This is a genomic window from Microcoleus sp. B4-D4, assembly GCF_036705185.1.
In the GTDB taxonomy this organism is placed as follows: Bacteria; Cyanobacteriota; Cyanobacteriia; order Cyanobacteriales; family Microcoleaceae; genus Microcoleus.
Genome location: NZ_JAUBTX010000042.1, coordinates 1 through 57,048 on the forward strand (window position 1 = coordinate 1; position 57,048 = coordinate 57,048).

A 57,048-nucleotide genomic window follows, 5' to 3' on the forward strand; every position below is an offset into this window, starting at 1 on the left:
AAGGAAGAAGGAAGAAGGAAGAAGGAAGAAGGAAGAAGGAAGAAGGAAGAAGGAAGAAGGAAGAAGGAAGAAGGAAGTTCGGCAACGAGCAATTTACGGGATGTAACGGATGTAACGGATGTAAGTCCGTCGGAAGAAGGAAGAGGGAAGAAGTCATTAGTCATTAGTCATTAGTCATGTTTTCCTGTCGCCTCCGAGCTTGCCGTACAACGTCATCAGGAAGAGGGATGAAAGGGTTTTAGCAATTAAGAATTTTCTAAGTGTCGGGCGCGGTTGCCATAATTGCGATCGACAAATATGAGACTTTTCGATTTTAGTAGCACCTAGGCGAAAAAATCCGCAACAGTCAAAAATTCTCTCCCTTAGTCGCCGAATACTAACTACCCGCTGTGACTCAAGAAACCGGGTTTTTTTGTGGGTTATCGAGCTACAACAGGTATTTTCGTGAAAAACCCGGTTTCTAGCAACCCGCGAGTAAGTCCTACAAATTACTGGCAATTAACTCGCGGTACTGACTTTTTGGCTTAACTCCTTTGAGTTCGACTACCAATTCTTTGTCTTTGAAATACTGAATCGTCGGCGTACCAGTCACGCCACCATTTTCAGCAATTTCTGGATCTTCTTCAATGTCGATTTCCACATAGTGAATTTTGCCCTCGAACTCATCTACGACTTTGCTCAAAATCGGCTTGAGACTGTGACAAGGGCCGCAAGTCGGAGCGGAGTATTTGACCACAATCAGTCGATCGCTATCGTGGAACAACTTCCGCAAAGCATAACCTCCTTCATGCCGCGTGTCTTCGATATCAAAATTCTCATCGGTTTTGCGGACTTTTGGAGCTTCCGGCGCAGAGGCTGGCTGCTCGGATTCCTCGGTTTGATGGAATTCCTGGGTTAAAGCATTGACCGATAGCCAACGCTCTGCTAGCATCGCCCCCATGCAGCCGCTACCTGCTGCAGTAATGGCTTGGCGAAACTCGTGGTCTTGCACGTCGCCCACGGCGTAAACTCCCTCGACGCTAGTTTCTACCGTGCCGTGTTTGGTGGCGATGTAACCTATTTCGTCGAGTTCTAGCTGACCTTGGAACAGTTGAGTGTTGGGAGTGTGACCGATCGCGTAAAACAATCCCTTCACCTGCAAATCTGTTTCAGCGCCCGTCTCGACATTTCTAATTTTCAACCCATCCATTTTGCTCCCGGGCACTCCCAAAACATCTACAGCTTCGGTGTTCCAGTGCACGGTGATTTTGGGATTGCTCAGCACTCGGTCTTGCATGGCTTTGCTGGCACGCATTCGATCGCGCCGCACCAGCATATTTACGTGAGAGCCGTATTTTGTCAAATAAATAGATTCTTCCGCTGCGGTATCGCCCGCGCCGATGACTGCTAAATCAACTCCTTTAAAAATTGGGGTAGCGCCGTCACAAATCGCACAGGCAGAAATGCCGTGACTCCAAAATACGTGTTCGCTAGGCAGACCCAACCTTTTTGCTGTTGCGCCTGTAGCGATTACTATGGTGTGGGTTTTGATTTCTCGGTCTTCCGATCGCACTGTAAATGGACGATTCGTTAAATCAACAGAAATTACATCTTCGGTGTATAATTGAGCACCCCAGCGTACTGCTTGAGCTTTCATCCGATCCATCAGTTGCGGCCCGGTGATGCCTTCGGGAAAGCCGGGGAAGTTTTCGACTTCTGTGGTGGTCATCAGTTGACCGCCGGGGACGCCTCCCGCTTGGTAGCCTTCAAACACTACGGGTTTCAGGTTGGCCCTCCCGGCGTAGATGGCTGCGGTGTAGCCTGCGGGGCCTGAGCCGATAATCACTAAGTTTTCTACGGTTTGTTCGGTCATAGCTTTTAGTCAAACTCATAACGACTTCGTTTTATCAATTCTAGCAGAGAGCGAGCGTATTTCTATTTTTGAGGGCGATGAGGGCGATCGGCACAACTCAAGGCTGTTGGATAAGCAAAAATAATCAAACAACTAATCTTGTTTTAAATGTTCAATCAATCTCCGAAAAACCCCAAAAATAGGCCCCCTTGACTATTGATTCCATTCTCATTTACTTGACGAATTTGCGCCGTTTGAGCTATTATACAATTCCGATACTCAAGCGGTGCTATAACTATTTTTTGTACTTAGACGCTGAAACCTTTTAAAATCGTAGAATAAACGAACTCAACTAATGCGATTCATACAACTTTGCTATGCAAAATACGCATTTTCTAGTTTAAGAATTATAACGAAAATTTAGGCGGATTTGACAAGATACAGTTTTTGTGATATTGAAGGTGCGGTGGGGGAATTTGGATGAGGATTTTTCACCGCAGATGCAGCATTTATCAGAAAGATTAGGTGTCGCTTATTGGGCATCGGCCAAACAGGGCATAGGGCATAGGGCATCGGCAAAACAGGGCATACCTCACAACGCGATCGAGCCGTTATAAGATGGAATTTTGCTTTTTAAATTTGTGGATAATACCAAGATATTGTTTGTTTGCAGCCGGAATAAGTGGAGAAGTTTAACTGCCGAGAAGATATGCGAGAATGTTGGCGGCTTGAGTGTGCGATCGGCTGGAACGGAAAAAGGTGCCAGAATTAGAGTGACTGAGGGTTTGCTGGGTTGGGCGGATTTGATATTTGTGATGGAGAAGAAGCATGGCGATCGACTTGCTAGCAAGTTTCCCGCAAGTCTTAAAGGCAAAAAAGTTATTTGTCTGCAAATCGCCGATAATTACGAGTATATGGAACCGCAGTTGGTCGAAATTTTGCAGGCGAAGCTCGGTTCGTATCTGGTGGAAATGTCAGACAGTAGGACAGGTTTTATGCAGCGCGTTCTAGAGCCGGAGGTTATGGATTCTTGGGAAGAAGCTGTTGAGTATGACTCGATGGATTTTACTGAGGTGAATGCGGCTTTTGCTAAAAGTGCGATCAAATTAGGGCCGATGTCTGGGAAAATCTTAGATGCTGGGACTGGTACGGCGAGAATCCCGATCGCCATTGCTCAAATGCGCCCTGCTTGGGAGTTGACTTGCATCGATATGTCGGCAAATATGCTGAAATTAGGACTGGAAAATGTGTCTGAGGCGAATGTGCGATCGCAAATTAGTCTCGAATTAATTGATGCTAAGGCAATGCCTTACCCTGACAATTATTTTGACATGGTGATTTCTAACAGCATTATCCACCATTTGCCCGATCCGCTGCCGTTTTTGCGCGAAGTTCGACGAGTCTTAAAACCGAATGGAGCAATATTTTTGCGGGATTTGTTCAGACCTGAAGATGAAGCAATCAGGGATAATTTAGTTGAGATGTATGCGGGAGATTGCAACTCGCATCAAAAACAGTTATTCAGCGATTCGCTGCACGCGGCTTTTACTCTGGCTGAAATACAGACAATGATGGAAACTGCAGGATTGGAAGGTGTGAGGATTTATGAATCTTCGGACAGGCACTGGACGGCTGAGCGTGCTTGGTGCGAGACTTTGTAAACTGGGACGATCGGTTGCAAATATCTACTTTTGGGCAGGAAGAATTAGTATGATTGAACCGCGAAGACGCGAAGGACACGAAGGAAGAATAGGGAAGAAAAAGCCAGAATCAGCGTTAGGGTAATGGAATTATGCGGCGCATGAGGTTTCCCCTAATGTCTTCATCCAACCACTCAAGTGCATCGGTTTCCCAGTAGGCAGTTGCTAGTGGCAACCAACCAAAAAAAGAGCCATGTCCACCGCAAATGGAGCATCCGCCGTCTCCGCCTCGGACTGTATGTTTGTCGCTAATTACCTCGCCATCGTAAGGATTTTGAGCGATGTGGAGTCCCAAAAGGTTGGGCTGCAAGTGGAGTTTCCAGTCGGCTGCCTTGTCAGTTGGGTAGCAATCGCTAGGATTTAAGTCTCCCCAGCGAAATAGAGTGGTACTTCCGGCACCGCAAGCATACTCCCATTCGTCGAAAGTTAGCAAGCGCAGTCCTTCAGTCGCCAATTCAGTCGCGAGTTCTTCATGCGTTTTGCTCGTAATTTGCCAAGCCTCAATCGAGCCATCCTCAGCACGATCGAATCCGTATCTATCGTTACATATCATCCTCTGCCTGTCTGGAAACTCTTTTAATAAATTCTGGATTTTAAGTGACTCCGAACTAATTGCCTCAAGACCGATTTTTGTTGGTTTAATTTCTACAAGCATCGGCGAAAATGTCACCTTTCGAGGAGGTGTAGTGACGCTTTGGACGTAAGAGTATATATCTCGATCGATCTCATACACCTCGGCAGTATCTTGAAATGATTCAATTTGCTCGTCTGTCGGGCGAAAGTTGCCGACTTCGCATCCAATTTGAACCTCACCCCCTGGCATCAGAGAAAATAAAGCTCCTCCATACTCGAAAATGGCAATAGAGAGTTCGCTGCCACCATCAGGGTAAAATCGCAAACCTTTAAAAATTACTGACTGTGGCAGATGTGCTGCTAATTCCTGTGAGTAGCGATTTTTTTTTTCGTCGCTCAAGTTTTGCCATTCCTGCAATTCCATAAGCCAAATGTTCCTGAACTCAACCTCTTCTACTTATCTAATTTGATATTACCTAACATTACTCGATCGCGCCCTCGGCCTTTAGCTTCATAAAGCGAACGATCTGCAGATTCAATCAAATCTTTTTTTGAAATTTCCAGTTGAGGTACCGTACTCGATACTCCCAAACTCAGTGTAACATAACCAGAGTTTGGCGATTTAATATTTTTAATTTCAAGTTTTTTCACCCTGACTCGAATTTGCTCTGCAATCCAAACAGCTATTTCAGACGAAGTTCGGGGTAAAATTACCGCAAATTCTTCACCTCCGTAACGAGCCACCAGCGTCTCCCGCAAAACTTCGCCTGTTGAGTAATTTACCGCCTCAACAATAGTTTTGGCTACCTGTTGCAAACAAGCATCTCCCGCCTGATGTCCGTAAGTATCGTTGTATGTCTTAAAAAAGTCAATATCGCATAAAATTAAAGATATTTCTGCTGCTTCTTCTCCCAGATTTTGCCATTTTTCCTCTAAGTATTCATTAAAACATCGTCGGTTAGCAACCTGAGTTAAACCATCTGAATTTGCAAGGCGATACAATTCCAAATTAGCTGCTGTTAATTGAGAATTTGCTGCTTCTAACTCCGATTGCGTGACAGATAAATTATAATAAAGTTCGCTAATATACCAAGTAGCTTGTTGGTGGATTTGAGATAAAGCTACTAACACTTGATGCACGTCTAACAGTCGGTAAACTTGAGGCTCTAACTGCACGACAATCGGTTCGTAAAGTTGTTCCGGCTGTCGCTGCACTGCTCGCTGAGCTGCCATGACAATTAGGGCGACTCCTGGTAAAATCAAAATATCGGTTTTAGCTATTTGATACAAAGCCGCAATCGGTCGGCAAGCAAATATATCTACTCCGTAAGGGCGGCTCATGCGTTCCGTAAATCGCCTGCGAGATATCATCCCTAAAAATTCGCCATTTACGGTCAAGATAACTCCCGGAAGCAGCGGGTGAGACTGAAACAACCGAGCTACATCTTTGGCAATACATGAATGTTGAACCTGAACATTAAATACAGCTAGATCTTTAAGAGTAGACTCTAAAGATAAATTTTTAGGTAGTTTTTCGGGTTCTAGGGGTGGCGTGATAAATTTAGCAAACACAGCGCATATCCAAAATCAACTATAAAGCAGGAACAAATCTACTGTCAACATTTTTTCGAGATTAACTTAATATACTATAACTGGTTGTATTGTGAATTAAAATAAAAAAATGTCGCTTATCTCAGGAGTCTATTGATTCATTAATTGATATTCATGTAATTGTATAACAGTTAAATTATGGATCGTATTTAACTGTGAAATTTCACTGGAGAATATTAACCCCCATACTTTTCAAGAGTTGACAGTTGAGGGCGACTTCAGCCAGCGAATTTTTAGAATAGCGCAGCCCAACCAAGTCTTCGGGTTGACGAAACGACAGTTACCCGATAGTCGATCGCTTTTAAGATGGCCTGCGAGGGAAATTAATCGGGGAGCATCTCCTGCATCGCAAAAAGGATTTTTTTTACAGTGCGAGCGTCCCCGCTCGCACTACAAATGCCAAACACCAGATGCACCCAATTAATTGTTTCTTTCGCCTGACAATGAGAAGGCTTTCAACCGATTTTTTTGCAAAAACTAGGTTGTTAGCACCACTATAGCGGTTCTCAAGCGTGGTGAGGATAGCCCAATTCCCAATTCCCAATTCCCAATTCCCAATTCCCAATTCCCAATTCCCAATTCCCAATTCCCAATTCCCAATTCCCAAACTCAAAACTAATTCTCTCACCAACCCCAAGTTCCCATTCCTCCCTTAAACGGGCCGACAATATCTTTAGTAATCCAACCGCCGTAAAAATCTCCTGGTTGAGCTTGCACTAATTCTCCGTCCACATAACAGGCATCCATCTTGCTAGGATAAAAAGCCACATAATCTTTAATAGCTGCAAAAACCTGATTGGGTTCGGGATAAAACCAAGCAGCATTTACTACTTCCTTTTCTCCCACCGTCACAGTGTAATAACCTGCTTGTCCCTTCCACTCGCACCATGAGCCCCGTGAAGTTTTGTGCAAATATTGCATTTGGATATCCTCGGGGGAGATATAGTAGACTGGAGGGTGACTTGTCTCCAACACCCGCTGAGGATGTCGCGTGTCGGCGATCGTCACTTCATTAAAAATAATCTGTACGTGTTTGGTCAATTCCTCAAGGCGAGGGGGACGAGGGTAATCCCAAACAGACTCTTGACCAATGCCAGGTTCTATGCGATCGAAGTTCACTTGCACAATCTCCCCTGCAAAAAAATAATTAGGGACTGAGCGTTATCAAGCTAGTCCTAGTCCAAATAGTGCCTTAATTTGACGCCAAAGTCAAGTTTTTACCTCTATTTTAGGATGCTTTACTCAAAAATTGCGGACAAATGCTTTACTTCAAAACAGTAATTTGTGATTATATAAATTTCAGTAAACTCGATCGCAGTTTCGCAGACAAAGACAAAATTTTAGATTAGCTGCGACACAAAAATATCTGCGTCCATCAGTGTTAATCGGCTTGAAATCTGCGGTTTATCCATCAATCAAATGTTTTTGCAACTCAAGCCTGCTGTCCCAATTGTCCGATTTAACTGATATCTGCCTTTCAAGCGTTGAAAAAACAGAGATTAAACCATTTTTTCAGAGCCCCCTATTCCTAACTATACCCTTTTTAAAGAAGGTGAGAAGTCAGTCGATTTTAGATACTGCGGCTTGCTTCGACTCTCTTCGACTACGCTCAGAAAAAGACGCTGGATCACAAGTCGCGATCGTACAAGTTTTAGATTGGGGATTGAGGGATTGAGGGATTGAGGGATTGAGGAATAGCTGGCTGGATGCCTCATTTTTTGCTAGAACTACTATACCAATCAATCTTATTTGTGCGAGGTACAGATTGGGAATTAGTAATTCTCAGGAATTATCAAATATTTGCCGAATTATAACCTAATTTTAGCTATTGAGCCTAAAAGCCTTCAACTTTCAGCCTTTGGGAATCTACTTTCAGAAGGAGCTACTGGCATCTTTGACGCTAAGAGAATTATCTGATAAAGTTATAGCCAATATTAAGGTTTTTTAATCTTATTAGCAAAAATCTAGGGTCGTGCCGAGTTTGTAGGGGCGCAAAATCTAGCGCCTGTAATCACATAACCCCCGATCGCACTTTGAAAACGGATAGGGCAGCCTGTCATAATTAGATCTATGGAAACCCCCTTTAACATCACCCTGTTGATGGTCATGACCGTCACCTGTGGCATCAGCGCTCAAGTTCTGGCCGCTTATCTGAAAGTTCCGGCGATCGTATTTTTGCTGCTGTTCGGCATTTTAGCAGGCCCGGATTGCTTGGGAATCCTGCATCCCAGTCTGTTGGGAAACGGCTTGGAAGTTATGGTATCCCTTTGCGTAGCCTTAATTCTGTTTGAAGGCGGCTTGAATTTAGAATTGCGAGACTTGGGCAAAGTTTCTGGAAGCATCCGCAATTTAGTTACTTTCGGCACTTTGATTACGCTAATTGGTGGCGGAATGGCCGCGCACTGGCTGGGGGAATTTCCCTGGCCGATCGCCTTTCTGTATGCTTCTCTAGTAGTCGTCACAGGCCCGACAGTCATCGGCCCTTTGCTCAAACAAGTATCCGTTGACAAAAAAGTCGCCGCCTTGCTAGAAGGCGAAGGTGTTTTAGTCGATCCCGTTGGGGCGATTCTGGCAGTATTGGTACTGAACGTGGTTTTAAACGGCAATACCGACTTGCTGATTTTGTTCAGAGATTTAATGGTGCGGCTTGGTGTTGGCACAGTTATCGGAGTTACCGGAGGTTGGCTGCTAGGCCTCATTCTCAAACGAGCGAAATTCCTGTCAGAAGACCTCAAAAATTTAGTAGTTTTAGCCGGTTTGTGGGGATTATTCGCGATTTCAGAACAAATCACCAGTGAATCGGGACTGATGGCGGCCGTACTATCGGGCATAGTGCTCAGAGCCGCTTCAGTGCCGGAAGAAAGGCTGCTGAGGAGGTTTAAAGGTCAGCTCACAGTCCTCTCTATATCCGTACTTTTCGTGCTGCTGGCGGCTGATTTATCACTCGAAAGTGTGGTCGCCCTCGGTTGGGGGAGTGTGTTTACAGTTTTAGCTTTAATGTGGATAGTGAGACCAATTAACATTTGGCTTTGCACCATCAACAGCGGGCTAAACTGGAGGCAAAAATTATTTGCTTGTTGGGTAGCGCCGAGGGGAATTATTTCCGCTTCAATCGCCTCTTTATTTGCAATTTTGCTCACCCAGCGAGGAGTCACCGGCGGGGATTCAATTAAAGCCTTAGTTTTCCTCACAATAATTATCACAGTTTTTTTACAGGGATTGACTGCAGGCCCGATCGCTAAAATTTTGGACATCACCTTAAAATCAGCTACCGGTGCCGTGATTGTGGGATCAAATCCTTTGAGCAGATTAATTGCTCGCTTGTTTCAAGAACGGGGAGAATCTGTCGCCATTATCGACACAGACCCGGAAGCTTGCCAACAAGCAGAAAAAGCAGGTTTGCGAGTGTTCTTAAGCAGTGCCCTGGATCACAGCATTTTAGAAGAAGCTGGACTTGATTCGATGGGAACTTTTTTGGCAATGACTAACAACGGTGAAGTAAACTTAGTGTTAGCTCAACGAGCAGCCGAGGAATTTGCACCGCCGAGGGTTTTAGCAATGTTTCCCAAAGATCCGCAGGGAAATGCGCCCGCAAATCAGAATAAAATCAATCAAGCTTTTGTCTCCGATTTGCCGCTGAAGGATTGGAATGAATATTTGAACAACAGCGAAGTAAAATTGGGCGAAACCGAGTTAAGAAGTGAGGGATTGAAGTTTCAGATTGCTCACTTGGAAGCTTTGGTGCAAGGCGGGGAATTAGCGCCGCTGCTAGTGGAAAGACAGGGATACTTGCAAGTAGTGTCTGCCGCCCAAATTTGGGAAGCGGGCGATCGAATTATTTATTTGCTGCACGATCCAACACCGAAATTGCTAAAAAGATTATCTGGTGGGTCGCAGTCTCGCTTAACTTTAGAAAAGCATCAGGTAGTCGAGAAAGTGCCGATTCCCGATCCAGTTTTAGAGCCTGTTTTGAAAGAAGCAGAAATAGTAAAAGAGGCTGAAATTTTGCCGCCGCCAGTTTCGCGTTAGGGGCATTAACCTGAGACTTCGAGCGATAGAACAACCGCAAATGTGAGGCAGATGCAACACTGATTAACGCAGATGCTTTTAAAGATGGTTTGTGACTTGTACGCGAAGTTTCATCGATGAGATATATCTGTTGGCAGCCGTATTGCTGTAATATTTGTTTAACCGCGCGATCGGGAGCATCTGGTGTTTTGCAAAAAGCATTTTTTTGATTGTAGTGCGAGATGTCGCGAACTCGCACTATAAATGCAAAACACCAGATGTTCCCGCGCGATCGATATGCCACAAAATGGGCACTATCTACCGCCCGCCAAAAGTCGGCAACCCATCTCGCTTGCTCAGAGGTACTGTTACAGTTGGAAAACCTCGATCGACTAGAGATTTTTCTAATTCCCGCTAGTCCGAAGCAGCAGCAAAATATTCAGGCAAAATCAGAGTTGGCAATGGCACGATCGATTTTAGATTTTTCGACTTCGCGATCGAACAAGTTTTAGATTTTAGATTTTAGGATTGGTGGCTCATCGATTCTAGATTCTAGATTTGAGATTGGCGATTGGCGATTGGCGATTGGTGGCGCGGGGTGGTAGGATTTGATATTTAAGATTATTGGATTGGTGGCCAGGGGATGCTACGATATGTTTTTCAAGTTCACAAACGCTTGAAAAAGCACTCTTTGGATGGCTAACACCTGTCGCCGGTTAAACTTTTTGCTTGGGGAATATCTACTTCTATGGCTCGCGAGCCGATTCCAACATTGTATTTTACCCTAGTTGTCGTTCACTTAGAAGACCGTTTTCTATTGGTACAAGAGCGCAAGTACGATCGACAGTGGTATCTCCCAGCAGGGCGGGTGGAAAAAGGGGAGACTTTGCTCGATGCTGCTGTTCGCAATACCGTCCAAGAAGCGGGCATTTCTGTGATCGTGGAAGGAATTCTCAGGGTAGAGCATACGGTGATGCCTAGGGGGAACGTGCGCCTCCGAGTCATTTTTGTGGCTCGTCCTGAAGATAAAACACCGCCTAAGAGCAAGCCGGACGAGTATACTTTGTGTGCTGGTTGGTATTCTCTCAAAGAATTAGACCAGTTGTCGCTGCGGGGAGAGGAAGTTCGGGAGATGTTTCAGTATCTGGCAAGCGGGGCTCCTATTTATCCGATCGACTTGCTGAGCATTGAGGGAGCTCCTTTTAAAAATTACCGCTATCGCTGGTGAATCGAGGGAGTAGTTTTGAGATTCCAGCTACAGCCCCGAATTTTGAGTTGTGAGTTTTTGTGATGGCGTTTCCAATTCGGTTACGCCGATAGATCTGTGCGAGCGATCGTGTTTAATTGGTTCAGCCCACAGCAGGGGTATGACAACAGCGCAGTCTGTGCCATCACCTCCAGCAGCAATAGTTCTATGAATCCGCCAGATGGCCTGATGCCCCGAATACGATTCTCAGCAATAACTGAGAAACCCGGTACAGCATTCAGCCTCCAGCCTAAAAACAGCGGAATCGTCCTCAAAGTCGATCGGGCAATTTCAATGCCGACCGTGCTAAAATTATACCTTTGAATTCCAGAACAACCGCTTTTAAATCGGTCAAAATAAAAAAATATCAACTAATAACTATTAACCTCCTATTCCAAATTATCAATTCCCAAATTACCAGTTACCAATTACTTATTCCCTATGGTCATGACAGACTCTTCGTCCCTAGCCAACACCCTTTCTGAACCGGTGCGCCAGCCTTTTTGGTGGGCAGCCCTAGCCTCTGTCGGCGTTCACGGAATCCTCGGAGTAGGTGCCCCGACGATTTCAAACTTAATGAATGGTGGAAATTCCTCAAACAAAAATATCCCCGGTTCCGTCGGCTTCGTACAATTAACTCCGGCCCAAGCGGGGCGCTTGCCACAAACTATACCACCAAAGCCCTCCAATACACCGTTTTCGCTCGTCGCCCCTGTTCCTGTTCCCCTCACGCCCAAGTTAGCCCCGCCTTTACCCCCCGCACCTCCAAGCATTAACTTGCCCGCCATGCCTCCGGGAATGCCCCCTCCAGGGTTCTTTTCCCCTCTCCCTCCCTCTCTCGACCCCTTAACAGCCCCAACAGCCCCGCCGCTTCCCAAAACTCCAGCCCCAACTCTCAAAATCCCCTCCCCGACAACACCCACTATCCTGCCGCCACTGCCTCCCGGCAGTGTAATTTTTCCACCATTGCCCGGTAATTTCGATCGCAATATCCCACCGCCACCATCGCTGACAGAAGCGCCCCAGCTTCCCGGCGGGCCTTCGGAAGACGAAGCAGAAACGCTCAGAAAAATCATAGCTAGTAGAGGCGGACTGCCGCTATTTCCAGACGGAGCTCCAGTCTTCACGCCGGAATTTCCAATTGCCGGCAGGAATTCGGGAATCGAGGGAGGGCCAAAATTGACTCAAAAAGATCCGAATAAAAGGAATCTGATTGCAGAAACTCCCGAAGAAAGACTCAGGAGGCAACAATTTGACCAGGGACAGCAACAGCTAGAACAGCAGGGAGTTCCCGGTTCAAACTTGCCCCGCGACAGAGAGACACAGCTTGCTGCTGCAAATACCTATGTTGCTTTGTTTGAGAAATTCAAAAAAGCTTATCCCGACTTGGAAATGACCGGGCCTACTCCTGTGGATGTGGCTTATCCTGCTGTTGCTTGCTCGCAAAAACTCGAAGGAGTCGCAGTTTTTGGAGCAGTTGTCAGCCCTCAAGGTTTGCTCAAAGCCGAGCCACAGGCGATCGTCCCCACGGGTTACAGTATTCTAGACAACACGGCTAAAACTGCGATTATCAACCCAGCTCTGACATTTCCAGCATCCAGCACGCACAAGCTTTACCAGGTAGCTGTCGCGTTTAAATACGACGAAAAAATTTGCCGCGGCATTCCTGTAACGCCATCCACCGCCCCAGCCAGTCCCCGACCAACAGGCCAGCAGCCGCCAGCCCTAGCGCCGACACAACCGAGTCCGACAAGCCAGCCATCCCCAGCACCTGCGGAAGTCAAACCCCAGTTTGAGAAGCCACCCGCCGGCCAAAACAAACCGCAGCCGGGTGCCAAACAGTCGCCGCCGGCACCTGCGCCCGCCACCAAACCGTCGCCCTCGCCTCAACCGAAACCATCCGGCGAAGTGTCGCCGTCGCCACAACCTGCTCCGTCGCCTCAACCTGCGCCTTCTCCCGCCGAAGCCTCGCCGTCGCCGTCTCCTGCTCCTGCTCCCGCCGAAGCCTCGCCGTCGCCGCCTCCTGCGCCTGCTCCCGCCGAAGCCTCGCCGTCGCCGGAAGCTGTTCCCTCACCGTCTCCTGCGCCTGCTCCCGCCGAAGCCTCGCCGGAAGCTGCTCCGTCGCCGGAAGCTGCGCCTTCTCCCGCCGAAGTGTCGCCTTCTCCTCCTACCGAAAATTAATTGTTCGTGACTAATTGGGAATCGGTAATTGGGAATTACAGCACTTCCCGATGTTATGAGGTGCAATAGAATCGACTAAAAATAATGGTTCTTCCTTACTTTGGATGCTAAGGTACTCGCGGAAAAATAAAATACCAGTTAAAATGGGATAATCGTGATATCCCATTTTTGTAGAGTTTCAAAACGTTGCCATTAGCATAAAGGTAGTCCTGCATAGCAAGGAAAATTAAGGACTTTCATTAATACATAAACTGGCGTTATACTCATGAATAAAATGCCAAAGAGCTGCCAATATGATTGGAGAGTTTTTTAGAGAATGAAATATTTTTTCTCACCAATCGAGATATTCTTTGTCTCATCGTATTATTAAATATTTATATATAGTTTTTTAGACTAGTCTCATTTCCTACTTTCTTGTATTTTTTCTGAGGAAAAAATGTGACCGAGGCATTCCAAAAGTCTGTATAACCTACGGCACATTAACCATAAACTGGTGACAAAGAATCCCATAATCCTTGAGCGCCAGCTCGATCTTTTTTGCCAATATATACTCCTAGAATTTATGAATATTGAGGCATCAATGGCAAGCCCAATCTACTGCTTATTACCTACAAATGACCATTTCATCACATTGAATTGTTAGCTTCCCCCTTTTTTTTTGACTTCAGTTATACTTGTCTTTTTACAGTTCCTAATTTTTTATAAACACATAGTATTGCAACCACCGTTCCGAAACCCCAGTCGCCCTCACAATCCCAGCCAGAGATATAGCGGTTTTCACAAAAGTGAGAACCGCTATATACAGTTTACACAGCCAATCCAGAAGACCCGTTTTTACGCGATTTCTAGCTAAAAACGTAGATTTTTTGTCAAAAAAAACCAGGTTTCTGACCGCCTGTGTATCAGTTCTAATCAAGTCTAAAAATTGAATAGGATTGCTATATCAAACTATAGCAATCCAGGTGTTTTAACAACTAGACAAATTTAACATCTAACTCAAAGTAGATTAATTTTATATTAATTTGAAAAATTATCGCGATCGCAGCATAAAACCCAACCGTGAAAAAACTAATCAGAAATTTCTAATTGCGAAATTGCATAGCGGGCGACAGTCAAACCAACTCTCGCCTGTTCTATTTCCGACAATTGCGCCCAAGGTCTTTTAGTCTCCACAGCCGCTTCCACCCCGGACGAATCACCCTCTCGCATGGCATAAGCCAAAGGACGCGCCAACACCTGCAAATCTTCCTCAGCCCACTGAGGCAAAATATTTAACACGCACTCTACCATTTGGTCAGCTAAAGATTGATACTTCACAGTTGCATTTTGGACGCTTTGAGCGATGCGGGTCAAAAAATCTTCAGGAACGCCAGCAAATTTATCGCCCAAAGACTTTTGCAGGGCGCTAGAAAGCCAAACTTGTTCTAATTGCGCGAATAAAACTCCCGACTTCAGGGCAATATCGCTGTCGCTGAAAGAGTCAGACAGTGAAAATTCCTGCTCTAAATCCGCCCAATAAGATTCTGATTCAAGCTGTGCCGGATTCCAGGGATAGGCAACATCAGTCTGAACAATTGTGGCGAGCAGTTCCATTTCGGTCTGAGAGAGAGAGTCGCGAAAATATTGAGAATCGGGAGATTGGGTAGCCATGATGTAATACCTAAGTGCTTCAAGGAAAGTACAGAAAGTGGATTCTACTAAGCGATAGTTGCGAGCGGCCTGCGGTGAGTAACTTTTTTAACTTCAGACTTGAGACTTAACGCTCAGAAGTTTGCTGTTTCGATCGCATTCATTAACTACACCCGCACCTTAATTGGTTCCGCAATCAGTCTCACTGTAGCCCGAACTTTTTGGAACCTCAATAGTAAACTCAAAAATCTGACCTTGAGAACTGCCAAATTTTAGCTGAGTGCCCGATTGCAACAGCAGTTCTTGGTGGTGAACTCTCACCCATCCCTGGGCCCCCAAAACTAAAGTCCCGTAACGAGAAAAATCGCGCAAAAAGTAGCTAGGTTCTTCCCGGCTATCTCTGATGCTGTTGCGGCAGAAAATCTCGGCGTGTTTCTGAGAAACCCACTGTTCTCGAATCACTACGTCGTTTTCTTCCCAGCGTCCGACTCGAACCATCCCGGCGCAAATCTGCCAAACCTGATTGGTTGATTCGGTGGATTTGACATTTGGTCGATCGCGCCCCCGCAAGTAAGCACAAGAGGGCAAACGTCCCAGCCAAGTAGAAGAATTTAGAGGCAATTCCGTTTTCAGGTCATCTACCGGCTCAGTCAGTTCACCGTCAAACTCTGGGTGCATATACAGCACCGGCAGCGTCCAAGCCGGTTGATTGAACTTGTAAAGCGTCAGTAGCTGCTGTCTGGCGACGGCGACGGCCCGATCGACCGACATCCGCCCGGCCAAAGCTCGAGCAAAAGTTTGGATAAAACTTAGGGCCTCGCGATCGGCGATCGAGTCCCGCATCCCCAACACCGCCGGCACCCCGTGATGGATCAGTACCTCAGCCAAACTGCTGCGGGCGATCGCCTGTTGCTGGCCGTTATTGGAGTGCAGCCTCTCCACCGCCGGCTGAGCTCCCCAGCAGGCATTAAACACTGCCAGAGTCACGCGACACCGAACTAAAACCTGAGCCAGTTCAGTACCGTTCATCGTCGTGTCCGGCGCCAAAAACAGCAAGCCGCCGTCAGGCCCCGGTATCCCGTGGCCCGAGTAGAACAGAATGTTATAAGCTTGCGTTTCCAGCCGAGAAATTAGTTCGGCCGGAGTAGGTTCGATCAAAGTATCAACGCGAGTCGGAACGCTGATATCGAAATATTTGTCGCTGTCGTCGGTTTGAAAAGCACTTTCGAGAACCCCAGCGAGGGCGAGTGCTTCAGCTTCCAACTGCAAATGACGGTTATTGCTCGTAGAAAATTCAGAATTAGCACCGCGGCCTGGTTCTGCTTGTCCCAAAACTAGCAAAATGTTCAGCGACTCGGCAGGACGCAGGGGCGGCAAAGGCTCGACATTGCTGGTAGTGCGGCTGAACAGCAATTGCTGCGACAGAGAAATTGCCGGTTGACCGGCTTGAGGCTGCATAATTTCCCAAGGCAAAGCAATTAAATAGGGTTCGCGCAAATCTATGCGAACCCGCAGGGGTAGATTTTGCCCGATCGCGATACCTTTACTTTCCTGCAGACTGCCCTGAATCGGCCCTTCAAACAGCCACCGCCAAAGATCGATCCCCAAATGCTGCATCAGGCGGCTGCTGTAGCTTGCAGGTGGCTGCTGCAGGTTCGGCTCGCCCCTGTCGCCCCACCCCCCTTGACCGAGCTGAAGCGGCACAGAGGGCTTCGGTAGAGGTAGCTGTAGCGACTTAGGGGTTCGTTTTTCAGTTTCTGCGAGTATATTCTGGTTGTTTTCCGGCGAGACGAAACTGCCATCAGGATGTAGGGGCAATTCGTGCATTGTCCCGGAGGGGGAAAACATTTCCTGCCAAGCTTTCCAGGATTGGGATAGGGTATGGGGCCACATACAGTCGTGGTGAACGTACCCGCTGGGATAGGGAGCTTGTAGAACCCAAGTGGCAAAATGGTTTGCCCCAGCGGTTCTCAGGCGAGCGATCGCTATACTGAGGCAAGGACTTTCAGGGCGCGCCATCTTACAACTCTGGATATAAGGGTGATCGAGTTTATCTATATCGTAGTTTATCGGGTTTGGGGCGCGATCGAGTGGGAGACATTACTTTGTGAGTTTTGAATTTTACTTACTGCCCAAAAATTTATCTAAATTCGGTACATCCACCCACGTTCCCGTAGCATTTGACTCCTGAGTCAAATCCATCAACAACTGCGAGTAAACTCCTTCTTTGAGCGACGGTATCAAAGATTTCCCCGCATCTATTGCTTCTACCCACCTATCCACTACTCGAATAAACGGTGCAATTCTCCCGTCTGGATAAACTTGAGGAAACTCCAATCTTTGAGGAATCTTAATTTCAGCTAAAGGTTCTCCAGCTTGGGAACCCCACAAACGAAATCCGTGGACATAATCCTGCTGATTGTCGCTTCCCAATACCAAAGTACCTTTACTACCGTAAATTTCGACCCAATGTCCCCGCCCTTGATAAGTAACCGAACTCAAACAAACTTGACAAGGCGTTCCCCCGGCCAATTCCAACATCAACGTGCAAGAATCATCAGCATCAACAGGTTTTAAATTTCCCGAATCCTTCGGATCTGGTCGCGCCGAAATTCCTGTAATCAATTGCCCAGAAAGCCTCTGCACGGGCCCGAACAGCCAGCTAAGATAATCAAAAACGTGGGAACCTGTCGCCCCCAAAACTCCGCCGCCTAGCTCTTTTTGCGCGTACCAATTCCAAGGGCGAGCAGCATCAGCGCGCCCAGACACCAACCAATCAATCTTAATTAAACGGTTTTCTCCGACATATCCTGCTGCTAATAATTCTGCTAGCATTTGCCATGCGGGGATGAAGCGAAACTCAAAGTCCATTGTGGCAATTGCTCTCGAACCGCTGTTGTTAACATTAGTTTGAGATTCGCTGTTTGTTAATCGGTAAAGTTCCCTGGCTTCATAAGCTGTGAGGGCTGTCGGTTTTTCTAATAATAAATGTTTGCCTGCTTGCAAGACGGTTTTTGCCATTTCAAAATGCAAAAATGGCGGGGTGGAAATGCTGACTCCCGCTACTTCTGGGATGGCTGCTATATCTGCGATCGAGTTGCAAGCATAGGGGATGTTGTGGGTGCTGGCGATCGCCTGAGCTTTGTCTAAATTCCGGTGGTAAACAGCCACAACCTCTGTCCGGTGGTGTGCCTGGAATCCGGGAAGGTGCACTTTTTGACCGAAACCTGTACCGACTATTGCAACGCCAATTTTTGACATAATTTAATAATTGGGAATGGGGAATGGGGAATTGGGCGGAGCGAAGCGGAGGGATTGGGAATTGGGAATTGAGAATTGGGCGGAGCGAAGCGGAGGGATTGGGAATTGGTAGCAACTAACCAATAACTAATGATTTCAACATCGGCCTGATGCTCGATAATTAATCAGTGTATGTGTGTCCTAATCTGTGTCGTGCTTTCCTTCTTCCCTCATCCTTCTTCCTTCTTCCTTCTTCCTTCTTCCTTCTCCACCCATTCAATTACTTGTTTGCCCAAATTAACGCCGTCAAGCAAGTCAATTTCTCTAATCCCTGTAGGGCTGGTGACATTAACTTCGGTGAGATAACCGCCAATGATATCAATGCCAACAAAGTACAGTCCGTCCCGTTGCAGTACCGGTGCTAAGTCAGCGCAAATTTGATGTTCGCGATCGGTAATTTCTGTTTGTGCGACTCGGCCGCCGACGGCCATGTTGCCGCGAAATTCGTTGCCGGTGGGAATGCGGTTGACAGCGCCGATGGGCTTGCCGTTTAAGAGGATGATTCGTTTATCTCCGTCTTTTGCTGCGGGCAGATATGTCTGAATCATCACTGGGATTTGCCCTTGTTGAGTGCTGATTTCGACTAGGGAGTTGAGATTGCGATCGCCCGCTTCCAATAACAAGATCCCCTCGCCAGCTTTCCCACCTAATGGTTTAAGAACTGCCGCTCCTTTTTTCTCAACAAATTGCCTAATTACCCGCTTGTTTTGAGAAACAATTGTTTCGGGGATCGAGTTCTCAAATTGCAAAGCATACATTTTTTCATTGGCTGCGCGCAATCCTTTGGGGCTGTTAACTACCAAAGTTTTAGCGGGATCGATGCCGTCTAGAAGGTAAGTAGCGTAAAGGTAAGGAATATTGACAGGGGGGTCTGTCCGCATAAATACTGCGTCCATTGCTTCGAGAGGCCCGAAAGTAGGCTGTTCTACTTCGTACCACACCTGAGCTGCTTCCCAGCGTCCCTCTACGATTTTTACAGGCGTTAGGGCTACCCGGTTGAGGGTAGCCCAGGTTTTGCCGTCGATGACGCTTAATTCGTTGGCTTGAGTCGCCCAAACTTCGTGACCCAACTCTTGAGCGGCTTCCATCAGCGCTACGCTGGTATCGTGTCCTGGAATTAGTCGCGCGAGGGAATCGATGATGAATGCAAATTTCATTTTTCAGTTGGCACTTATGAATTGGTTTGAGGAAAATTTGGCAAGCGATGGACTAATGTTTATGTTGCCAGCAGCGGGTCAAGTTGGCCGCGAGCATCGAGTGCGTGGAGTTCGTCGCAGCCGCCTATGTGTTGGTCGTTAATGAAGATTTGGGGCAGGGTGCGGCCTCCGTTGGCTCGATCGCTCATTTTATCCCGTGCTGCTGCATCTCCATCGATCGCGTACTCTGTAAAATCTACCCCTTTTCGCTTCAGCAGTGCTTTGGCCCGAATGCAAAACGGGCAGGTTCTCCAAGTGTAAATTTCTACTTTAGGGGTCATCGGGCGCTCAAACAATAACAATATTTTTTTATTGTAATCTTAACCAATCTTATTTTTATTTTTATATAGTTGCAGCCAACGACTTGTAATGTTATTATTTATACAACTTTTTTTAAATTTGTCTAAAAATACCAAAATATCCGCCCTTCTTGAAACGGAGAGATTTTGACAATTAGCAGCACGATCGGTCTATCGCGACTGACCGACCTGCTTGTTTCGTTTTCTGCCGGAACCGATGATTCCTGCACCTGTCACTAGGAGTGCTACCACAGTGCCCGGTTCTGGGATAGATGTTGCTGCTCTCTGCGGGGTGGAGTTGTTGGTGTATATGTTTGTGAAGTTCGGCGAGGGTGTCGGTATGGGTGTTGGCGATGGGTCTACCTGCGATTGCGGTACCGGGTCTGGTACGGGTGCGGGTGATGCTAGAGTCCCAGAGCGCAGAGATTCTATGGATGGGCTTGATGGTGCTTCCGGGCTTGGGGAATTGTCAGGGCTACAGGCGCTTGAAAAGTTTCCCGGCCCGCACACATCTACCTGTGCTGCACCCGGAGGGGCGGCAGCCAAATAGAAGAACCCTGTTGCCATTGTGGCAGAGAGTCCGATTGCTAGTTTTGCCAGTGGCGTACACATAACTATTTAGTTAAAAAGTGGTAAAATCGGAAATTAGAAATAGTGCTAGAGATGAGCGTTGCGGGGTTGGTAAGGATTTTAGAGTTATTACAATAGATGGATGCTTTTCTCGCGCCCGTATAGTATATTATAGCGCTTGGGGAGGTCGCCCAAACACTTTAATAATCTTATTTTCTTACACCTTGAGGTCGAGAACTTCGTGGTTGGCACTAGGTTACTTAGTGCTTTGCAGGGAGCGATCGAGCAACATCTTCTGGCAACATCTCCACCACCAGCAGTTACAGTCATTAACAAAGAGTGTTGTTACGAGTACCGCCACCTCCTGAAATTAATTATTTAATTCCTCGCAAACTAGCTCTGCTTTATCGTACTTGGCAATGCACAATCTGACTACTCTTTTATCGTCTCATGCTGCGATAGGAACTGTCCTCAGTATATGTACGTGTATTCCTGACTGTCAACTACTTAAAAGGAATATTTAAGTATTTACCGAGGATAGAGGGCGTATTCAATGAGTTGCGCTAATCGATCGCGCAGAGTTTCCAATCCGAGACCTTTGGCGGCCGAAATAAATACGGCTTGAGGAAACTCTTCTCGTGCGAGAGCGAGTCTATCTTCATCTACGGCATCGATTTTGTTGAAAACTACAAGAGCAGGCCCAGGAGTTACGGGCATATCTGTCAAAATATTCATGACCGATCGAATTTGGCTTTGCCATGCGGGATGGGAGAGATCGACGAGGTGCAGCAAAGCGTCGGCGTCTGTGACTTCTTCGAGGGTAGCCCGAAAAGCGTCGATCAGTGAGGGGGGCAGTTCGCGAATAAAGCCCACTGTGTCTGTGAGGACGAGCGACAAAAGTTCCCCGCCCTCGGCGCTAGGAATTGTCAGCTTGCGGGTGGTGGGGTCGAGGGTGGCAAATAACTGGTCGGCGGCGTAGACTTCGGAATTGGTGAGCAGGTTGAGCAGGGTCGATTTACCGGCGTTTGTGTAGCCGACGATGGCGACTGAGGGTACGTCATTGTGGTGCCGGTTCTGCCGTAGCCGGAAGCGGTGAGCGAGGAGTTGATTTACTTCTTGCTGCAATCGAGTAATGCGTTTGGCGATCGTCCGCCGTTCGGTTTCTAGTTTAGTTTCCCCAGGGCCTCTGGTACCGATGCCGCCGCCCTGCTTTGACATGGCCTGACCGCGACCTCTGAGCCGGGGCAGGGTGTATTGTAGCTGAGCTAGTTCGACTTGCAATTTACCTTCGCTCGATCGCGCTCTTTGGGCGAAAATGTCCAGAATTACCTCCGTGCGATCGACTACGCGAATGCCGAGGAGAGTTTCTAGGTTACGTATTTGTGCGGGTGCCAGATCGCGATCGAATACCACGAGGTTAGCGCTAACCGTCTGAGCGGTGAGAGCAATTTCTTGAACTTTGCCTTCGCCAACGACTGTCTGAGGATGGGGGCGCGATCGTTTTTGGCGCACTGTTTGCAGAACTTGACCCCCGGCGCTTTCCACCAGCCGCGTTATTTCTGCGAGTCCGTCCTCAAAATCCAGCAGAGTCATCTGCTGAGTCATTACACCCACCAGCAGAACCTTGTCTTGGTCTGCATCCACCTGCTTAGCGACAAACTCAGCTTGAAACTCTGCTTCTAGTCCTTCCACCAACTCCTGAAAATCTTGGTCTGCGAGGTCGTCCAAATTCAGCGGTTCTGAGATTGTCCAGGGAAAGTGTTGAGTTTTGATTGGTGAGTTTTGAACTGAAGACTCTTCTATTTCATCAGTTTCATCAGTTTCATCAGTTGCAGATTTTTGTAACTGAGCGCTTAACACGGAAAACTCAAAATTTGGTCGGTCTCCTTGAGGTATCAGGTGAACGAGATAAGTTTCTTGGATGTAACCTGTCGCACCGCCGCCGCGGCGCTGAAATCCTCCGCCGGTCAGCGTCAGCCACACTAGGGCATCTAGGCGCTGAATTGCCATTGCTGTGAGAGCTGCTTCGCTTGGGATTTCTGGCTTCAGGTGGGTGGCGATGCAGCGAATGCCGCTGAGGCGACCTCCGCCGTATCGGGGCAATTCTAGGGGCGAAATTTGGGTTTGGCGGGGTGTACCTACGCCGACGCGAATTACTTGTCCGCGACGGTTGATGTAGGTGCAGATTGGTTTGTCGATTTCGGTGCTGATGGCTGCGACGCGCTGGGCGAATTCTGCCGTGGTGATGCGATCGCCCGGTAGTCGCTGGTGGTAAAGCTTTTCGAGTTGCTTGAGCTGGCTGGACTTTAAACCTTGAAGATTGCCGTAGATGGTTTCGATAACTGTTTCTCCCTCGCGATCTGTGAATCTTATATTTTACTTAACTCCGGGCGATCGTGTTGTGGTTTGAAGTTTAAATTTACCATTCCTGCCATGAGACACTTCCTTTGACAACAGCAGTCTCAACTTGTACTGGTCTTTTGTATCTGCTGATACAGGCGATCGCTAAAAAAAAATCGTTAACAAAACTTAACACATATTTTTGTGTTTCAGAATCCTCCTTTAGACTTGTGTGTATCTTGAGCCTAGAGACAGATAGCAAACTAAAAATTAGGTCGCTACTATGATAAGCGAAACATTGTTAAGGAATGTAAAAACATGGAAACTCGTCCTACTAACGTACCTACAACCACTAATGCTTACAACGGCAAAGATCGCAATGCCTTTTTGTTTGGCTTTAACCCGCAAGCAGAACTTTGGAACGGCCGCTTAGCGATGATCGGCTTCTTAGCTTATTTGCTCTGGGACTTGGCTGGATATAGCGTTCTACGCGACATCCTTCACTTTCTGCCTACCTATATCGCTCGCTAATAACGAGCATTGTTTCCGGTCTGGCAGTATGAGTAAATGCTGCAACTGCCAGACAGGCTAAAAGTTACAAATGGCAGCGAGTACGACTGTGTTAGTTTGTAGCTTGCGTTACTTTTGACTGGCATTAAAAGATTTATTGCTGAGATTTGATGATTGCGGGTGGGGCGAGCTAGCTGGGCAGTGAATATTGAGAGCAAAACAGATATTGATTGTTGAGATGCGATCGCCCCTGCTGTATTTTTGGCAATAAATTTCATCGATAACCTCTGATTGTATATGAAAAATAGGAGCATCAACGATGATTAACTCAAATTTACTGGCAGTAAGTAACTACACAAAATTAATTACATAAAGACTCCTTGCTAGGTAAGGCTTTCACGCGAAATCTCGTGTAATTAATTTTGCACGACTACTTAGTAGAATCAGCTCTGACTGACACAGCATCAGGAAACTGGCAAAAGCCTGTAGTAATGTTTGTTTGCAATCTCTTAGCCTTGCTAGTTCTGAGCCGCATAATTTGGCATCCCCGCGTCGGCCAGAAAATGCCTTTGCCCTTCCCATCTCTGTTTAACAATGTTAGCGTACCGGCATTTCTGGCTTGCATGAGCGCCGGTCATTTGCTGGGAGTATTCACCATTTTGACGCTGAGTATGAACAAGGCTATCTAGTAGCAATTGCGCGGCTGTTTTGGCGATTTCTTGCTGCAATTCGTTGGTTAAACGGCTGACAAAAAATTAGGGGTAAGTGAAAAGCACTCATCTCATGTCCGGTAGCATAACCATAATTAAGCCGCAACTTGGGGCCACCAATGGAAATTTGTCAAACCTCGAACTAACTCTTGCTGTTGGAGTAATTGTTGGCAGCGATTAAATAAAATTTCCTCTAATTCATCAAGATTTTTAAATGTTCGGTTAGCAATAGGCTCATTTGTGAGTGGCCATAGTCTTTCTGCGCCTTTGTAGTTCTGGAGAGTGAGATGGCATTTCTATAATATGAATGCCCTGCGGTACATCAAGTTTTTTAGCGGTATGCCATCGAGCTCGATCCAAAGTCAATACGACTTGTTTATTTTCCCCGACTTCAAAATGTTGGGCGAAATCGGCTAAAACTTGATTAAAAATTTCGGTATTCACAAAAGGTAGAATCCACGCCTTTGTTTCTCCAGATTGTGGGTGAACGAAGCCATACAACCATAACCATTTAAATCGCCAATTTACCGATGCTACGGGTATTGTCCATTCATCTACTCAAATACGTCTAATTATTGGTTTAAGCCCAACTCTATGTTAATCCATTGTCCAAACTTCTACATCGGCGTCTGGGTACTTTTCTTGAACTTGAGTCACCGTTTTTGCTAATTTTTTTTCCATTGTTCCTGTTCCGTAAAGTCTGCTTCCTGATGAGAGGATCGAGGTACTCTCAAACGTAGTCTCATTGCCTTCAAATACTCCCAACCTCGTTGTCTACTAACTGAACGTCCTAATAATTCACTCATCCAATTTGCAACTTTCTGTCCGTTCCAAAGCCCACCAACAGTTGGAGGTGATTGTAGCGCTTGCCATAGTTGTGCTTGTTGTACATCATTCAAAAGTGTATCGGCACCTTGATGTTCATGCCTTTTATCTCCAAGTGATTTTGGACCAATGCGGTTATACCCCCAGACTAGTTCATAAATCCAACTGAGACTGTAACCAGTTATTTGTGAAACCTCTCGGCTACTTCTGCCAGATGCTAATAACCAGATAATTTGGTAATGACTTTTTTCAACAGGGTATGAAGCTTGACGGTAACGCTGTTGTAGTTCTGGTAACGATAGATGTGGCTCAATGCTAATACGTTTTGGCATTGTCAGATAGATGGGTTTTACAAAGGGTATACTTAGCTATTTTACTATGGTTGTACTACCGGACATGATATAACCCCTAATTTTAATTTTCTCTAGAATTGGATGAATAACTGCATCTAAACGAGCAATCGAGAAGCTGGTAAAACAAGCAATCTCACTCACAGATTCTCTTTGCTGAATGAGGCTTTCTAGTCGTCGGAGATAAGCATCCCCTACTTGCTCGTAGGTTGTATGAGAAAACACGAACGTTGCATTGACGTTAATACGATCGCAAATTAGTTGTTCAATCACCCGCAGCATGATTTGAGTGGCTGGGATTCTGAGCATTAAATTACGCCAGCCGACCGAATCCCAGAGAATTTGAGATTCAGCGATCGCACTTTGGGCCTGCAATAGCGAGTGAGGAGGGAGATCAATTTGAACATACCCATCTCGACAGCGAGTCTGAAAATAGGTTTGTTTCAGCAAGTCGGCCGCTAATTGTAGGTCTCGTCTGATTAAATAATCGTATTTATGCCGAGCGGAACACTTGATATTTTGGTTGGCTACTGTACTGAAGTCGATCGCGTATTTCTTCGCTTCAATTGCAGCTTGCAAGCTTTGAAAGTTTGACAGCCTCCCTCGTAGTCCATCGTCATCAATGTAGTCCTGCAACTTACTGTTGGTAATCTGAGATCTTGCACCATTGTCAATAATCCTTTTTTGAACAGGCTTTCCGGCCTGTTCCACAAAGAGTAGATTTTCTTGTGGAACAGGCCGGAAAGCCTGTTCAGCGAGAATAGTGCAAGATGTGAGTAATCCAACTTCGCTCAAAATTATCCAGCCAAACCGATTGTCCCCGTCGCCGCAGCGCCACAAATTCATATCACTTTATGGAATGGGATATAGCCATTTGCGAAATAATTGTGTTAAGCGCGGCATGACCAAATAGGTGAGCAGGATAACAGTCAGACCAGAGATTATCAGAGATGTGAGCAAGGCAGGAAGCCCTGATAGTAGCGGTACCAGCAAACGATTGAGAATAGAAATGGTAAAAAACACTCCCAACCATGTAACTAACGCCATTTTGTAGCGTGGGGGTGGAGCTTTCATCGATTTATTGGGCAGCGTAAACCAGGTTTCCAATCCGGTCAGAGTTTGAATATCTTCTGGGTTTTCAATCAAAGGCTGCAATCGCTCAATCCACTCTCGCCGAACATCAGATTCCAGCCAGGCCTTGAGATTGTCGTAGCAATCGAACTTGAGAATGACCACGTACTCAGGATGAGCGTGATGCTGGGGTCGAATAGTGCTCACACCCAGATGTCCCTTGAATTTTCGTGCATCTGCGGCGATGCCATGAAACCATGCTTCGTAACCTTGCTCGCGCCCCGGTTTCACTACATGAGAGATCACAGCGGTGACTAGATAGTTTTCTTCACTGGTATTGCTGGCCAACGGTTCTTCCAACATAGAATTTAGAGAATTAACTGAGAGAAAAGTTTTATTCAGAAAAACAACCCTAGAGACACCAAATTGCTCGGCAATTTTCGGCAGCACGTCTTGAAACAGAAGGGAGATTAACAAATGCGATCGAGAAGGTTGGGAACGAAGTAGTTGTCACCGCTACGTTTCACATAAAATTGATAACCTAGCGATGACAATATAGCAATCCTAAATGATTTGCTTGCATTATACGCGAGCTTTCTGGCTCGCACTGCAAGGATTCTGGTCTCGCTCGATTTGGTGGCTGATTTAGGATTGCTATATTAACTCAGTTAAACACGAGGTAAATAAAGTAGGCGCTTTCTCACTACTTATTGGGAGATCCAGGATTTGCCGTTGCTGCATAGCTGGTCATCAGGTTTTTGTAGTCAGGAATAAACCCTGCTAACAGACTACCCAGTCCTTCAATATCGTTGCGCCAGTCACGGTGCAATTCACACACAACGCTAAACCAATTGACCAACTGAACTCCAGCACGAGACATTCGATCCCAAGCTGCATAGCGACAGGCTTCATCAAAGGTTCCAGAGGCATCGGTGACAACAAAAACCTCATAACCTGCCTCTAATGCCGAAAGCGCACAAAAAGTAACACATACATCAGTGACAATTCCGGCAATAATCAATTGCTTCTTGCCTGTTGCTTCTACTGCTTTAACAAAGTCCTCGTTGTCCCAAGCGTTGATTTGTCCGGGACGCGGAATAAAGGGAGCATCTGGAAACTTCTCCTTCAGTTCAGGGATGATGACTCCATTGGGGCCTTGCTCAAAGCTAGTTGTCAAAATTGTAGGCAGGTTGAAAAATTTGGCTGCACTTGCCAGCGCCAGCACATTATTTTTGAAGTCGGCGGCACCAATATCACGCACAAGTGAGAACAGTCCAGTTTGATGATCGACGAGCAAAACCGCAGCATTATTCTTGTCTAGACGGTTGTATTTGAATGTAGACATGAGGTATTTTTCCTATTTGGGTTATGGGTGAATGAGCAATTGCAGAATGGAGTCAAGAATCAGAAAGCCTTGAGTTGTACAACTTAAATGTGATTTTTTATTAAAAGCGAAACGTCTATTTCCTCTAAATGGCCTATGGCGTAAGCTGTTGCGGAATGAACTCAGTTTGCAAAATATTACCAAATTTCACCACTCAAGATCCGCAAGTTAAGGGCTGAGTTAGGACTATGTTGTAGCGGGGCAAGACAGGCTCTTGTTTCATATAATTGAGTTTGCATCCCTTCAGGTGTATAATCTATGTGGAACTTTGTATGGCTATCGCCGAGCAGATTTACGAACTCGTCACATCTTTTCCTCAAGACCAAGCCAGAGAGATTCTCACTTTTGCAGAATCTATTCGAGCTAAATATCTAAATGGCAATCAACCCAGCAGTAAAGTCGCTCCAGTGCCTTGGGCAGAACTGCTTTATTCCTTAGCTGCAAGTTCGGGAGAGGGCTTTCCTACCTTGGAGGAGATTTGTGCTAATTCGGGGCAAGACATCCTACAATAGAGGCTTTAGATGTAAGTTTTGGATACCCACATCTTGTTGGGCTGCTTGAATTATCGGTGAGGATAGTAGTAGTTCGCAGTTTGTGTGTTAATATTAGGGATTACGTTTCCTCAATAGCATTTGTTAAGTGCTACTTTGAGGTTGTTAATATCTCTTAATGCTGATGAAGATTAACCTTGAAACTTTTGACCTCACACAGCTCCCAAGAGTAGAAGACGATCGTTTTGAATTCAAATCAAGTCGCACTCCACCCGAGGAGCTCAAGAAGAAACTAAACTGTGCAGTATCAGGCTTTGCCAATGCTGGAGGTGGATGTTTCGTTGTTGGTGTTGATGATAATGGCAATGCTGACAATGGCTTGTCCTTAAAGATTGGGAGACACGATTTACGTGACTGGGTTGATCAGATTGTCAATCAAGTGGTACCAGTTCCTAAATACGACATCAAACTAATATCAGACCCGATGGGACGGGGTGTTATTCAGCCAGATTCAGCCGTTTTGCTCGTTGCCATTCATGAAAGTTATGCTGGACCACACATGGCTCCAGATCAACGCTATTACATTCGAGCAGGTGCTCATACAGTTCCAGCCAAACATTTCATTATTGATGCAATTTGGGCTAAAAGATATTTCTTTAAACCGCGATTGACGCATTTATTTAGGCGCAAACCAGAGCAAGAGCAAACTATCCAACTTGGAATTATTGCACTTACAGACGGTCCAGCAGTTAATGTTAAGATTAACATTTCACCTCTGCCCCAGATGATACAGTTGGGCAGTCTGTTTCCTATCCATATCCCCGTTATCGATCGCATTAATCCATTCTTTTTTGATGTATCAATTTATTACCCAAATAAAGAGCTTTGGGAGAAAGACCTGTATCTTGAAGTAGAGTATTACGATCTAGCCGGAAACTCTTATGTTTATAAAACCAAAATTGAAGTTTCTGGGTCTGTTTCAGCAATTACCAGTGCAAAGGATCACCCTGCAAAAATGGTAAAAGCACTTGAATCAATCAACGAAGTTCTTTTGAAACTCACTATTCCCCGCGAAAATGCAGCTAAACCCAGCTTTGTGTTATCTAAACCAAGCTTTGTGTTATCTAAACCATCGGAAAGTATATTTACAGATATCGAGAATCTGATTCCTGAACTTTTAGCAGAGATGAAAAAAGATTTACGGGAGTATCCAGTTGCCCGTGAGTTCATTATTATGCCCAAAGGTGCAGTTTACAACGGAGACAAAAACAACTTAATTCTTGAGTATTTTTTTGAAGATCATTCTTGGCTGAGGAGTAAACTAAGAATTTTAGAAAATCATGCACTAATTTATGAAATTACTTACAACAATACACTTCGTTTCGTGATTTCTGAGGAATTGGCTACTTACTTAACGAACTGTTAACCGGAGTGGTCTATTCATTTCCTCCCCTTGCCAGCAGCCTAATACTGCGTTGGTACGGACGGAATCAAGGTTTTTGGTGAGGGTTCGAGGCTACTTGCCTCCGCACAACTTCACGGATCTACTTTTTCAAAGGTCAATGACAGGTTGCTCAAAATCTTGCCAATGTCTCCCCTCAAGGAATGGACTTGCACTCGCGAAGCGCTGCTGCCAAGCGCCGATCGCAGATTGGTATTGATGATTATGCTAATGCCCCTAACACTTTCAAGGTCGCTTTTTGAGCGATCGTCAATCCCGTTGCCCCTTGAATATTCATGCCTTCATACAGCCGATCGCCCATCAACGTCCTAATACAGCCACCAGTTACGACATCCCACAGTTTTATTGTGCGAATGATAGATTACGTCTTTTGGGCAATGATATAAACATGATTTTGAGGATACTGGTCATATTCGAGATGGCGGCAGGTGCAATGATGCTCAACCAGAATTTGCAGGAAAGTATCTACACCCAAAGTGCTGTAATCAAAGTCTTGACCTTGAAATGCTCCCGAAACCTCGCTGCTTGTATGTCCGCCGCCACAAGTGAACAGGATCACTCCATTTGGTTCAAGCGCATCGGATAGCTTTTGTATCACAGGCGCTTGCTTGTTGATTGGCAGATGAAACGTGCTATCCCACGCTGCAATCAGGCTGTAAAGTTTCGGCGGCAGCCAATCACAAATGTCTTCCCGGTAAAACGTGATTTCTGGATGTAGCTGCTGGGCTAAATCGATCATTTCGCTAGAAATATCAAGTCCTTCAGGCCCAAATCCATGCTTGGATAAACTGTTAATAAAACGTCCGCTGCTTCCACACCCGACATCAAGTGCTGCGTGCTGGTTAGAAGTAAATTTTATCGCCCGTTCTAATTGGGCAATCCCGTAGGTTGAATCTTGATGCTCAGTTTGCCACCATTGGGCAATTCGGTCGTAGCGGGCCGATGTATCATTGGGCTCCATAGAGTGACCTCATAAAACCTTGGAAAATCGAGATATGATGCAGGCGGTCGCACCCTACAACTATAACGAGTGACAGTTAGCCTTAACCCAGGGAATAAAATTTTTCGTTTCAATTTCGGGCTGTCAGTGGGAAAGTGGGGATTTCGGTTGCAGATTCGGGCAGAGGGGGGCGCAGACAAAGATAAACTAGCGGCCCTAACAGCGGAAGTAGAGAGACTGCCCAAAAAATGCGATCGTCCGAGAGTCCGCGGCGTGCCATGTCGTCTCCCAAAAGTGAGGGAAATATTACAGCCATCAAGAAACAATCCCAAGTTATTAAATGCACAAAAGGAATTGACTGCCACTGCCTGACATAATCTGCCCAATCTCCATTTAACCAAGCCCAAGCTAACAGCCATATAGTAGTTAGTAAAAGTACAATGCCTGTCCAGCGGGAGTCTGATATTTTGAGCAACATATCTTTGCGGCCGGAAAATTGTGGCTGGGGCTGGCGGAGGAGTAAGTAAGGAATTAGGCCGATGATACCGGCGCCGTTGGAAGCGAGGAAAGCAGGCCAAGCGGATATATTTTGGGTTTTCTCATCAATAAATAGGAGGCAAGCGTAGACCATCGGCCACACTCCCATGAGAGCGAATACGGTGACAAGGTAGGGGTTAATTCCTTCTAGCTGCAACTTGAGCATTTTTTCAATAACTGTTAGCGTTCCGGGTCGATCGAGAGGAGCTAGCAGCAAGGTGTAGGCAATAAATGTTCCCCACAGCAACCACAGAAACAGTTTTGTTTTCATCAGATATAACGAGTAGTGGAACCCGACTAAACTAAATTATGGTAAAGTAGCGGCCGAGTTAGCGGCGTCTATCTTAGGTCATAAGCAGTACGATTGGAACAGCGGCTGCAAACCCGGTTTTAGTTCGGGGATGAAATGCTCTACAGCAGCCGATCCTTACTTTAGGCAGACGCAGGGGCCACGTCAGGAGAGATACATTTTAAAGAATCGGTTGTTTTCATTACACAACCCCTTAGAAGAAAGAGGAGTTTCAGCGATGAACTTAATATCTGTAGAGGAACTCAAAGCACTGGTACAACAATCTCCTGGATTGTGCGTTTCAATTTATATGCCAGTCGCTCAAGGAACAGAAATTCAACAAAATCCGATTCGGTTCAAAAATTTAATCAGAGAGGCTGAAGACAAAATAGTAGAGTACGGATTTGACAAAAAAGAAGCTGCGGAATTCCTAGAGCCAGTCCGAGCAGAAATTGACCAGGAAAACTTTTGGGAAAATCAAAGCAACCTGCTGGCGATTTTTGTCGGTTCGGGATTTTTCCGCTACTATACCTGTCCGGTGAATTTTGAAGAATTAGTGGTTGTGAGCGACAATTTTCACGTCAAACCGTTGATGCCTATGCTGACAGGAGATAATTTATTTTATGTTTTAGCTCTGAGTCAGAAGGAAGTGAGGCTGATTGAGTGTACGGCTTACAGTGCTAGGGAAGTTGAAGTTGAAAACTTGCCGAAAAGCCTTGAGGAGGCTCTGCAATATGACCCGACAGCTAAAGATGGTCAGTTTCGGATTGCTACTTCAAAAGGAGGCACTAATAATTCTTTTCAGCAGCCGGGAAGTTTTCACGGTCAAGGAAGTCCAGATCGAGATGAGCCGCAGCACGAAATATTGCAGTATTTCCACATAATCGATGGGGCGCTGCACAATTATTTACGCAATAAAAAAGCTCCTTTAGTGTTAGCTGGAGTTGAGTATTTGCTCCCGCTTTACCGAGAAGCCAATACCTACCCGCATTTAGTTGAAGAAGGAATTACAGGCAGTCAGAAACTTCTCAAGCCGGAAGAGTTGCGGGCGGAAGCTTTGCCGCTGGTGGAACCTTTGTTTTTGCAGGCTCAGTCAGAGGCGATCGCACAATACCACGATCTCACAGGAAGCGATAAAATTTCTGCTGATTTGAAAGAAGCTGTTTCGGCTGCTTATTTTGGACGGGTCGATCGACTATTTGTTGCTCTTGGCGTTCAGCAGTGGGGTACTTTTGATCCCGATACGAACGCGGTGCAAATCCACCCAGATGCAGAATTGGGCGACGAAGATTTGTTGAATGCGGCAGCAATTCAAACTATTCTCAACGGCGGAACTGTTTACGCGATGCCGCCGGAACAAGTGCCGGCCGAGGCGCCTTTAGCTGCTATTTTCCGCTATTAATTTACCAGGTTTAAACCAATGGAATCTACTTCAATGACAAATTCCGACAAACAAAACCAAACTAACACCAGCGATACCGAACGCTGGGCTTCGTTAATAGGTGGCGGGGCGCTGGTGCTGTTTGGTTTGTCGCAGCGTTCTTTGAGAGGTGCTTTGCTGGCGGTTGCGGGTGGCGGTTTGGCTGCGCGCGGGCTGGGGGTTGCTGAGGGTTTGCAGTCGGCTGTAGATGCGAATCAAAGCATTAAAGTTGAAAAGACGGTGACGATCGACAAACCGGCTGATGAATTGTACCGTTTCTGGCGCGATTTTGAGAATTTGCCTCGGTTTATGAAGCATCTCAAACACGTTACGGTAATAGATGACAAGCGTTCTCACTGGATTGCCAGCGCGCCGATCGGCAATAGTGTAGAATGGGATGCAGAAATTGTCCGCGAAGAAGAAAATCGGTTAATTGCGTGGGTGTCTGTGGAAGGCGCTGAAGTTGAGAATTCGGGTTTTGTGCGCTTTCAACCGGCACCAGCAGGACGCGGTACTGAGGTCAAAGTTGCGATCGAATACAACCCTCCGGGCGGTGCGATTGCTGGTGCAGCGGCTAAACTATTTGGCGAAGCACCAGAACAGCAAATTGCTGACGATTTGCGCCGGTTTAAGCAGTTTATGGAAACTGGGGAAATAGCTACGACGGCCGGTCAATCTTCGGGCCGCAATTAATAAGTTCGATCGCGTCGGGTAAATTAATTGTAATTCCGCTCCGGGGCTGGTTTTACCAACAATCCAAGATTCAAATCCACAATAGACCTCTGGCAAAAGTTTTTTTCATCAATTTATAGGGCAGGCGAGACACCCCACAATAAAAAATGATTCTTGTGGGATGGGCCGGAAAGCCCGCCCTAGTTATTTTTGCAAGAGGTTATTAAGAATTCAGTTGAACTTCGGGAACTAAAACGCGGCCGCTGTAACCCGCACGCTGGTATCGATCGATCGCCTCTGCTGCGATAACATCCGTTTTACCTGTCTCGACGAGCGCAACGCAAGCACCGCCAAAACCTGCACCTGTCAGCCTTGCACCGAAGACTCGGGGGATTGACTGCAAGATGGCCGCCAGCGTGTCTGCAGCGGGCACTGAAACTTCGTAGTCGTCGCGCAAACTCGCGTGGGAAGCATTCATTAACTCACCGAAACGCTTTGCAGACAAAGATTTTACTGCTTGCAGCACGCGGTTGTTTTCGGTGATGACGTGGCGCGATCGCCTTCTGAGGGGTTCCGGCAATACTTCGACTGCTTTGGGCTCGGCGATATCCCTGAGAGCTTGAACTCCCAATATCCGGGCGCATTCCTCGCACTCAGCGCGCCGCTTGTTGTAGCCGCTTCCTGCTGCTAGTTGGTGGCTTTCGCCGCTGTCAATTACTAAAATTTCTGTGCCTGGGGGAAAAGGTATCGGGCGGTATTTGAGGCTGCGGGTGTCGAGAAATAGCATGGTGTTGGTGTCTGCTAAACTCGATGCCATTTGATCCATGATGCCGCAGTTCAAACCGGCATAACGGATTTCGGCTAGCTGTCCGATTTGAGCTAGCCGCACGTCGTCTAGGGGGATGTTGAGCAAAGCGCGCATTCCTCTGAGGGTGGCTATTTCTAATGCGGCGCTGCTGGACAAACCTGCGCCGATCGGCACGTTGGAGGTAATGTAGAGATTTATTGGCGGTATTTTGTATCCTTCTTTTTCTAAGAGTCTGAGGCAGCCACAGATATAAGTGACGAATGTTTGCGGTATAGTATCGTCGTCTGAAAAATTTATGAGTTCGTCATATTCTGCTGAATAAAAATGGTGGCGATCGTCGCTGCTGAAGCCAATTTGTACTGTGGTGCGCTGGGGAATTGCCGTCGGAAGTACAAATCCGTCGTTGTAGTCTGTGTGTTCGCCCAACAGGTTTACTCTTCCAGGCGCGCTAGCTTGGGTTCTGGGTAATGTACCAAATACTCGTTGGAAATTCATACCATTTAAAAATTGAAGAATTTAAGAATTGAAAATTTATAAGTTACTTACTCCATAAAGGTTTGGAGGTTGCCGATAGTTGTTTTTTTTGGGCAAACTAATTTCATTTTTGGGGAATTGGGAATTGGGAATTGGGAATTGGAGATAAATAAACTTATTTTTTATCGTTTATTTTTTTATAGTGCCCAAGCTTTTTGCTGAATTCAACCCATGTTAACAAAAATCAACATGATTGTAGGTGGGGAAAAAATATGAGGTTGTGATAGAATGACAGGCTAAGATTTCTCCCAGCAATTCAAAAAATGCGATCGACCAGACCCCGGAAACAGTTTGCTCAACATTGGCTCAAAAGCGAGAAAGCCTTAGATAAGATTGTCAAAGCAGCGAATTTAGATGGTTCTCGCGTCCTGGAAATCGGGCCGGGCACTGGGATTCTGACTCGGCGCTTGCTGCCAGAAGCTGAGTCTGTTGTTGCTGTGGAGATCGATCGAGATTTGTGCCTAAAACTAGCCAAGCAACTAGGCAAAATTGACAACTTTTTATTGCTACAAGGCGATTTCCTGGAAATGGAATTAGAGGCTGAACTAATAGCCTTTCCCAAATTCCAAAATCCCAATAAAGTTGTTGCCAACATTCCCTATAATATCACCGGCCCCATCCTGCAAAAACTGTTGGGAACGATATCTGCGCCTGCTGCTAAACCTTTCGATGCGATCGTGCTGTTAGTGCAGAAAGAAGTCGCCCAAAGGCTTTACGCTAAACCTGGTTCGACAGCTTTTGGCGCTTTGTCGGTGCGGGTACAATATTTAGCAGAATGCGAGTTAGTTTGTGATGTGCCTTCTAGAGATTTTTATCCGCCTCCAAAAGTCGATTCTGCTGTGGTGCGGTTGCGTCCTAGACAGATAGAAACTGCGGCGGTTAATCCGCGCTATTTGGAGAATTTAATCAAGTTGGGATTTGGCAGCAAGCGCAAGATGCTGCGAAATAATTTGAAAGGATCTGTCGATTTAGATAAACTCCTTCAATTGTTAGAAAAATTACAGATAAATCCTCAATCTCGCGCGGAAGATTTGAGCGTGGCTCAATGGGTAAATTTGAGCAATAATTTGTTTTCGGATGACTGATGGCGAATGACTGAGCTTGCTCAGCATTTAAATTATATCTCAAAAAACAATCAAACCGCGAGTGGGGTAGGCCCCAAAGCCGGCCGGAAATATTCACTTTAAATGCAGTACAGCTTAATGACTGATGGCTGATGGCTGATGGCTGATGACTTTCAATTGTTCAATAATTCTTTAACGCTAATCGGAATTTTAATAATAAATTCCGTACCCTGTCCCGGTGCTGAAATACACTCCAATTCTCCTTTGTGTCTTTCGGTGATAATTTGATAGCATATCGACAAACCCAGTCCCGTACCTTTACCTACAGGTTTAGTTGTAAAAAAAGGATTAAATATCTGCTCGACTACATCCTCGGCGATTCCCGAACCATTGTCAAAAATCCCGATTTCTACACATTTTTCGTTTACAATTTGGGTAGAAATTCTGATGAATTTGAGATGATTTTTGCTGACAACTTGGGTATTTTTGTTATTTTCCTCAAAGGCATCAATAGCGTTGTTGAATATATTTATAAAAACCTGATTTAGCTGTCCGGGATAGCACTCTACTTTCAGTAAATTGCCGTAGTTTTTAATAACTTCAATGCCGGGAAAACCGGGTTTGGGATTCAGCCTGTTTTGCAACATCATCAGGGTACTGTCAATACCTTCGTGAATGTCAGCTAATTTCATTTCTGCTTCGTCAAGCCTCGAAAAAGTCCGCAGCGACTTGACAATATCGCGGATTCTGTCGGTTCCTGTTTTCATGGAAGTTAAGATTTTTGGCAAGTCTTCTCTGATAAAATCTAAATCCAGAGATTGAAGTTTTTGTTTAACTATCGGTATGGGATTGGGATAGTGTTGTTCGTAGATATCGGCCAGTTCAAGTAGATTCTTTGCATACTCGCCAGCGGGAGTTAGATTGCCGTAAATGAAGTTGACTGGATTGTTGATTTCGTGGGCGACGCCAGCTACTAATTGCCCCAGAGATGACATTTTTTCGCTTTGAATTAGCTTGGCTTGAGTCTGCTGCAATTCTAACAAAGTTTGTTCTAGGTTGAGAGTTTGTTTTTTGAGTTGTTCCGTGCGTTCTTCAACTCTAATTTCTAGTTCGTCTTTTGCTTTTTTGAGGGCTGTTTCTGCTGATTGGCGCTCGACTATTTCTGATTGAAGGAGGCTGTTTGCTACTTCTAACTGGGCGGGACTGGGAAGGGCTAGGGCTTGCGGGATCAAGTCTACTAAAAGTATGGCTGTAATGAAGGAAATGGTGGCGGTAATTGCTTTGATAGTTCCTGAAAGCCAATAGGTAGGATGCCACAGCGTCCAGACTTCAAATATGTGAGTGATCCCGCAGGCGACGATAAAGGCTCCAAACATGGCAAAGATCCAGTCAAAGGGTAAATCTTTGCGTTGGGAAATAAAATAAATTAGTGTAATCGGGATGGAAAAATACGCTATTGCAATGATCGAATCTGAGGCTACGTGAAGCCAGACTAACTTGGTCTGCCAGAGATAGCAGTGCCCGTGAGGAATAAATGACCCCGAACTAAAAAAAGTTTTCCACATTTCCTGCATAATATTTCCTTTGAGTTGTGAGAAAATGGACTCTGACTTGTATCAATTAATTTCAACCAGGTGTTTCTTTCACCTGCGGCTTAATCACCTATGCGTTCCTATTCTCTCTTAGCTTCCGCAAAAATCAATCTGTATTTGGAAATAATAGGCGATCGCCCCGACGGATATCACGAACTGGCGATGGTACTTCAAAGCATAGATTTGGCCGATCGAATTGACTTGCGGGCGATCGGTACCGACACGATTCGCGTGCGCTGCGATCACCCGCAAGTTCCTCCTGATAAAAATAATTTGGCTTACCGGGCGGCGGATTTGCTGGCGCAGCAATTCCCCGATGCTTTGGCCAAATACGGCGGAGTCGAAATTGCGATTCACAAGCAGATTCCGGTGGCGGCGGGGCTCGCCGGCGGTTCTGCAAATGCGGCTGCGGTTTTAGTCGGGATGGATTTGCTTTGGCAATTGGGACTCACTCAGTCGGAGTTGCAAGAGTTGGGGGGAACTTTGGGTTCGGATGTGCCTTTTTGCATTGGTGGAGGTACGGCTTTGGCAACTGGTCGCGGGGATAAACTGTCGCCACTGCCGGATTTGGGAGGTTTTTCTGTGGTGCTGGCGAAGTACCGCAATCTCAGTATTTCTACGGCATGGTCGTATCAAACTTATCGCCAGCAGTTCAGTAGTTCCTATTGTGGATCGGAGGATTTGGACTGTCGCCGGGAACGGCTGCATTCGGGGCCGATGGTGGGGGCGATCGCCCAAAAAGATCGATCGAAAATTGGTCAATTGCTGCACAACGATTTAGAAAAAGTGGCTTTACCCGTGTACCCGCAGGTGTTGCAGTTGCGGGAAGCATTTGAGTCTGCGGGGGTTTTGGGAACGATGATGTCGGGTTCCGGGCCGACGGTGTTTGCACTCTGCGAGTCTCAAGAGCAGGCTCAGCAGATTGTGGAACGGGTGAAAAGTGCGATCGCTTCTCCCGATTTGGATTTTTGGGTAGCAAATTTTAGCAATACTGGGATTCGGATTTGTTCGGAGGGAAACGATACAAAACCGCCGATTGCGAGGGTGTAACTCACAGGTGGTGCGATCGCCCGTTAAAGGCCAATTAGGGCGATCGACCCCGATATATCTAACTTCGCGCAGAGTCTATTGAGATCGAATAACTGATAAAATGCCATCAAACACGGATTTTTGTTTTGGTGAATTAACCACAGCGCTAAAATCTCACATCTCAAATCTAAAATTGCAATGGCTGATTTAACTAATCCAAATTCTAATTCCCAACCTCTAAATTCTGCTGGAGATGCAGCGCCTGCATCTTCTCGGCAGCCTACGGTTTTGCGGTGCGTAATAGGTTCGCTGATCGCCAGCGCCTTCGCTTATGGTTTGTATTCGCTAACTATGTCGATCGCTCTAAGTTTTGCTAGCAAGCCGGTGCATTCCAGCAATATTACCGTGCTTAAAATTAGTGTTGCCGTGCGAACTTTGGTAGTCGGAATGGTGGCTTTGGGTACAGGCGTATTTGGGCTGGCGGCTGTCGGTTTGATGCTGCTGGGTTTGCAAATTTTGATTCAAAAGCTGGTGAAACAACCCACAAGTTGAAGTCTGCAGATTGAAACCATCGGGCCAAACAAACTCTCGTCCAGCAAAAACTGAATAGTAAGATCGAAGCAATGGAATTATTTACGATCGGACACTCAAATCAGAGTATTGAATCGTTTCTTTTGCTGCTGCAAAAACACGGAATAACAGCGGTTGCGGACGTGCGTTAGCGAAGCCCTCGAAGAGGATCGCATCCTTTCAGCCGCTATTTACCTCATTTCAATAAATCAGAAATTGCTGCTTTTTTGTCAGAGGTCGGCATTCAATATGTTTTTTTAGGTAAAGAATTGGGTGCGAGGCCGGAAGATTTAAGCTGTTATGATACTGAGGGTAAAGCTTTGTACGATCGCATAGCAGCAACTCCTCTATTTTCCGCCGGAATTCAGCGCTTGCTCAAAGGCGCAGCAAACTTTAAAATCAGTTTAATGTGTGCGGAAAAAGACCCGATAACTTGTCATAGGACTATTTTAGTTTGCCACAAACTCAAAGCATTTAATTTGCAAATTAAGCACATTCTGTTCGATGGAAATTTAGAATCGCACCAGGATTTAGAAGCAAGACTTTTGAGCAAGTTTAACCAAGCAAAAAACTACGAGCTGCCAATTCAGTTAAGTTTGTTTGAATTAGCACCTCAAGTTCAGGATGAAATAGTTGATTTAGAAACAGCTTATTATCGTTACGGATTGACAAGGGCATATATCAGCAAATAAGGCAATTATCGGCTATACATTCTTTGTTTTTGATGAATTCTAGCAGCAACTCTTGACATTTCATACATTGGACAGTATCGTAGGGCGATCGGCGCGCACCATAGCGTTAAAAATTTTATTCTAGATTTAACGTTCTTCGTGGTATAATTCTTCCGCACTGTAGCAGAAAGGGGTGCTTTTTTATGAAAGCAGAATTTTATTATGACTGTCACAAATATATTTGCAGTTTAGTTCAAGTTGATTTTGTTAAAGAATTAAAAATTAAAAATCATCAAGGTTTTGTGTTAGCTGTTAAGCAAGGCGAAAAGATTGGGCTTTTGGGAAAAAGTCGCCATAATGCTAAACAAATTGATGTTTCTAAGCCGCATTTTTATAATGTGATTAAAGCAGCTATGAGCGCTTTGGAATTAGAAACGAGAAATGAGGTGATATTAGAGAGGAATCGCACGATTGCTGATGGTGAAGATATGATTCAGCAGCAAAACCGAGAAATTCGTCTTTTGAATGAACAGCTTAGAATTCAAGCGATTAAAATTGAACAGTTGTTAAGGGAAAATCAGCAGTTATCGGCGCAGCTTGTAGAGAAGGAAATTAGAGAAACTCAAATTACTCTAGCCAGCCAGGAAAATTTAGCGCAGGTGGGAATTCAGGAGGTAAGTGGAGAAGCTGAAATTAGTCAAGAAATTGATGATTTGCCGATTATAGATTCTGGGTTAGAGGTGCATTTAATCGAAAATCAGCAGGATTTGGAGGAGGTTGAGATAGCGGAAGCAATCAGCGAGGGCGGTGTTGAAGTTGTTGATTTAGAAATTATAGAAGAAGTAGACGCTACATTAGAACTTGCAGGAGCTGAAAGTGAAATTAAGCACCTACCGAAAAGGGGTTCACAGAGAAAGACGAGAAAGAAATAATCAAAAAGTTTAAGGTTTTTTTAAGGCTCAAAGGTTCGCAGTTAGGACTTCAGTCCTTTTTAAATGCGGACTAAAGTCCACACTACGAACCTTTTATACTTTATTATGGGTTGGGATTTTGCAAAATTTCTCTGATTCTTGTCCGAAATAGACGCACGGCGGATCTTTGTCCGATCGCCCTGCTTTGTTCAATGAATGCGGGTATTTCTGCGATCGGCAAAAAAGGAAAAGCTATACTTTGAGCCACAGCTTCGTATTTTCCCTCTACAAGTTGATAAACTTCCAGAGTTTCGCGGCGATATCTCCAAATTTCTGGAACTCCCAAAGCGGGGCGGGTTTTGCCTTGATAAAGTCGCTTTTATCAGATAATTTTAGCTAAACTTGCCCCTACAAGATACTATGTTTTTTTTGCAGTAACTACTTGTCCTAGCATTTTTAGTCTGGCTTTTTCAGCTATTAGGTAATCCGATACCCAAAATCGATCGACAGACATCAGAATAGCTACAGATATAAAAATATAAATATTCTCTCCCATTTCCTGCGTTGGCAGCAAACCAAACAATTCGTCAAATTCCTTGACATCTGCTAAAATTTTATCAAAGTCCTTGACAAGTTCGTCCGGGTAGATGCAGTGAATTGCTCCACAATCTTCATAATAGGCTTCTTAGTCGGGGAAAAATTGTGACGGTTTGAGTTCTTCCAGCAGGTAATCTAGTTTTTGAAACTCTTCTTCCAAAACAATGGCGGCGATGTCTTCCCCGGCTTGCTGTAAGATAATTCGATCGCCCTTTTGCATGACTCGTTTAATTATCTCGATCGCATTTTTGCAAAAATTCTCAACAGTTAAGCGAAAAAAACCCTCGCAACTGGCCAATTTTTCCCCCGCAGCATCGCCCGCAGCCAAATTTTGACAATTATCTAGGGCGATCGGTAAAATCACAGGTGCGATGGCTACGCCCCGGCTTGCGCCTACGAACTATTGTCACTAACATTAAATCCTTCAGTCATCAGCAGTTCCCCAAGATAGGCATAATTGTTGAGAATATTGCACAATAGATCAAAATGTAAACATATAGCACCTACGTCTTTTTACCGCCGATGAATAGCAGATTTCTCGATCGACTCCACCACCCCTCGCGCCCCGTCATCGTCTTCGACGGCGCAATGGGAACCAACCTGCAAGTCCAAAACCTCACCGCAGAAGACTTCGGCGGCAAAGAATACGAAGGCTGCAACGAATATCTCGTGCACACCAAACCGGAAGCCGTCGCCACCGTGCACAGGGGATTCCTCGAAGCAGGCGCTGATGTCATAGAAACAGACACCTTCGGCGCTGCTTCCATCGTGCTCGCCGAATACGATTTAGCAGACAAAGCATATTATCTCAACAAAACAGCGGCAGAACTCGCCAAGGGAATCGCCGCCGAATTTGACACGCCAGAAAAACCGAGATTTGTCGCAGGATCGATCGGGCCAGGCACCAAATTGCCAACATTAGGACACATCGATTTCGACACGCTAACCGCCGCTTTTACCGAACAAGCAGAAGGACTTTATGACGGCGGCGTTGACTTATTTCTTGTCGAAACTTGTCAAGACGTGCTGCAAATTAAATCAGCATTAAATGCTATTGAAGAAGTATTTAAGAAAAAAGGTGCGCGGATTCCATTAATGGTATCAATCACAATGGAAGCCACCGGCACGATGTTAGTCGGTTCAGACATCAGCGCCGCCCTCGCCATTTTGCAACCCTATCCCATAGATATTTTAGGATTAAACTGCGCCACCGGGCCCGATCGCATGACGGAACACGTCAAATACCTTTCCGAACATTCGCCCTTTGTAATTTCCTGCATTCCCAACGCCGGTTTACCCGAAAACATCGGCGGCCACGCGCACTACAAACTCACGCCAATAGAATTAAAAATGGCCTTGATGCGCTTCGTCGAAGACTTAGGCGTGCAAGTCATCGGCGGCTGCTGCGGCACCCGCTACGATCACATCCAACAACTATCAGAAATTGGCGAAACTCTCACACCCAAAATTCGCGAATTTTCTTGGGAACCGGCCGCTGCTTCAATTTATAGCGCCCAACCCTACGAACAAGAAAATTCTTTCTTAATTGTCGGCGAAAAACTCAACGCCAGCGGTTCCAAAAAATGCCGCGATTTGCTAAACGCCGAAGATTGGGACGGTTTAGTAGCAATGGCTAGGGAACAAGTGCGAGAAGGTGCCCACGTTCTCGATGTCAACGTTGATTATGTCGGGCGCGACGGCGTGCGCGACATGAAACAATTAGTTTCCCGCGTGGTGACTAATGCAACTCTGCCCTTAATGTTGGATTCCACCGAGTGGGAAAAGATGGAAGCGGGGTTAAAAGTTGCGGGCGGCAAATGTTTGCTGAATTCTACTAACTATGAAGACGGAGAACCGCGCTTTTATCAAGTTTTGGAATTGGCAAAAAAATACGGCGCAGGGATAGTAATCGGGACGATTGATGAAGATGGGATGGCCAGAACTGCTGGCCAAAAATTTGCGATCGCCCAACGCGCCTATAACGCCGCCGTCGCCTTCGGAATTAGCGCTGAGGAAATCTTTTTTGACCCCTTAGCTTTGCCCATTTCCACCGGGATTGAAGAAGACCGAAAAAACGGCAAAGCTACCATCGAATCAATCCGCCGCATTCGCCAAGAATTGCCCGGTTGTCACGTAATTTTGGGAGTTTCTAATATTTCCTTCGGCTTGAATCCGGCGGCGCGGCAAGTTTTGAATTCCATGTTTTTGCACGAAGCGATGCAGGCGGGGATGGATTCGGCTATTATCAGCGCTAACAAGATTTTGCCGATCGCCAAAATCGACCCCAAACACCAAGAAATCTGCCGTAAACTGATTTACGACGAGAGAGAGTTCGACGGCGAAATTTGCGTTTACGACCCCTTGGGCGACCTGACAACGGTGTTTGCTGGCAAAACTACCAAGCGCGATCGGACAGAAGACGCAAACCTCCCCGTAGAAGAACGCCTGAAGCAGCACATCATCGACGGCGAACGAATTGGACTCGACATCCAACTCGCCAAAGCATTAGAAACCTATCCGCCGTTGCAAATTATCAATACCTTCTTGCTAGACGGAATGAAAGTAGTCGGAGAATTGTTCGGTTCGGGACAAATGCAGCTACCGTTTGTATTGCAGTCCGCAGAAACCATGAAAGCGGCCGTTGCCTATTTAGAACCGTACATGGAAAAGTCAGAATCCGGGGATAATGCCAAAGGCACATTCCTGATCGCGACTGTTAAAGGCGACGTTCACGACATCGGCAAAAACTTGGTTGATATTATCCTATCAAACAACGGCTACCGAGTGATTAACTTGGGAATAAAACAGTCGGTTGACAACATCATCGAAGCCTACGAAAAGCACAAAGCCGACTGTATTGCAATGAGCGGTTTGCTGGTGAAATCCACCGCATTCATGAAAGAAAATCTCGAATCATTCAACCAGAAAGGAATCACCGTTCCCGTGATTTTGGGCGGCGCAGCTTTGACTCCCAAGTTTGTGCATGAAGACTGCCAAAACACGTATAAAGGTAAAGTAATTTACGGCAAAGATGCGTTTTCTGACTTGCATTTTATGGAGAAACTCATGCCAGCCAAATCTGCTGGTAACTGGGAAGATTTGCAAGGATTTTTAGATGAAGTAGGGCAAGAAAATAAGACGGTGAAAGCAGCTAAAATTTCGGCAGAAACTGCTGTAGAAGATGCTGGAAAAGCAGATATTCCGGTGGTGATTGATACCAAGCGTTCCGAAGCAGTTGCTGCAGATATCGATCGCCCAAATCCTCCTTTCTGGGGAACAAAACTGTTGCAGGGAGAAGAGATCCCCTTTGAGGAGATTTTCTGGCACTTAGATTTGCAAGCCTTAGTTGCCGGTCAGTGGCAGTTCCGCAAGCCAAAAGACCAATCGCGGGAAGAATACGATGCTTTTTTAGCGGAAAAAGTTTATCCGATATTGGAGGAATGGAAACACAAAATTATTGCCGAAAAGCTATTGAATCCCCAAGCAATTTACGGATATTTTCCCTGTCAAGCAGAAGGCAATTCTTTGTATTTGTACGATCCCGAAATTATGAGTAACGGGCAAGATTTATCGACACCCGCAGCAACATTAACGTTTCCCCGCCAAAAATCGGCGCGCCGGCTGTGTATTGCGGACTTCTTCGCGCCGAAAGAATCGGGTAAAATAGATGTATTTCCGATGCAAGTAGCGACAGTGGGAGAAGTTGCTACAGAGTACGCGCAAAAGCTATTTGCTAACAATCAATATACCGATTATCTCTACTTTCACGGGTTAGCGGTGCAGACAGCGGAAGCCGTGGCAGAATGGACTCACGCGCGGATTCGGCGCGAATTGGGCTTTGGTAGCGAAGAACCGGACAATATTCGGGATATGCTAGCGCAGAGATATCGCGGTTCGCGGTACAGTTTTGGCTATCCTGCTTGTCCGAATATGGCGGATCAGTACAAGCAACTGGAATTGTTAAAGTGCGATCGGATAAACTTGTACATGGATGAAAGCGAGCAGCTTTATCCCGAACAATCCACCACTGCAATTATTACCTATCACCCAGCGGCTAAATACTTCACCGCCTAATTTGTAGGGTGAGGAATGCCCAAATTATACTCGTTACTCGTTCCCCGGTTATACCTGGTAACGAGAAAATTCACCCTGCTTGTTAAGGTGAATTTTGGGGGTTCTAGACTCAGCTACAACCGACATTTATTATGGATTTTAGTGTTAAGTTGTCATATCAAATCCGGTAGCATCGGAATTACAAAATCGAGTCAGATCAAATCCGCGCTTCATACTTCTGTATTCATCTCTCTCTCTTGTCTTCCTCTGTGTTCTCTGCGCCCTAGTAAGGTTAAATCATTCCGATGCTACCGGAAACGATATCACCAACGGGTAGAGCCTGCGAACGAGAAATGCCCGATGGCCGATTCCCAATTCCCGAACTCTGTCTTACGAGTAATTCCGGGGAGTGCGCGCGCCGGCAGATGCTCCTGCCATTGAAGCAACCAAACCCAATAGGGAACCGAACAAAAATGACCAGCCAGCTTTGGCGGCATTTTCTGCAATATTGCGAGTATCTTGAGCAGATACGTTAGGCGCTTGGTTCGGCAGATTGACCGCGCCTTGCTGGGCTTGATTAATCACTTCTCCCGCATTCGCAGCTACTACGCCAAAAGTACCGGCTACGCCGTTTGCTAACAGCCAAGAGCCAATTGTTAAGGTAGTTGCCCACAAAATTGCCCCGTTCAAAAGTGCGGTGCTGCGGTTCATCGGGCCGCAAGCCCGAGCTGTTACCCAGCCGCCAACGCCTAAGCTAATTAGCAAACTGATGATTGACCAAATTCCTACCCCAGTACCCACGCTGCCGGCAATAGTGCGCGGTGCTCCTGAATTAGCGATGTTGCTTAAGCCGATCGCCGCGCCCAATGCACTTAAAGCTAATTGGGTGGCGATCGAAATTACCAAACCTGAAAATATCGGGCCCCACCGCACTCGATCGTGATATTCCATCACTGAATTCACCACCACCGGTTCGGTAACAACGTTATCGGCAGGTCTATTTACGTATGACATATGTTTTTTTTTCCTCTGAGAGTTGCTTTAATTTTTAACAATCTTTCCCTTAAGCATTGATTGTGGCTGAGATTGATAAAAAATATATCTGCCTGGGGAAATAACCAGCATCTACGTCTGAGGAAGGAAATACAAAAGTCATCAGCCGTCAGCCAGAAGCTATTAGCTAATGACTGATGACTGATGGCCGATCGGGCAATAAGTATTTTATCCAGTTAAAAAAGTTCGCGGATGTATAGAGGTAAGACAGCTTAACGCAATCTTACAGCCGTTCCGACTGCAGTAATCAGCAGCAAAGCTCCCGAAGAGTCTACATTAATCGTGCCGGTATCAACTTCCACCCCGATGACGGCATTAGCACCGAGACGCCCGGCCCGTTTTTCCAGTTCCGCGAGGGCATCTCGCTGTCCTTTGAGAAACACTTCCTCATAACTGCCGGTGCGCCCGCCGATGATGTCGCGAATCCCCGCGAAAAAATCTCGCAGGGCGTTGGTGCCGTAGACCACCTCAGCAGTTACAATTCCCAAGTAAGATTGAATTTCTGCTCCTTGGATGATATCAGTTGTTGTTACAATCATCAGTTGCCCTCAAGTGCGAAAATTTTGAGTGAGTCGAGTTCTGTAGATTTACTACATCTCGCTGTTCCAAGATTCCAGCCAAACCCTAAGCTGGATCGTCGATTAAAGAATTGAAGAATTTTGGATTGACGCTCCAGCACCTTGAATCACCGGAGGTTGAACTAAACTCTAAAATTTTGGGATATACTCTGACGCTAGCGTCAGTGGTTTGTATCCGTTTCTTGCAGCTCAGCGCTAGCAAGCTGGCTGCAACTCGCTCTTTTATTCCACACATTTTTTGAAACAAATGGCCGTCCACAAACAAACTCTATTGGTATTAAGTACGCTGTTGGTAGCGGGATTCGCGATCGCAGCGCCGCAGGTAGCGCTATCAGCAGAAACATCTGTTCAAGTTCAACCTAAAAACGATTCAAATTTAGATGATCTGCTGCGACAAGGACGCGAGTTGGTAAATGCAGGAGATTACAGTAAGGCGATCGACGTTTATCAGCAAGCCGCGCGTTTAGATGCCGAAAATCCGCGCATTTTTTCTGGTATTGCCTATTTACAAGCGCGTCAAGGCAACTATCAAGCCTCTGTAGAATTTTACCAGCAGGCGATCGGTCTCGAACCCAAAAATGCTGATTTTCAATACGCCCTAGGATATGCTATGGCGAACCTACAAAACTATCCCGCAGCAGCCTCCGCTTACCGCCGCGCCACTGCGCTCGATCGCAAAAATGTCAACGCCCGCATCGGTCTGGGAGTGGTACTTTTTCAGCAAAAAGATTACAGCGGTTCATTTAAAGCATACCAAGAGGCGATCGCCCTCGATCCGAAAAATTGGCAAGCTTATTCTTCAATGGGTTTAGTATTGATCCAGCAGGGAAATTTTGCCAGTGCTGTCACCGTGCTCGAAGAAGCAGCCAAACTCGCTCCCAAACAGTCCAGCGTCCAGTTAAAATTAGGTAGTGCTTTGCTGCGGAACGGCAACACTTCCGAAGGACTAGCAGCTTTTGAAGAAGCAGCCAAACTAGAGCCGCGAAATCCCGAAGTGCAAGTAGAAATCGCCGAACTTCTCAGATCTCAAAACGACTTAGACGGAGCCGTGGTAGCTTATAAGCGGGCAATTGACGTGCGCCCGAATTTAGTTGAAGCATACGTGGCGATCGGGGAAATTCAAATCCAAAAACAAGATTTTGTAGGAGCGATTATCACTTTTAGGCGAGTGATCCAGATCGATCCAAACAGAGCAGAAGCTTATTACGATATGGGTCAAGCACTCAAAGCGCGCGATCGCACATCCGAAGCAATTCAAGCTTTCCAACAAGCTCTAGACACTTACCGCCAGCAAGGAAACAATGATGGTGCCCAAAAAGCCGAAGCGGCCCTCAATGAACTCAAATAATTAGTCAGTGGTCAGTAGTCAGTGGTCAGTAGTCAGTGGTCAGTGGTCATTAGTCATTACTCATTAGTCATTACTCATTGGTCATTACTCATTAGTCATTGGTCATTAGAAATGCTAGTTTTAAATCTCGCGAACTAACTTATCATCCAATACGGTTTAGTTAAGACGATCCATGTGCTGAAATATTCTGAAAACCAAATAATACTGCGATTGCTTCGTTGCTCTATTAAGAGAATTTTAAGTAAACCGTATTGATTTATAATTAGAATCGAAAACTTAATAACTTAAACACCTCCTACAGTCCTCTATCCTGTAAGTTGGCAGATAAAAGGAGGCAGAGCCTCGCCTATCTGCATTACCAGACAGAGCGAAAGTAACGAGCAATTGCTTAAGTTATTAAATTTTCATTCCTTAGTCATTAGTTAAAATGTCTACTAACAACTGACAACTAACTACTGACGACTGACAACTGACAACTGCCAACTGCCAACTGCCAACTGCCAACTGCCAACTGCCAACTGCCAACTGACAACTGCCAACTGACAACTGACGACTGACAACTGACAACTGCCAACTGACAACTGACAACTGCCAACTGCCAACTGCCAACTGCCAACTATGAATTCAAATGATTCTAAACCTGCGCTATACGAGATGAATCCGCTAGGTCGATTTTCCGATCGCGCCGCCGATTATGTCAAATACCGCCCGACTTATCCAGCCGCTGCGATTGAGGCGATTTTAGATGGACTTGGGGAATCTTCGCAATTAACAGCAGCCGATATCGGTGCAGGTACGGGGATTTCTTCGCGTCATTTAGCAGAAAGAGGTGTTCGAGTATTAGCGATCGAGCCTAATGCCGAAATGAGACAAGCGGCTGCACCTCACGAGCGGGTAGAGTTTAGAGAAGGAACTTCTGAAGCTACTAATTTGCCCGACTCATCCCTCGATTTAGTCTCGTGTTTCCAGTCTTTTCATTGGTTTAATCCTGTTTTAAGCTTACCAGAATTTCGGCGAATTCTCAAGCCGTCGGGAAGGTTGGCTGTAGTTTGGAATTTGCGCGATCGCGCGGATGCGCTGACACTAGGTTACACTCAAATTGTTAAAAGCGCTTCTAACAGCCATCCTGCCGAAAAGCGAGCTCGCGCGATCGAGCCATTGCTTGCGAGTCCAGATTTTAGTGACGTGCGCGCGATCGAATTTGCTCACAGACAAAATGTAGATTTAGCAGGTTTGATCGGGCGGGCAAAAAGCGCATCGTACATTCCCAACTCCGGGCCTCACTTGCAGAAAATCATCTCGGATTTAACCGAGCTTTATCAAGCTCACTGCGGCGATCGAGGCTTTGTTTCATTAGTTTACAAAACAATAGTTTATTTGGGAACTCGTACTGATAATTAATTTTTTGTGTGACGCAAGTAAATCGCAAAATCTGTGGTATGATGCAGGGGCAAGTTGGCAGGAGCGATCGAACGTTCAACAATTGACAGTTGAAAGCAAACAATTGATCGGTCAATTCAAGAAACAAGAAGGCGATCGCACAACAGCATTTAACAAAAACTCCATCTTTTGTAAGATACTAAAACTAATCTCTGAAGATGAATCTATTTCTATTGATAGAGACTGCCAACTTGTTAACATTTGTAAAATCAAACAAAATATCCTATCCCCAGAGCTTCATCTATGCAAACCTATGATGTAATTATCATCGGAGCGGGTCACAACGGACTTGTCTGTGCCTCTTATCTCCTCAAAGCCGGATATACAGTCCTTTTGTTAGAAAAACGTTCGGTTCCCGGCGGCGCGGCGACTACCGAAGCTGCGATTCCTGAATTACCAGATTTTAAATTCAACTTGTGCGCGATCGACCACGAATTTATCCATCTAGGGCCGGTCGTAGAAGAATTAGAACTGGAAAAATACGGTTTAGAATATCTTTACTGCGATCCAGTCGTTTTTTGTCCGCATCCAGACGGCAAATATTTCTTAGCACACACTTCCGTCGAAAAAACTTGTGCAGAAATTGCCCGCTACAACGAGCGCGACGCGAAAAAATATGCCGAATATACAGACTTTTGGCAGCGCGCTTTAGGTGCAATGGTGCCGATGTTCAACGCGCCGCCAAAATCTATTGTAGATATTGCCGGCAACTACGATATTGCTAAACTCAAAGACTTATTTTCAGTCATCGGTTCCCCCGACAAAACGCTGGACTTTATTCGCACGATGATTACCAGCGCTGAGGACATTCTCAACGAGTGGTTTGATGAGGAATTTCTGAAAGCACCCTTAGCGAGACTCGCTTCAGAATTGGGCGCGCCTCCTTCGCAAAAAACGATTGCGATCGGTGCAATTATGATGGCAATGCGCCACAATCCCGGCATGGCGCGGCCTCGTGGAGGAACTGGTGCATTGGTGCAAGCGCTGGTCAATTTAGTGAAAACCTATGCGGGTGTTATACTGACCGACCAGCACGTTGAGAAAATATTAGTTGATAGCGGCCGGGCTGTCGGTGTTCGAGTTGCAGGCGGCACAGAATATCGAGCTACCAAAGGTGTCATTTCTAATATTGATGCGAAGCGTCTGTTTCTGCATTTAATGGATGAGAGTGATGTTGACAGTGCAGATCCGAATTTGCGGGAAAGATTGGAGCGCAAAATTGTCAATAACAACGAGACAATTCTGAAAATAGATTTAGCTCTTAACGAAGTACCTAAGTTCGATCGCTGGAACCATCGCGATGAATATTTAATGGGTTCTGTTTTAATTGCTGACTCGGTGAAACACGTCGAAATTGCCCACAACGAACCTGCGATCGGCAAAATCCCCGATTCCGATCCGTCGATGTATGTCGTGTTTCCGACGGTAAGAGACCCGTCAATGGCTCCTCCCGGACACCATACGGCTTGGATTGAATTTTTTGCTCCTTACCAAATCGAAAATGCTGAGGGAACCGGTCAGCACGGTACGGGTTGGACGGACGAGCTGAAAAACAAAGTTGCCGATCGCTGCATTGACAAATTAGCAGAATACGCGCCGAATATCAAGAACTCAATTATCGGCCGCCGGGTGGAAAGTCCGGCCGAATTGGGAGAGCGTTTGGGGGCGCTGAAGGGGAATTATTACCACGTTGACATGACGCTGGATCAGATGATATTTTTCCGTCCTTTACCGGAGTTGGCCAATTACAAAACGCCGATCGACGGTTTGTTTTTAACTGGTGCGGGTACGCACCCCGGCGGCTCGATTTCGGGGATGCCCGGACGCAATACGGCTCGCGTTTTCATGCACTCGCAGCAGCCGATCGCGCAGACTTTGGCTGATGCGGCTAATTCTCTGAAATCGAAGGCTAAGTCGGTGTTTCGGAGTAATTAGAAGCTAAGGGGGCGGGCATTCCCCGCCCTTATTGATTGACTGTTTTTGGTAAGCTTAGTTGAAAAATAGGGTGATTTTATGTATAATTAAATGTTAAGTTTTAGATCAAAAGGAAATCCGTAAGCTGTTATGCACCCTGGTAATGATTGAAGAAATCCGCAATAAAATTGTTCAAAGCCAGTTTGAGTTCTCACAGCACGCTCTCAATCAAAGCATCATCCGCCAGATCGGGGTGCAAGAACTGCGCGACGCTATTTCAAGCGGTGAAGTTATCGAAGATTATCCAGACGACAAATATGGTCCAAGCTGCCTGATACTGGGTTTTACCCTAGCAGCTCGACCTTTGCACATCCAGTGTAGTTATCCATCCCGCCCTTTGATAAAAATTATTACCCTATACGAACCGAGCGCTGAACTGTGGATGAATTTCAAAGTTAGGAGAACTCAAAATGAGCAATGAAGTCTGGAAAGAAACCATGATTGAACAAAGAGTTAACTATACTCTTGAAATGGATGGAAATTTTATCATTATTGAAAATGTGCCAGCCCGATTGTGTGTAGAAACAGGAGAGCGTTTTTTCTCACCAGAAACTGTAGAGCGACTACAGCAAATCATCTGGAAAGGAAAACAGCCAAGTCGCACGCTGGAAGTCCCTATTTATGACTTTGTATAGTTAGCAAATCAAGAGGAAGTGCAGGTAATGTCATCCCAACTTTTAAAAGATCGTTTTCAGGCTCTGGAGTTGGTTGAAATCGCCGACAATCATCTAAAGTTGGGACAAATCGAGCAAGCTCAAGAAAATTTTGCGAGAGCTTTTCAGATAGCCCAAACATTCCCGAATGACATTCCTAAAGTTTTACCTCAATGCTCAGTTTCTGTAAGAGAGCAAGTGTTAAATGCGTTCATCCGCAGCTATGCTCAAGTAGAAAACTACGGCTCTGCTGTTCGGGTGGCACGAGGCATAGAAGATGAGGATTTTCAAGCTTGTGCGTTAAGTGCGATCGCGTCTCAAGTTGCAGCATTGGGACAACCTGACTCGGCTCTGAGTATTGCCCAAACAATAGAAATTAACTATTATAAAGCTATGGCTTTGATCGATATTTATTACAGCTACAGTCAGGCAGAACAAACCAACAAAGCTGCTGAGATATTGACTCAGATTATCCGAATTGCTGGGGTCATAAAAAACGATCGAGAGCCAGCTTGGATGTTAACTCATCTTTCCTACTATGTCCAGGAAAATTTAGGACAGCTAGATACAGCTTTTGAGATTGCCCAACTGGTAGAAAATGACCGTGACAAAGCCTTGGTGTTAAATCTGCTTGCCCAAAAATATGCTCAATCGGGGAAATTTAAGCAAGCAATCCAGATTGCTGAAATAATAATAGATAATGAGGAAAAAGAATTAGCTCTAGCTAGGGTAGCTGTTGAATATGCCAAATTCGGACAATCTGATGAAGCGCTAAAAATTGTTGCGATCGTCGATAATTGGAAAAACATTCCTTTGATTCAAGTTATAAAAAATTATGCTGAAGCTGGCGAATTTGAACGGGCAAAGCAACTTACAGAAACTATCGAACACTCGGAAAATAATGACGATCGATATGAGGCATTTAATGCCATCACCGACGGCTACGTTAAAGCAGGACAATTTGAGCAAGCTATACAATTTGCTGGCAGCCTAGATGATAATTTCAACAAAAGCGAGGCATTATCAGTAATCGCATACCGTTGCGCTGAGTTCGGACAATTCGATCGAGCTTTTAAAGTTATTCAAACTATATATGAAATTAATGATGGTTCAGTATGCGATATTTTTTTAGAATGTATTTTTGACTTTGTTGCTAAGGCGGAAGAACGAGAGCGGGTGTTAAAGATTATTCAAACAATAGAAAATGAATCTTACAGAAATTTTATGTTAGGTTGGAGCGCTGGCGATTATGCTGATGCCGGACAATTCGATCGATCAATAAAAATTACTAAAATGATGACAGATGAATCTTATTCATCCTATGCGTTGAGTTGGGAGGTTGAAAGCGCGATCGCATCCAAGCAGTACGATCGAGCCGTTGAGGTTGCTCAAACAATACATGATATGAATTTTCTGCAATCAATCAGGTTGGGTGAAAATGTCATCGCCGTAGCTGAAGCGGGGCAAATTGACCAAGCATTCAAAATTGCCCGAACAATTAATGATAAGCATGAAAAAGCTCAGGCGTTGGCAAACGTTGCCTTGAGTTATGCGGAATCTGCACAACAGGAAAAAGCATCTGAAGTGTTTGCCGAAGCTGTTGAAATCGCTCATTGTCTAGAGAATATTTATCTAAAAATTGGGAGTTTGGAAGCGATTGCCACTAATTTGTCTCGCGCCGGACAACTCTCAAAAGCGATGGAAATGCTTTCTGGTGCCCTTCAGATTGTCTCAACCGTTGAGGATGAGTTTCACAAATTGTCACTACAGCGAGAGTTAAATTCTAAAATGAGGAAATTGACAAAAAGCGCATAATCTTGATAATTCATAAAAACTCAACTAGACAAATTCATCCTTTGTGCATATGGAAAATATGACTCCAACAATGAGAAAATAATATTAGCGTTACCCTATTTTTAGCGATGACAAACCGAGTTTTGATTGTCGGCGGGCGGGGCCGAATTGGCAGCAGCGTTGCTCAAGACCTTGTTACCCACACCGACGCAGAAATTACTATTACCGGCCGCGACCCTAATGGGTCACTTCCCCCAGAGTTGCCGCCGGATCGATCGCGCTATTTAGCTTTAAATTTAGCAGATAGCGCAGCTTTGCAGCAAGCTGTTTCATCCTCTAACCTGGTAGTTCACTGTGCCGGGCCATTTCACTACCGAGACGCTAGCGTGTTAAAAACTTGCATCGAAGCTGGTGTTAATTATGCTGATGTCAGCGACAGCCGCAGTTTTACTCGCAGAGCTTTAGAATTGCGCGAAACAGCTAAGAATGCTGGGGTGACAGCGATTATTAACACGGGAATTTTTCCGGGAGTTTCTAATAGCATGGTACGCCGAGATATCGAGAAATTAGATACAGCCGAACAGGTGCATTTGAGTTACGTTGTAGGTGGTTCTGGCGGTGCTGGTGTCACGGTGATGCGGACTACTTTCTTAGGTTTGCAAACTCCTTTTGAGGCTTTGATTGATGGCAAAATGCAGCAGATCAAGCCATACACCGATCGCGAAACGATAGATTTTCCCGAACCCTACGGCAAAACAGGGGTTTATTGGTTCGATATGCCGGAAGCAATAACTTTGCCCGAAACTTTCCCAGTAAAAACAGTTGTTACTAAATTCGGCACGTCTCCAGACCTTTACAATCACCTGACTTGGTTTGTTGCCAAATACTGGCCCGATAGCTGGCTGAAAAATCCTTCGGTGATTGAATTTTTGTCCTATGTCAGCTACGGGATGACTGCTGTTAGCAATAATTTTAGCGGTGTGGGTGTGGCTGTGCGATCGCAAGTGACGGGCCTCAAAAACGGTAAACCGACTAAAGTTCGATCGACAGCGCTACACCCAAATGCTGCTACAGCTACGGGCATCGGTACTGGCAGCATCGCTCAATTGATGTTAGAAGGCAAACTGGCAAAACCTGGCGTTTGGTCCGTAGAGCAAGCTCTTTCTACCGAACTATTTGAAAGAGCTATGCAGAGTCGAAACCTCAACATAGACCAGGTGTGCGTGTAGTTGTTTCTGGTTTTGATGGCAATTTTAGATGTGTGGTGAACGGGCTTTTTTTGAGGAACCGCGAAGATGCGCTAGGCGAATCCGCGCGCAAGCGCTCTTATCGCGAAGGAAGAGGAGAGAAGAGTGAGGGTTTGCAATAATTGTAGGATAACCGCTAGATCAAGTGTTTTGCCGAATTGCAGGCCCTCATACTAGATCAGTTTTGCTTGTTTAACTAATCTATCTTTTGGTAGAAGTAATTATAGCAAGCAGGAGTTTAATATATTGGACATCATCAGAAATAGCCCTTTTGGATCGATCGACACACGGTAGCTGCAACAAAGATTGCACTTTAACCAAGGTTTTGGACGCGCGATCGCCCGATCGGGACAACAAACACCATAGTTTTTGCGAAAAAATACCAGGAGATGTCGATATGAAGCGGGTTTTAAAAGCTCTCGGGCAAACATTGAGTCAAAGCATTTTGCTGATCTGTACGCTGGCTTTCATTGGTTTAGCAGGTATGGCGCTAGCACCCAATCAGGCGGCTTACGCAGCAGGTCAATACAGCAGTCAGGCGCCGCAGTCAGGTAAAATTACTGACCCTGCAGAAAAATTTGAGGATCTCAATCCCCAAGCAGCTTACGAAGATATCGTCAACACAGCTCAAAATCCTGCAAAGGTCGAGAAGGTTTATGATGAAAGTCTAAAGGAATACAACGAAGAGCACCCGCAAGAAAACATTGTTCAAAAAGCTGAAGAGCTGATCGAAAAGGTCACGGGTCAATAATAAATTAACAATTTTCTATCTAATTCAAGTTGCTGGTAAATACGGAGCTTTGGTGAGAACACAATAGAGCATCGTTCTGAAATCGCTTGAACCTAACTATGTAGGGTGTGCTATCGCGCACCCTATGTCGTTTTAGTAACTTGTGAAACCACTTAGTTATTCCGTTCAAACCAGTTTTTTAGTGGCGCTGACCAGGCTTTTTAAACTAGCAGATTCATCCCAAAGGAAGATGAATAAATAGAAGTTTAAAAGGTAGATTTAATCATAGATTCAGTTAAATAAAAGGAAAAAAATATCATGAGCAACGATAAAGAAACAGTGAAGGGAACAGATGCTAACCTAGACCCGATTTCTGGGGAAACAGGAGCTCATCCAGTGGGAACCGGTATCGGTGCTGCGAGTGCGGGTGCTGCGGGTGCTGCGATCGGCGGTGCGATCGGCGGGCCTGTGGGCGCAGTTGTGGGCGCAGTTGTGGGCGCATTTGGTGGCGGTTTGGCGGGTAAAGGTGTCGCAGAGTCGATCGACCCTACAGTAGAAGATACTTACTGGCAAAACAACTACAGCACCCGTTCTTACGCGGACACGAGCGCGACTTACGAAGATTATCAACCTGCATACCGCACCGGCTACGAGGGTTACAGCCGTTACGGCGGTACTGGTAAAAGCTATAGCGACATCGAAAACGATTTGCAACGCGACTACGAAACAAATCGCGGTAAGTCGAACCTACAGTGGGAAAAGGCTAAGCACGCCACGCGCGACGCTTGGGATCGGGTGGAACGCGCTGTTCCCGGCGACATTGACAAAGACGGCCGCTAACACAATCGATTTTAGATTTTAGATTTTAGATTTGGGATTTTAGATTGACTTGCAGCGCAGTGAATCTGGAATCTGGAACTAGAATCTAAAATTTTGGGAGATTTACTGAGGAGCGTCGGGGGCGCGGTATCCGTTGTTTGCGAGTCAGCAAGTATTTTTCAGTCTTAGATGCACGTAAACTCGATCGCTCCAGGTTTATCAACTGATAAAAACTGGGTTTTTGAACCAGAGATACAGATTGTGATACTAGATTTTCGGTTCTATTCCCAGTTTTTGCCACAGGTGCAAGATAACATTGAAATTAAAAACTATTTTCAACGCGAGTTTAGCAAATTTATAAATAAATAAACCCCTGAAAACCCTGTGACTTTAGTCCAGGGATGAAAGGTAGGAATAGACTTTAGTATACCAGTCAGA

52 protein-coding genes and 2 pseudogenes are annotated in these 57,048 nt (G+C 45.7%); 30 read left to right on the forward strand and 24 right to left on the reverse strand.

The window, feature by feature from the left end; all coding sequences use genetic code 11:
- Positions 1-481 precede the first annotated feature (481 nt).
- A complete protein-coding gene (trxB, locus tag QUB13_RS23725; protein WP_333385620.1) occupies positions 482-1,852 on the reverse strand; it encodes a thioredoxin-disulfide reductase in 1,371 nt (456 codons plus the stop codon).
- Between the two features lie 428 nt (positions 1,853-2,280).
- On the opposite strand from trxB, the gene QUB13_RS23730 reads away from it, so the two are divergent.
- Both QUB13_RS23730 and QUB13_RS23735 read left to right on the forward strand, forming a co-directional pair.
- Positions 2,281-2,448 carry a hypothetical protein gene (locus QUB13_RS23730; RefSeq protein ID WP_333385623.1) on the forward strand — a complete coding sequence of 56 codons (168 nt, stop codon included), beginning with the start codon at positions 2,281-2,283 and terminating at the stop codon, positions 2,446-2,448.
- A gap of 24 nt (positions 2,449-2,472) precedes the next feature.
- A complete protein-coding gene (locus QUB13_RS23735) occupies positions 2,473-3,492 on the forward strand; it encodes a methyltransferase domain-containing protein (RefSeq protein WP_333385626.1) in 1,020 nt (339 codons plus the stop codon).
- Positions 3,493-3,607: 115 nt separating this feature from the next.
- On the opposite strand, the gene QUB13_RS23740 is transcribed toward QUB13_RS23735, so the two are convergent.
- The 4 genes from QUB13_RS23740 to QUB13_RS23755 all read right to left on the reverse strand — a co-directional run bounded on the left by QUB13_RS23740 (position 3,608) and on the right by QUB13_RS23755 (position 6,834).
- A complete protein-coding gene (locus QUB13_RS23740; protein ID WP_333385629.1) occupies positions 3,608-4,528 on the reverse strand; it encodes a hypothetical protein in 921 nt (306 codons plus the stop codon).
- A gap of 29 nt (positions 4,529-4,557) precedes the next feature.
- Positions 4,558-5,676, reverse strand: coding sequence for a GGDEF domain-containing protein (locus QUB13_RS23745; RefSeq protein ID WP_333385632.1), 1,119 nt, complete (start codon positions 5,674-5,676; stop codon positions 4,558-4,560).
- 403 nt (positions 5,677-6,079) lie between these two features.
- Complete coding sequence (locus tag QUB13_RS23750; protein ID WP_333385635.1) at positions 6,080-6,343, reverse strand: hypothetical protein; 264 nt, start codon at positions 6,341-6,343, stop codon at positions 6,080-6,082.
- Positions 6,340-6,834, reverse strand: a complete 495-nt coding sequence (locus QUB13_RS23755; RefSeq protein ID WP_194066609.1) for a DUF427 domain-containing protein — start codon at positions 6,832-6,834, stop codon at positions 6,340-6,342. Before QUB13_RS23755 ends, QUB13_RS23750 begins: the two co-directional genes overlap by 4 nt.
- Positions 6,835-7,785: 951 nt before the next feature.
- Here QUB13_RS23755 and QUB13_RS23760 point away from each other — a divergent pair.
- From QUB13_RS23760 to QUB13_RS23775, 4 genes are all read left to right on the forward strand, one after another.
- Complete coding sequence (locus QUB13_RS23760) at positions 7,786-9,744, forward strand: cation:proton antiporter (RefSeq protein WP_333385639.1); 1,959 nt, start codon at positions 7,786-7,788, stop codon at positions 9,742-9,744.
- Positions 9,745-10,001: 257 nt separating this feature from the next.
- Positions 10,002-10,235, forward strand: coding sequence for a hypothetical protein (locus tag QUB13_RS23765; RefSeq protein WP_333385641.1), 234 nt, complete (start codon positions 10,002-10,004; stop codon positions 10,233-10,235).
- A 236-nt stretch (positions 10,236-10,471) separates the two neighbouring features.
- Positions 10,472-10,951, forward strand: a complete 480-nt coding sequence (locus QUB13_RS23770) for an NUDIX domain-containing protein (RefSeq protein WP_333087834.1) — start codon at positions 10,472-10,474, stop codon at positions 10,949-10,951.
- Positions 10,952-11,416: 465 nt separating this feature from the next.
- On the forward strand, positions 11,417-13,150 hold the full coding sequence (locus tag QUB13_RS23775; RefSeq protein WP_333385644.1) for a hypothetical protein: 1,734 nt from the start codon (positions 11,417-11,419) through the stop codon (positions 13,148-13,150).
- 1,068 nt (positions 13,151-14,218) lie between these two features.
- Here the strand turns inward: QUB13_RS23775 and QUB13_RS23780 are convergent.
- From QUB13_RS23780 to grxC, 5 genes are all read right to left on the reverse strand, one after another.
- A complete protein-coding gene (locus QUB13_RS23780; protein WP_333385647.1) occupies positions 14,219-14,800 on the reverse strand; it encodes a hypothetical protein in 582 nt (193 codons plus the stop codon).
- A 159-nt stretch (positions 14,801-14,959) separates the two neighbouring features.
- Positions 14,960-16,798, reverse strand: coding sequence for a CHAT domain-containing protein (locus QUB13_RS23785; protein ID WP_333385650.1), 1,839 nt, complete (start codon positions 16,796-16,798; stop codon positions 14,960-14,962).
- Between the two features lie 102 nt (positions 16,799-16,900).
- Positions 16,901-18,040 carry a Gfo/Idh/MocA family protein gene (locus QUB13_RS23790; RefSeq protein WP_333385653.1) on the reverse strand — a complete coding sequence of 380 codons (1,140 nt, stop codon included), beginning with the start codon at positions 18,038-18,040 and terminating at the stop codon, positions 16,901-16,903.
- A gap of 209 nt (positions 18,041-18,249) precedes the next feature.
- Positions 18,250-19,236, reverse strand: coding sequence for a glutathione synthase (gene gshB, locus QUB13_RS23795; RefSeq protein ID WP_333385658.1), 987 nt, complete (start codon positions 19,234-19,236; stop codon positions 18,250-18,252).
- A 59-nt stretch (positions 19,237-19,295) separates the two neighbouring features.
- On the reverse strand, positions 19,296-19,556 hold the full coding sequence (gene grxC, locus QUB13_RS23800; RefSeq protein WP_333087844.1) for a glutaredoxin 3: 261 nt from the start codon (positions 19,554-19,556) through the stop codon (positions 19,296-19,298).
- Positions 19,557-19,791: 235 nt separating this feature from the next.
- On the opposite strand from grxC, the gene QUB13_RS23805 reads away from it, so the two are divergent.
- Positions 19,792-20,124, forward strand: coding sequence for a hypothetical protein (locus QUB13_RS23805; protein WP_333385661.1), 333 nt, complete (start codon positions 19,792-19,794; stop codon positions 20,122-20,124).
- Between the two features lie 261 nt (positions 20,125-20,385).
- Entirely contained in the window at positions 20,386-20,526 is a 141-nt protein-coding gene (locus QUB13_RS23810) for a hypothetical protein (RefSeq protein WP_194011373.1), read from the forward strand.
- Positions 20,527-20,672: 146 nt separating this feature from the next.
- Here the strand turns inward: QUB13_RS23810 and hflX are convergent, their stop codons facing one another.
- Complete coding sequence (hflX, locus tag QUB13_RS23815) at positions 20,673-22,331, reverse strand: GTPase HflX (RefSeq protein WP_333385745.1); 1,659 nt, start codon at positions 22,329-22,331, stop codon at positions 20,673-20,675.
- Between hflX and QUB13_RS23820 the strand changes: the two genes are divergently transcribed.
- From QUB13_RS23820 to QUB13_RS23830, 3 genes are all read left to right on the forward strand, one after another.
- Positions 22,269-22,406, forward strand: a complete 138-nt coding sequence (locus QUB13_RS23820) for a hypothetical protein (protein ID WP_228049827.1) — start codon at positions 22,269-22,271, stop codon at positions 22,404-22,406. The two genes, hflX and QUB13_RS23820, sit on opposite strands and share 63 nt — an antisense overlap.
- Positions 22,407-22,802: 396 nt before the next feature.
- Positions 22,803-23,015: a chlorophyll a/b-binding protein gene (locus QUB13_RS23825; protein WP_194066620.1), complete on the forward strand. Its 213-nt coding sequence runs from the start codon at positions 22,803-22,805 to the stop codon at positions 23,013-23,015.
- A gap of 401 nt (positions 23,016-23,416) precedes the next feature.
- On the forward strand, positions 23,417-23,683 hold the full coding sequence (locus QUB13_RS23830) for a Photosystem I reaction center subunit PsaK (protein WP_333385666.1): 267 nt from the start codon (positions 23,417-23,419) through the stop codon (positions 23,681-23,683).
- A 116-nt stretch (positions 23,684-23,799) separates the two neighbouring features.
- On the opposite strand, the pseudogene QUB13_RS23835 reads toward QUB13_RS23830, so the two are convergent.
- The 4 genes and pseudogenes from QUB13_RS23835 to ycaC all read right to left on the reverse strand — a co-directional run bounded on the left by QUB13_RS23835 (position 23,800) and on the right by ycaC (position 27,295).
- Positions 23,800-24,861, reverse strand: a pseudogene (locus QUB13_RS23835) (IS630 family transposase).
- 36 nt (positions 24,862-24,897) lie between these two features.
- A complete protein-coding gene (locus tag QUB13_RS23840; RefSeq protein ID WP_333385669.1) occupies positions 24,898-25,725 on the reverse strand; it encodes a transaldolase family protein in 828 nt (275 codons plus the stop codon).
- Positions 25,726-25,731: 6 nt separating this feature from the next.
- Positions 25,732-26,400, reverse strand: coding sequence for an antibiotic biosynthesis monooxygenase (locus QUB13_RS23845; RefSeq protein ID WP_333385673.1), 669 nt, complete (start codon positions 26,398-26,400; stop codon positions 25,732-25,734).
- A gap of 253 nt (positions 26,401-26,653) precedes the next feature.
- A complete protein-coding gene (gene ycaC / locus QUB13_RS23850; RefSeq protein ID WP_333385676.1) occupies positions 26,654-27,295 on the reverse strand; it encodes an isochorismate family cysteine hydrolase YcaC in 642 nt (213 codons plus the stop codon).
- A gap of 311 nt (positions 27,296-27,606) precedes the next feature.
- Here ycaC and QUB13_RS23855 point away from each other — a divergent pair, with 311 nt between their 5' ends.
- Positions 27,607-27,846, forward strand: a complete 240-nt coding sequence (locus QUB13_RS23855) for a DUF2281 domain-containing protein (RefSeq protein WP_333385679.1) — start codon at positions 27,607-27,609, stop codon at positions 27,844-27,846.
- Positions 27,847-28,003: 157 nt separating this feature from the next.
- Positions 28,004-29,251 carry an AlbA family DNA-binding domain-containing protein gene (locus QUB13_RS23860; RefSeq protein WP_333385682.1) on the forward strand — a complete coding sequence of 416 codons (1,248 nt, stop codon included), beginning with the start codon at positions 28,004-28,006 and terminating at the stop codon, positions 29,249-29,251.
- A gap of 397 nt (positions 29,252-29,648) precedes the next feature.
- On the opposite strand, the gene QUB13_RS23865 is transcribed toward QUB13_RS23860, so the two are convergent.
- Both QUB13_RS23865 and QUB13_RS23870 read right to left on the reverse strand, forming a co-directional pair.
- Positions 29,649-30,248 (reverse strand): class I SAM-dependent methyltransferase, encoded by a 600-nt coding sequence (locus tag QUB13_RS23865; RefSeq protein ID WP_333385684.1) that lies wholly within the window; start codon positions 30,246-30,248, stop codon positions 29,649-29,651.
- A 109-nt stretch (positions 30,249-30,357) separates the two neighbouring features.
- The gene (locus QUB13_RS23870) at positions 30,358-31,035 is read right to left on the reverse strand and encodes a DUF2834 domain-containing protein (protein ID WP_333385687.1); all 678 of its coding nucleotides are present in this window, start codon (positions 31,033-31,035) and stop codon (positions 30,358-30,360) included.
- Positions 31,036-31,291: 256 nt separating this feature from the next.
- Here QUB13_RS23870 and QUB13_RS23875 point away from each other — a divergent pair, with 256 nt between their 5' ends.
- Together QUB13_RS23875 and QUB13_RS23880 are read left to right on the forward strand one after the other, a co-directional pair.
- Positions 31,292-32,455 carry a baeRF3 domain-containing protein gene (locus QUB13_RS23875; protein ID WP_333385690.1) on the forward strand — a complete coding sequence of 388 codons (1,164 nt, stop codon included), beginning with the start codon at positions 31,292-31,294 and terminating at the stop codon, positions 32,453-32,455.
- A gap of 18 nt (positions 32,456-32,473) precedes the next feature.
- Positions 32,474-33,166, forward strand: coding sequence for an SRPBCC family protein (locus tag QUB13_RS23880; protein WP_333385693.1), 693 nt, complete (start codon positions 32,474-32,476; stop codon positions 33,164-33,166).
- 202 nt (positions 33,167-33,368) lie between these two features.
- Here QUB13_RS23880 and galK read toward each other — a convergent pair whose 3' ends face one another.
- On the reverse strand, positions 33,369-34,448 hold the full coding sequence (galK, locus tag QUB13_RS23885; protein WP_333385695.1) for a galactokinase: 1,080 nt from the start codon (positions 34,446-34,448) through the stop codon (positions 33,369-33,371).
- Positions 34,449-34,750: 302 nt separating this feature from the next.
- Between galK and rsmA the strand changes: the two genes are divergently transcribed.
- On the forward strand, positions 34,751-35,572 hold the full coding sequence (rsmA, locus tag QUB13_RS23890; RefSeq protein WP_333385698.1) for a 16S rRNA (adenine(1518)-N(6)/adenine(1519)-N(6))-dimethyltransferase RsmA: 822 nt from the start codon (positions 34,751-34,753) through the stop codon (positions 35,570-35,572).
- Between the two features lie 152 nt (positions 35,573-35,724).
- Here rsmA and QUB13_RS23895 read toward each other — a convergent pair whose 3' ends face one another.
- Entirely contained in the window at positions 35,725-37,125 is a 1,401-nt protein-coding gene (locus QUB13_RS23895) for a sensor histidine kinase (protein ID WP_333385701.1), read from the reverse strand.
- A gap of 90 nt (positions 37,126-37,215) precedes the next feature.
- Between QUB13_RS23895 and ispE the strand changes: the two genes are divergently transcribed.
- The 4 genes and pseudogenes from ispE (at position 37,216) to QUB13_RS23915 (ending at position 40,345) form a co-directional block, all read left to right on the forward strand.
- The gene (ispE, locus tag QUB13_RS23900) at positions 37,216-38,193 is read left to right on the forward strand and encodes a 4-(cytidine 5'-diphospho)-2-C-methyl-D-erythritol kinase (protein ID WP_194066624.1); all 978 of its coding nucleotides are present in this window, start codon (positions 37,216-37,218) and stop codon (positions 38,191-38,193) included.
- Positions 38,194-38,370: 177 nt separating this feature from the next.
- The gene (locus tag QUB13_RS23905; protein WP_333385704.1) at positions 38,371-38,724 is read left to right on the forward strand and encodes a DUF3082 domain-containing protein; all 354 of its coding nucleotides are present in this window, start codon (positions 38,371-38,373) and stop codon (positions 38,722-38,724) included.
- A 203-nt stretch (positions 38,725-38,927) separates the two neighbouring features.
- Positions 38,928-39,434, forward strand: a pseudogene (locus QUB13_RS23910) (DUF488 domain-containing protein); the annotation flags it as partial.
- Between the two features lie 182 nt (positions 39,435-39,616).
- Complete coding sequence (locus QUB13_RS23915) at positions 39,617-40,345, forward strand: hypothetical protein (RefSeq protein WP_333385707.1); 729 nt, start codon at positions 39,617-39,619, stop codon at positions 40,343-40,345.
- A 103-nt stretch (positions 40,346-40,448) separates the two neighbouring features.
- Here the strand turns inward: QUB13_RS23915 and QUB13_RS23920 are convergent, their stop codons facing one another.
- Together QUB13_RS23920 and QUB13_RS23925 are read right to left on the reverse strand one after the other, a co-directional pair.
- Complete coding sequence (locus tag QUB13_RS23920) at positions 40,449-40,670, reverse strand: hypothetical protein (protein ID WP_333385710.1); 222 nt, start codon at positions 40,668-40,670, stop codon at positions 40,449-40,451.
- A 339-nt stretch (positions 40,671-41,009) separates the two neighbouring features.
- Positions 41,010-41,285: a hypothetical protein gene (locus tag QUB13_RS23925; RefSeq protein ID WP_333385712.1), complete on the reverse strand. Its 276-nt coding sequence runs from the start codon at positions 41,283-41,285 to the stop codon at positions 41,010-41,012.
- Positions 41,286-41,443: 158 nt separating this feature from the next.
- Here QUB13_RS23925 and metH point away from each other — a divergent pair, with 158 nt between their 5' ends.
- Positions 41,444-44,995: a methionine synthase gene (gene metH / locus QUB13_RS23930; RefSeq protein ID WP_333385715.1), complete on the forward strand. Its 3,552-nt coding sequence runs from the start codon at positions 41,444-41,446 to the stop codon at positions 44,993-44,995.
- 369 nt (positions 44,996-45,364) lie between these two features.
- Here the strand turns inward: metH and QUB13_RS23935 are convergent, their stop codons facing one another.
- Both QUB13_RS23935 and QUB13_RS23940 read right to left on the reverse strand, forming a co-directional pair.
- Complete coding sequence (locus QUB13_RS23935; RefSeq protein ID WP_333385718.1) at positions 45,365-45,988, reverse strand: hypothetical protein; 624 nt, start codon at positions 45,986-45,988, stop codon at positions 45,365-45,367.
- A 251-nt stretch (positions 45,989-46,239) separates the two neighbouring features.
- Complete coding sequence (locus QUB13_RS23940; protein ID WP_194011360.1) at positions 46,240-46,566, reverse strand: YbjQ family protein; 327 nt, start codon at positions 46,564-46,566, stop codon at positions 46,240-46,242.
- A gap of 286 nt (positions 46,567-46,852) precedes the next feature.
- Here QUB13_RS23940 and QUB13_RS23945 point away from each other — a divergent pair, with 286 nt between their 5' ends.
- Entirely contained in the window at positions 46,853-47,953 is a 1,101-nt protein-coding gene (locus QUB13_RS23945) for a tetratricopeptide repeat protein (protein WP_333385721.1), read from the forward strand.
- A gap of 411 nt (positions 47,954-48,364) precedes the next feature.
- Here QUB13_RS23945 and QUB13_RS23950 read toward each other — a convergent pair whose 3' ends face one another.
- The gene (locus QUB13_RS23950) at positions 48,365-48,562 is read right to left on the reverse strand and encodes a hypothetical protein (protein ID WP_333385724.1); all 198 of its coding nucleotides are present in this window, start codon (positions 48,560-48,562) and stop codon (positions 48,365-48,367) included.
- A gap of 9 nt (positions 48,563-48,571) precedes the next feature.
- On the opposite strand from QUB13_RS23950, the gene QUB13_RS23955 reads away from it, so the two are divergent.
- From QUB13_RS23955 to QUB13_RS23990, 8 genes are all read left to right on the forward strand, one after another.
- On the forward strand, positions 48,572-49,354 hold the full coding sequence (locus QUB13_RS23955) for a class I SAM-dependent methyltransferase (protein ID WP_333385727.1): 783 nt from the start codon (positions 48,572-48,574) through the stop codon (positions 49,352-49,354).
- A 282-nt stretch (positions 49,355-49,636) separates the two neighbouring features.
- Positions 49,637-51,328: a beta-carotene ketolase CrtO gene (gene crtO / locus QUB13_RS23960; protein WP_333385730.1), complete on the forward strand. Its 1,692-nt coding sequence runs from the start codon at positions 49,637-49,639 to the stop codon at positions 51,326-51,328.
- Between the two features lie 142 nt (positions 51,329-51,470).
- Positions 51,471-51,788: a DUF4258 domain-containing protein gene (locus tag QUB13_RS23965; RefSeq protein WP_333385733.1), complete on the forward strand. Its 318-nt coding sequence runs from the start codon at positions 51,471-51,473 to the stop codon at positions 51,786-51,788.
- Positions 51,778-52,002 carry a YgiT-type zinc finger protein gene (locus QUB13_RS23970; protein ID WP_194066635.1) on the forward strand — a complete coding sequence of 75 codons (225 nt, stop codon included), beginning with the start codon at positions 51,778-51,780 and terminating at the stop codon, positions 52,000-52,002. Before QUB13_RS23965 ends, QUB13_RS23970 begins: the two co-directional genes overlap by 11 nt.
- 27 nt (positions 52,003-52,029) lie before the next feature.
- Positions 52,030-53,835, forward strand: coding sequence for a tetratricopeptide repeat protein (locus tag QUB13_RS23975; RefSeq protein WP_333385735.1), 1,806 nt, complete (start codon positions 52,030-52,032; stop codon positions 53,833-53,835).
- Between the two features lie 107 nt (positions 53,836-53,942).
- Positions 53,943-55,043 carry a saccharopine dehydrogenase family protein gene (locus tag QUB13_RS23980; RefSeq protein ID WP_333385738.1) on the forward strand — a complete coding sequence of 367 codons (1,101 nt, stop codon included), beginning with the start codon at positions 53,943-53,945 and terminating at the stop codon, positions 55,041-55,043.
- A 289-nt stretch (positions 55,044-55,332) separates the two neighbouring features.
- Complete coding sequence (locus QUB13_RS23985) at positions 55,333-55,812, forward strand: hypothetical protein (RefSeq protein ID WP_333385741.1); 480 nt, start codon at positions 55,333-55,335, stop codon at positions 55,810-55,812.
- A gap of 297 nt (positions 55,813-56,109) precedes the next feature.
- Complete coding sequence (locus tag QUB13_RS23990) at positions 56,110-56,631, forward strand: hypothetical protein (RefSeq protein ID WP_194012943.1); 522 nt, start codon at positions 56,110-56,112, stop codon at positions 56,629-56,631.
- Positions 56,632-57,048 lie beyond the last annotated feature (417 nt).

What these genes read in the sequence shown, in the direction of transcription:
- trxB (WP_333385620.1), bottom strand. Translation starts at nt 1,852, where the DNA reads ATGACCGAACAAACCGTAGAAAACTTAGTGATTATCGGCTCAGGCCCC.
- QUB13_RS23740 (WP_333385629.1), bottom strand. Translation starts at nt 4,528, where the DNA reads ATGGAATTGCAGGAATGGCAAAACTTGAGCGACGAAAAAAAAAATCGC.
- QUB13_RS23760 (WP_333385639.1), top strand. Translation starts at nt 7,786, where the DNA reads ATGGAAACCCCCTTTAACATCACCCTGTTGATGGTCATGACCGTCACC.
- QUB13_RS23765 (WP_333385641.1), top strand. Translation starts at nt 10,002, where the DNA reads ATGTTCCCGCGCGATCGATATGCCACAAAATGGGCACTATCTACCGCC.
- QUB13_RS23770 (WP_333087834.1), top strand. Translation starts at nt 10,472, where the DNA reads ATGGCTCGCGAGCCGATTCCAACATTGTATTTTACCCTAGTTGTCGTT.
- QUB13_RS23775 (WP_333385644.1), top strand. Translation starts at nt 11,417, where the DNA reads ATGACAGACTCTTCGTCCCTAGCCAACACCCTTTCTGAACCGGTGCGC.
- QUB13_RS23780 (WP_333385647.1), bottom strand. Translation starts at nt 14,800, where the DNA reads ATGGCTACCCAATCTCCCGATTCTCAATATTTTCGCGACTCTCTCTCT.
- QUB13_RS23785 (WP_333385650.1), bottom strand. Translation starts at nt 16,798, where the DNA reads ATGGCGCGCCCTGAAAGTCCTTGCCTCAGTATAGCGATCGCTCGCCTG.
- QUB13_RS23790 (WP_333385653.1), bottom strand. Translation starts at nt 18,040, where the DNA reads ATGTCAAAAATTGGCGTTGCAATAGTCGGTACAGGTTTCGGTCAAAAA.
- gshB (WP_333385658.1), bottom strand. Translation starts at nt 19,236, where the DNA reads ATGAAATTTGCATTCATCATCGATTCCCTCGCGCGACTAATTCCAGGA.
- grxC (WP_333087844.1), bottom strand. Translation starts at nt 19,556, where the DNA reads ATGACCCCTAAAGTAGAAATTTACACTTGGAGAACCTGCCCGTTTTGC.
- QUB13_RS23805 (WP_333385661.1), top strand. Translation starts at nt 19,792, where the DNA reads ATGATTCCTGCACCTGTCACTAGGAGTGCTACCACAGTGCCCGGTTCT.
- QUB13_RS23825 (WP_194066620.1), top strand. Translation starts at nt 22,803, where the DNA reads ATGGAAACTCGTCCTACTAACGTACCTACAACCACTAATGCTTACAAC.
- QUB13_RS23840 (WP_333385669.1), bottom strand. Translation starts at nt 25,725, where the DNA reads ATGAATTTGTGGCGCTGCGGCGACGGGGACAATCGGTTTGGCTGGATA.
- ycaC (WP_333385676.1), bottom strand. Translation starts at nt 27,295, where the DNA reads ATGTCTACATTCAAATACAACCGTCTAGACAAGAATAATGCTGCGGTT.
- QUB13_RS23855 (WP_333385679.1), top strand. Translation starts at nt 27,607, where the DNA reads ATGGCTATCGCCGAGCAGATTTACGAACTCGTCACATCTTTTCCTCAA.
- QUB13_RS23860 (WP_333385682.1), top strand. Translation starts at nt 28,004, where the DNA reads ATGCTGATGAAGATTAACCTTGAAACTTTTGACCTCACACAGCTCCCA.
- QUB13_RS23865 (WP_333385684.1), bottom strand. Translation starts at nt 30,248, where the DNA reads ATGGAGCCCAATGATACATCGGCCCGCTACGACCGAATTGCCCAATGG.
- QUB13_RS23870 (WP_333385687.1), bottom strand. Translation starts at nt 31,035, where the DNA reads ATGAAAACAAAACTGTTTCTGTGGTTGCTGTGGGGAACATTTATTGCC.
- QUB13_RS23875 (WP_333385690.1), top strand. Translation starts at nt 31,292, where the DNA reads ATGAACTTAATATCTGTAGAGGAACTCAAAGCACTGGTACAACAATCT.
- QUB13_RS23880 (WP_333385693.1), top strand. Translation starts at nt 32,474, where the DNA reads ATGGAATCTACTTCAATGACAAATTCCGACAAACAAAACCAAACTAAC.
- galK (WP_333385695.1), bottom strand. Translation starts at nt 34,448, where the DNA reads ATGAATTTCCAACGAGTATTTGGTACATTACCCAGAACCCAAGCTAGC.
- rsmA (WP_333385698.1), top strand. Translation starts at nt 34,751, where the DNA reads ATGCGATCGACCAGACCCCGGAAACAGTTTGCTCAACATTGGCTCAAA.
- QUB13_RS23895 (WP_333385701.1), bottom strand. Translation starts at nt 37,125, where the DNA reads ATGCAGGAAATGTGGAAAACTTTTTTTAGTTCGGGGTCATTTATTCCT.
- ispE (WP_194066624.1), top strand. Translation starts at nt 37,216, where the DNA reads ATGCGTTCCTATTCTCTCTTAGCTTCCGCAAAAATCAATCTGTATTTG.
- QUB13_RS23905 (WP_333385704.1), top strand. Translation starts at nt 38,371, where the DNA reads ATGGCTGATTTAACTAATCCAAATTCTAATTCCCAACCTCTAAATTCT.
- QUB13_RS23915 (WP_333385707.1), top strand. Translation starts at nt 39,617, where the DNA reads ATGAAAGCAGAATTTTATTATGACTGTCACAAATATATTTGCAGTTTA.
- metH (WP_333385715.1), top strand. Translation starts at nt 41,444, where the DNA reads ATGAATAGCAGATTTCTCGATCGACTCCACCACCCCTCGCGCCCCGTC.
- QUB13_RS23935 (WP_333385718.1), bottom strand. Translation starts at nt 45,988, where the DNA reads ATGTCATACGTAAATAGACCTGCCGATAACGTTGTTACCGAACCGGTG.
- QUB13_RS23940 (WP_194011360.1), bottom strand. Translation starts at nt 46,566, where the DNA reads ATGATTGTAACAACAACTGATATCATCCAAGGAGCAGAAATTCAATCT.
- QUB13_RS23945 (WP_333385721.1), top strand. Translation starts at nt 46,853, where the DNA reads ATGGCCGTCCACAAACAAACTCTATTGGTATTAAGTACGCTGTTGGTA.
- QUB13_RS23955 (WP_333385727.1), top strand. Translation starts at nt 48,572, where the DNA reads ATGAATTCAAATGATTCTAAACCTGCGCTATACGAGATGAATCCGCTA.
- crtO (WP_333385730.1), top strand. Translation starts at nt 49,637, where the DNA reads ATGCAAACCTATGATGTAATTATCATCGGAGCGGGTCACAACGGACTT.
- QUB13_RS23965 (WP_333385733.1), top strand. Translation starts at nt 51,471, where the DNA reads ATGATTGAAGAAATCCGCAATAAAATTGTTCAAAGCCAGTTTGAGTTC.
- QUB13_RS23970 (WP_194066635.1), top strand. Translation starts at nt 51,778, where the DNA reads ATGAGCAATGAAGTCTGGAAAGAAACCATGATTGAACAAAGAGTTAAC.
- QUB13_RS23975 (WP_333385735.1), top strand. Translation starts at nt 52,030, where the DNA reads ATGTCATCCCAACTTTTAAAAGATCGTTTTCAGGCTCTGGAGTTGGTT.
- QUB13_RS23980 (WP_333385738.1), top strand. Translation starts at nt 53,943, where the DNA reads ATGACAAACCGAGTTTTGATTGTCGGCGGGCGGGGCCGAATTGGCAGC.
- QUB13_RS23990 (WP_194012943.1), top strand. Translation starts at nt 56,110, where the DNA reads ATGAGCAACGATAAAGAAACAGTGAAGGGAACAGATGCTAACCTAGAC.